Origin of the sequence: Colwellia sp. BRX10-9 (assembly GCF_014077405.1) — a bacterium.
Classification (GTDB): Bacteria; Pseudomonadota; Gammaproteobacteria; order Enterobacterales; family Alteromonadaceae; genus Colwellia_A.
Genome location: NZ_JACGVV010000015.1, coordinates 1 through 57,671, shown reverse-complemented (window position 1 = coordinate 57,671; position 57,671 = coordinate 1). Strand labels below are relative to the sequence as shown.

The window sequence follows — 57,671 nt, the reverse complement described above, 5'->3', positions numbered from 1 at the left end:
TTCACAAATCAACCAAGTAAATATTAATAAATAATGTGTAATAAATTTATTATATTATGCCATACTTGTCTTTTAAATATAATAAAAGGGAAAACACTATGTTAATTAAAACTATTGCTCTAGCAGCACTTATCATGACGGCAACAGGCTGTGCTAACACTGACGCTTTAGAAGCAAGTGTAAGTAGCCTAAACCAAAAGGTTGATACACTAACTAATAAAGTTAATGCCTTAACGGATGAAGTTGCCGATGTAAAAAGTCAGCAAACAATGAATACAGAAACAATAGAAGGTGTTAAAACATCTGTTGCTAATGCTAATGAACGCATGGATAACATTGCTTCTAGCTACAAAAAATAACGGTTAGACCATAGGTCTATTAAATAAAACACGAGATTGATTATATCAGCCTCGTGTTTTTTTATGCCTGCTATTTTCGTATCAACAAACTATGACTATTGGCGTGCAATGATGGACAAACGCCTTGAAGGACAGCCTGTCTAAGAAATACCATTATCGACTCTTACATCGACATCAAGGAGTATCAAGACCATGTGACTATATGAATGCCTAGAAATGGCCATACCGTTGTGAACATCGTCGTTCCTTGCCATCTCGGTTACTGCTCCTGCGTTACTCTACTTATTGCATCCATGCAGTCACAGCATCACGACATAACGTAGACGTACAGAGATACACTAATGCCTAGAAAAACAGGATGTATGAGAAAGACCATCCTGAACATAAAAAGCCAGTTACTTTTCAGTAACCGGCTTTCATTTTCTGTTGATTAATACCAACATATACTAGTACTTAGCTAGCTACTTTTTCTTTCACCCAAAAACTGGAGATAAAGGAAATTAAACCAATTAAGAAAAACACGCCGGCAATTTCACGTAGCCAATAAAATATTGAAAGTTTATCTTGAGTTACCATAAAACTTAACGCTTCACCACTTTCTGGTATACGCTGTAACCACACTTGTAATACACCAGCACCTGTTAAGAATAATGTGATGAAAACCATAGCAACAGTCATCAACCAAAATCCCCACATTTCACGTACTTGGGCACGATTACAATTAGCTTCACCGATACCACGTAACTTAGGCATAGCATATGAAATAATTGTCATTACGATCATCGCATAAGCACCATAAAAAGCCATGTGACCATGAGCAGCAGTAATTTGTGAACCATGGGTATAGTAGTTTACTGGTGCTAATGTATGTAAGAAGCCCCAAACACCTGCACCTAAGAATGCCATTACTGACGTGCCTAATGCCCAGAGTGTTGCAGCCTTATTAGGGTGCTCACGGCGACGGCGATTAACCATGTTAAAGGCATACAATACCATCGCAAAGAATGGTAAAGGTTCTATTGCTGAGAATACAGAGCCCACCCACTGCCAATATTCTGGAGTAGTTAACCAGTAGAAATGATGACCTGTACCTAAAATACCTGAGATTAACGCCATTGCAATAATGACATACAACCATTTTTCAATAACTTCTCGGTCAACACCTGTTATTTTGATCAACACATAAGCTAAAATTGCGCCCATGATTAATTCCCATACACCTTCTACCCATAAATGAACAACAAACCACCAAAAGTACTTATCAAGTGCTAAGTTAGTTGGATTATAGAATGCGAATAAGAAGAATACGGCTAAACCAATTAAACCTGTCATCAACACCATGTTAATAGCTGTTTTACGGCCTTTTAAAATAGTCATACCTAAGTTAAACAAAAAGCCTAAACAAACAATAACAATACCAATTTTTGTGATAGTAGGCTGTTCAAGGAACTCACGTCCCATCGTTGGCCATAATTCATTTAACGTATAGTGAGCTAAAGTTGAATAAGGGACTAATAGGTATCCTAAGATAGTTGCAACACCTGCGGCGGCAAATATCCAGAACAAGATAATAGCTAATTTAGGACTATAAAGTTCAGTTTCAGATTCTTCTGGAACCATATAATAAGCAGCGCCCATAAACCCAAATAATAGCCAGACTATTAGTAGATTGGTATGCACCATACGTGCTACGTTAAAAGGAATTGCGCCAGCAAGAAAGTCACCAACAACATATTGTAACCCCATAACTAAGCCAAATAGAATTTGGCCAACAAAGAGTATTAATGCAAAAATGAAATAAGGTTTTGCGACCGCTTGAGATTGATATTTTAAAGTGTTCATCGCATTATCCTTCAATATTCGGTGGCCAGTCATTAGTATCTAACTCTGACGTCCACTTCAAAAATTCTGCTAAGTCATCAATTTCTTTATCGCTAAGATGAAAGTTTGGCATTTGACGACGGCCAGGGATATTTAACGGCTGAGCTTTCATCCAACCATTTAAAAAGGCTTTAAAGCCCGCTTCACCGCCACGGCGTTTATAAACATTACCGAGTTCAGGTGCAAAATAAGCCCCCTCACCTATTAATGAATGGCAACCGATACAGTTATTCTCTTCCCAAAGTTCTTTACCGTGAGCAACAGCTTCGGTAATATTTTCACGGTGATCCCTTTCAGGCATCACTTTGGTGGTGTGGTAGGTCAAAGCTAGAAATATTAAGAAGAAGAATACGCTTCCTCCATAATAAATATTCCGAGCCATGCCTTTAGTAAAACGCTCTGACATGGTGTTTTCCTTAGTAAAAACGATAATAAAGCTTGAGGATAATAAACCGCTCTTAAATAAGGAGACTTGATTTCTATCAAGTTTTAAAGAATGTGTAATAATTTGTGACTAAAAAAAAGGTAAGTATGCGTTATATCAAAAAAGTGGAAGTTTTTTCGCCATTGCCCTAGAAACATTTAGCATTCCCAGCAAAACAAAAGCGGCATGCATAGTAACAAAGTAAATGATCATCACCATTAAAGACACTTCAAAAGCATCAGTTGTTAGTAAGACAACAAGCGGAATTACGATAATAAAAAAGCCGGCTAAAATAGACAATTGAATGGAGCGGTATAGATGAATACATTGCCAGCCTTTCTGGTGCTTTTTTTTAATAAATAACCATATTAAAATTAAAAAAGACAGGCCAGGTATAAGTAATAAATTCATCAAAAATAACGATTGATAAATAATAGCATCTCGGCCATCTTTGGCTGAATGGTGTTGGTTCGATGACTGCTCAACTGAATTTTTCATATAAACCTCTCTTAACTAAAAGTAACACTATTGTTTAGGTCAATGATTAATCTGAATAGACCGCCCAACGCCTTAAACATCACTACAAAAGATAAATTACACAAATAACAGCAGGAATTATAAATACATAGCCAAGTAATAATATCCGCCACATTTTAGGCGCTGTGCGAAGTTCCATGAAAACATCGGTAATTTGCTGCCCTTTAAGGAAAACAATTAATAATACAAAAGCAATTAAGTACTCTGGGGATTTTATAACCTGTCCGATATAAACTGAACTAAAGGTCAATATAATTAAAAGTAGCCAACTTATAATTGTTTGTTTCAAAGTGATCATAGTGTCATTACCGCCTCTTTAAATAACATAGATAAGTGGAAACAAAATAATCCATAACATATCAACCATATGCCAATAACTTGCACCCGATTCAAAGCCAGAGACGTCCTCTTGATAAGCACCTTTCTTAGCATTTACGCCAATAATAAGCAGAATAACCATACCTAAAAGTACATGCATAAAATGGAAGAAGGTAATAAGAAAATACAAAGTAAAAAAAGTATTTGTCTCTATATCAATGCCTATATTGAAGAGAAACTGATATTCCCAAATTTTTACTGCTAAATAAATACAGGCAATAACTTGTGAAATGACGAGTAAGTTAATTGATTGTTTAACTTGATGAAGATGAATAGCTCGAACAGATAAAGCAACAAATAAGCTGCTGGTGATTAAGGCAATCGTATTAATTAAACCCGCAATCGGGTGAAGCTTAGCTTTACTCGCAATGAACATATCACTATGTAATTGCTCAGTAATAGCAAAGCCAATAAAAAATATAGCAAAGACAGTAAGTTCAGCAAGAATAAAAAACCACATGGCTAAATCACCCGGCAGTCTTTTATTAACCATATTGTCAGCTACTTTAACCTCGCGAAGTTCTGAAGTTTTTGAAGTAATAACGCTGTTACTCATCAAAGTAAATTCTAGCAACATCCATTAAAGCATTAACCGTATCAATATCATCTGATAATGGTTCGGCTAAACAACAACGACAAACTTCGATAGGATTCATACCACTTGAAATCATTTTCGCTGCATAGATTAACAAACGTGTTGAAGCAACTTCATCGAGATCGTTTTTTTCTAAACGACGTAAAGCTTGGGCAAGTTCAACTAATTTAAAAGCTAAATGGGGATCAACCCCTGCTTCTTTAATTAAAATTTCTTGTTCTAATTCCGCAGTAGGGTATTCAAAGCGCAGTGCCACAAAACGCTGACGTGTACTTGGCTTCATACCTTTCAATAGATTTTGGTATCCGGGATTATAAGAAACAACCAGCATAAAACCGGGGGCGGCTTCTATTAACTCACCGGTGCGTTCAAGGGGTAATACGCGACGGTCATCAGCTAATGGATGCAATACAACGGTTGTGTCTTTGCGTGCTTCAACGACTTCATCTAAGTAACAAATGCCGCCTTCACGAACAGCCTTTGTTAACGGACCATCTTGCCAATAGGTGCCGTTGGGACCAATTAAATGGCGACCTACTAAATCAGCAGCGGTTAAGTCATCGTGACAAGAAACAGTATAAAGGGGTTTATTGAGTTTTTCTGCCATATGGGCAATGAAACGCGTTTTACCACAACCTGTTGGCCCTTTAATTAATACGGGTAATTGATGGTGATAGGCATATTCAAATAAGGAGACTTCATTCTTTTGTTCTTGATAATATAAAGAATCGTCAGTTTTGGTCGAAGGTTTAAGATTAACGGTGTTCATAAAAACTCAAAGGCGTAATTTAACTTAACGTTAAAATACGCCCTAAATGAGTTAGCTGCAAATTTGAATGGACCTTAGTTGATTCCGATCAATTGAGCATGAAAATAGCGATTAATTAGCCAAAAATTGCGCGCATTAAACCGATAGCTTGTTCAACACTTTTACCATTTTTAACCTGAATAATAATTGAGTCACGTTTACCCTGCAAGTACGCTGGAAGATCTTCTGAGGTAAGCGCTTTGTCCACTAATATTTCAGCTGACTCTTTACTACGTTTTTTAGGCGTCGCCTTTGACTTCGACTTCGCTTTATTAAGCATTTTTTCACGTAACTTAATGTAGTTTGAATTTGGTGCTAAGTCAGCATCAGCAAATAAAAACAAATCAATTAATACCGCACGATTTTTCCAAAGAATAAGTTCACGATTCTCTTTGTTGCCAGTAGCTTCATCTTGAGCGCTTTCTTCGCCCTCACTTACATCACTGTTTGCTTCAGCTATCTCTGGTTGTGCTTGATGCCACCATGCAAAAGTACGCATAGTACCAATCATGTCATGCCAGTAAGATGAAAAATCTGTGTTTTTTAGTTTAGCAATCGATAAGCCTTGGCAAAGAATATCAATTTTATTGTTATTTAATGCAATAAATTGATCCGGTCTGCGCATCGCTAATAGACGTGTAGCTACCGCTAAAGGCGCTTTTTCGCCTTGGGCTTTTGTTTGCGTATATTCTTTAAAGATTTGTTGGAAGTCGTTAACAAAACTTTGGTAGTTTGCATGACTTACTTCTCCAGTTAAAGGAATGTGCGCTAATGCTGCATCAAACTTTTCTGGCGACTGCTCAAGCAAGGTATGAAAAACTTTTGCACCTTTAGTGCCCGCAAACCATTCAACATCAAAATTATAAATGCTGTAGTCATGCTGAGTTGTGTGCTTACCAGAAAAAGCTAAACGGTCTTCAACAATTAAGTCTGCTAAAGGTTGTTGGCGAATTTCCTCAAGATAATTCAATAAACGTAAACGTTCATCTAAAGCATGAATCGTGCTTTGTTGTTCAATAAAACTGGCAAATATAGGCCAAGGAGCAATTCTAGCCATTTTAAACTGACTAAGCGTAAAGCCAGCTTCAAGAATATCTTGTAGCTTCTTAAGCGGTAAAAGTTGCTCATCTTCTAAAAGATCCTTATTAAGTTCTTCACGACATAGTCGGGCCAACTCGCCACACCAGCCCAGAAAATCATCTGGACGATGTGTCACTTTAACCGCCATTAAATTTAGGCTCAATGGCGTGACATATTTAAGGGCATTTTGATAAACCTGATTTTCAGCATCAGACAAGGGCATATTAACAGGTGAAGATAACAACTTTCTCATGAAACTATATAAACTCCGTATAAGGAATTATCACTAATAATACGGTTAAGCATAGATTAGAAATAATATAAAAAAAGCGTGAAAAATCCACGTTTTTATTAGGTATTGCAATTAAGTGTATCGATTATAGCAAATGAGGAGTGTTTTGTTGATTTAATCTGCGAAAAAAAACGCTAGCCAACTTTAATCTTTATGCATCTACACCACCCAACTTATAATTAGCATCGATAAAGCATAGCGTGTAGTTAAACGGAACGTTAAAATTGACGTGTAATGATTAGTTTTCAACAACACTTTATTATAAGTTATTATTCTGTTAATTTAAGTACAGAGCTCTTCGTAGTTAAGTTATCCCGTGGCAAGACATCGCTGATAGCGTTCACCAGGAAAAATGTAATCAGGCTCTTCTAGGGCTAACTGTTTAAACCATACGTTATTCAATAACAGTAACTACACCTTGCATTTTCGGATGAGGTCCACACTCATAAGGAAACTCTCCCACAAGTGAAAAACGTCGCTGATAGCGTTCACCAGGAAAAATGTAATCAGGCTCTTCTTGGGTTAACTGTTTAAACCATACGTTATGATACTGACGTTTTTCAATATTCTTCCAAATCACGGTATCACCGACATTAATGGTAATATGGGCGGGAATAAAGTTTTTCTTATATATTTCTACAACCACTTCTTTTGCATAAACTGAAAATTGAATAAATAGTATTAACATAATCACCAATAACTTTTTCATTAGCATATCCTCACTTTTAAATTTATAAAAAATCATTTAACAGTGCAGATATTACATTTTATATTTATGCCTAACCCTGTTCTATCTCAAGTTTATTACCTTTATTTATTCATTAATTTTATTCACAAAATCATACTAATAACGAGTAATAAAGAAGCGCTGAGGTTAAATATATTATAACTTTCTTATGATGATGGCGCAGTAATGAGCACAACATATATTATTAATATTGCCGCAGGAAAATTTTATTTATTCTGACAATAGCGCTATTTTAACAGAATCGATGAAATTAATAATATTGTCGTAAGCGGCTTAATCATAGATTTTAAAGATAGCAATAAAGAAAAAGTAAAAAAATAATTAAAACCTTATTCCAGTAACCACTACAGGAAAGGGTCAGAGGCTGTTATTATATCAGACAATTAAATATCCTTAATATAAGTAAACTACATGCCGATAAAACCTTTAGCACGCGTCACTATAGATCCTAGTTCTCCAGCAACTTCATGTGTTATTTGGCTACATGGGCTTGGAGATTCGGGTGATGGATTCGCTCCCATTGTTCCGGTATTAAATTTACCCAAGGCTCACGGTATTCGTTTTATTTTTCCGCATGCTCCTGAGCAAGCGGTAACAATTAACCAAGGCTATGTGATGCGTTCTTGGTACGATATAAAAAGTATGGACTTGCATAATCGAGCTGATATGTCTGGCGTACTTGAGTCTGAACAAGCCATTCACGCGCTTATTCAACAGCAGATAGATTCTGGTATTGCTGCCAATAAAATAGTACTAGCAGGTTTTAGCCAAGGTGGCGTTATTAGCTTATTTACCGGTCTTAGGTACCCAAAAGCCTTAGCGGGCATTATGGCTTTGTCATGTTACCTACCAACCGCAGATAAATTGCCCGACAACTGTCACATCGCCAATAAGCAAACTCCTATTTTGCAAAACCATGGTGAGCAAGATGACGTAGTACCAATGAGCTCGGGAAAAATGGCCAATCAACTATTGATTGATGCTGGATATAATACAAAATGGCAATCTTATCGTATGCCTCACAGCGTATTACCGGAACAACTTAGCGATATTTCAGCTTGGTTGGTGAATACCCTGTTAAAGTAATTAAGCTATAAATTAACTCAATAAAAATAAAGTCGGCATATTGTCGGCTTTATTCATTTAGGTCAGATAAGAAATAACACGTTAGTTATGAACGACCAACCTCCGACATTAACCCCTTGACTTTCATATCTAAAACTCTCTTTACCATTCACAGTGGCTATCCAGATTGGCCAAAACTCAAAGTGATTTTTTAATGGGTGAATAATTTATGCGCGTTATTTCAGCCAAATTTTTAACAAAGCATAATTTAAATAACATCGATGATTTAAAGTGACTACTGCTATTACATTTAGCAACACGTCTTTAAGCTTGGCAAGATTGGTTTTTACAACCTAATGCTTAAACGCCAACAAAACAAGGCATGCTGTTTGAACTAGTATCTATCATTGCTAAAGCCGCAACTGCAGAGTTAGGCATAGCTTTGCTCTCTAAGTTTCTTATTCGAAATCAGCTTGATAAAGTAGAGTTTTTACCTGCACTCGACTTACCTTTAACCAACAACTTTGGATATTATTGGGTTACTCCCTTTGAACAAATAACTTACCCCCATAATCGCTTTCATAAAATGGTTCTTTATACCGGCTAAAAGCTAAAAAGTCAGTGTTCTGTCATTCAAAGCTATAATAAAATCGCTCATTGCCATAGCGCCCTGATGCCCTAATGCCGTGTAACAAGAATGTCAATGAACAGCCATCCTGAATATAAAAAAGCTCCAAAGTTGCACTTTGGAGCTCAGTAAATAACCCATTGATAATAATGTTTATAGCGGTGTTAAAGTTTAACGGCGTTAATTTCTGCGTTATCGTTATCAAGTGCTAACTTATAGCCAAATGATACATGATGGTAACGAGCGCTTGAATAATCATCATGTATCGCGAAGCCAAAGTTATATACTGCACCTGCGGCAATACTGACATCACCCACTTTGTCAGATTTAAGCTTACGTTTAATGACCACAGACCAAGTACCATTTTTCAATGACGCTTCAACTTCCGCGCCTTGACCTCCATGCATATTACGTTCAGCTAATATTTGACCATCTTCAACTTCTTTGCTGCCAGATTTATAGCGAACAATATCCATGTATTTATTTTCAGCTTGCGCAGCATCAATATCACTCTGACCTTTCAATTTATCCCAACCACCCAATGCTTTATCACCACGGCCTTTTATTTCTAATTCAGTACGCGACTCTTTCAAGTACTTAGTAACACCTGAATTTAAATTTAAGCGTGTAGCGATATCTGAGCCGATGAGCTCCTCTTTTATCGGCGCATAAGGCATAGAGTTAGCGTCAGCATGGCAGGTTGCCCAACACCCAGCACGGTCAGCATATTCAACATCGTCCGTTGCTAACATAAAGGCTAACTTCATTGGGTTATCAGGATCCATTTTACCCCCTTCAACAAACGGAACTGGCGCATGATCACCGTCAGCCCAACTAAACCTCAAATATAAGCTTTCATCATCATGGCTAGCATCAATTGTTACGGGGAAACTTCCTCGCTTACCCGGTATTATGTTTGGCTCAAGTTCCTTCTCACTTTTACCTGAAACAATATTTTCACCAATATCAGCAATTTCTTTACCATGACATTCAATACAACGGTCACCTTTACTAAAAGCACGTTTACCACCATGAGACCGGCCTAATATCCATTCTAACGATGCAGTTCCCGGATAAAAAACGCTAATATCTGTGGATTTTGCTTTTGACCAATCAACATTAATCGTGCTGCTAGAACTCGTCGCTAAAGCATTATCAGTTATTGCTTTATTAGCGGTTGAATTAGTACCTGCATTGGTTAATGCTGCTTGAACTGCTTGTTCAATTTTTTCATCTATCTTCGCTTTCTCAGCAAGGTCTGCTTCCTTGATATCTGCAGCATCTTTGGATTCTTTTGCTTCTACTCGCGCTAAACCATCAAGGTACATTTGCGGTACTTCGCGAATAAATTCAGGGTTTGGTGCTTCAAGAGCTTCAAGTGCTTCATCTGACAATTGATCTCTCACACCATGGTGAGCAATACCTTTATGACAATCAATACAGGTTTGCCCTGTTTCAAATGCATTTAAATGCTGCTTGCGGGCCCGAGGTTTTTGATATTCTGGATTCATAGACTCAAAATTATGACAATTCCGACATTCTCGTGAATCAGTATTTTTCATCGCTTTCCAAACACTCTGAGCAAGTTCAAAACGATGTTCATTAAATTTTTCTTTGGTATCTAATTTACCCGTTAACCAAGAGAATACTTCTTTAGAGGCTTGTATTTTACGCACCACTTTGTGGATCCAAGGTCTAGGTACGTGACAATCAGGACAACCCGCTCTTACGCCAGTTCTATTTGAAAAATGTATGGTGGGTTTATATTCCTGATAAACATTGTCTTCCATTTCGTGACAGCCGATACAAAACTCTGTGGTGTTTGTTGCTTCCATCGCGGTGTTAAAGCCACCCCAAAAAACAATACCGACAACAAAAAAGAGCACAGCTCCGGCTACTGTTGTACCCAGCAGGAGTCGACGAGACCAAAAGCTAGGTTTAGTTATTGTGTTATTTACCATAATTAACTCGTAGGAATAAAGCGAAAAATTAAACAAAGAGTGCGAGTACAACGGCTGTTGCACTCGCATTATTAGTCAAATGACTAATTAAGTTTTGTGGTTCATACGATTATGAACGTTAAACTTACCAGTAGGCGTTGTTAAACCCTTGATACGATGTAACTCTTTAAGCGTTTTTGCATCGTAAATTACAATCTCACCCGTAGGGTTTCTAGCATCTTTACGATTCCAAACAGATACCCAAACTTCAGTACCGTCATCATTAAACTCCATATGCAGTGCCGCTTTACCTGGCTCTGTTGTTACACGGATAGTTTTAACGATTTGGTGAGTATCTTTATCAAATACTTGTACTGATTGTTGAACTTCTGGCTCAGGATGTTTCAACTGATCAGCCCAAACATATTGTGAAGTTTCATGGGTACGGATAAATGCACCAGCACCATCTGTTTCAACTTCATAGCAAAGTTTCCAAGCTTTATCAGGATGACCCATAGGATCATTGCCCCATACTGATACTAGGCCAACACCTAAGTGAGTTGTGCCACCAACAGGACCACATTCTTTATCAATCCAGTTAGCGCCAGGACCAGGATGCGGTAATGCATCAACTTCAATCATCGCTTCTAACTTACGTTCAATAGTATCAATCACAACCATTTTATTTGAAGCATTAGCCGCAATTTGGAAGTAACGACCAGAGGGATCAAAGAAACCATCATGCAAAAATTCTGCTGAAGCAATACTAGTAATGGTTAAGTTATCTAAGTCGGTATAATCAACTTGTAGCATTTGACCAGTTTCTTTAACTGCCACGATAAATGAAGACGTTAAAGGCGAAGTGTAAATAGCAGCTACACGTGCTTCATTGATGAATTCACCTTTAGTATTGTAACCACGAGTAGATACAACTTTAAGTGGGTTTAATGTTACTGCATCCATAATAACGAAATGCGCAGGCCAGTAACCTCCAGCAATTACGTATTTTCCATCGCCAGAAACTGCGATATCACGAGCGTCATAAGCCATTTTAGTTTCAGCAACTAACATTTTGTCAGGCGTTTGCCATAAATCAATTTTATTTACTTTACCGTCACGACCAATGGTGTACCAAAAACGTCCAATATCTTTTGCATGGTCAACTTTATGATGTTCTGTACCTTTAATGACATGTACTGCGTAACCCGTATCGAGGTGAGCAATAATTTTCTTAGTATCACCATCAATAATGGCGGCAGTACCTGCGTCACGTTCGATAACAACAAAGAAGTTTTTCCAATTTAAACCATGCATTGGTTTAGTTGGATAATCTTTCGGTGCTACATATTCTTTGGTGTAAGAGCGCATTTGCGCTAAAGACATTTCTGGAGGAATAGGTGGTTCCATCTGAATGAAGGTCGCTAAATTAGCTATTTCTTCTTTACTGAATAAATCGTCAAAGTTATTCATACCACCTTCAGTACCTAAAGAAATAATCTTCTCTAAACGTTGCTGGCCTTTTTTTAAAGTATTTTCAGGCTCTAAATTTTTGCCTGTTGCGCCTTTACGCAAAGTACCATGACAACCAGCACAGCGTTGAAAGTATTGTAATTTCGCTTTATCAAAGTCAGCCTCAGACAAAGTCGGCTCTGTTGCTGATACAGACAGACTAATACCAGTAACGGCCATTCCTATTGCTAAACCAAGTGCTGACAAGCCATATTTAATTATTTTCATCGTCATTCTCCAGATATTTTTACGAGCTTAATGTTTTGGATAATTCTTATTTTTTCAGTGTTCTACTCTAATTTTATTTTTATTAGAATTTCGGTTATTTCGCTTTAATAAAAGTCGAAACTGAAACACCAATAAACAAATTCGTCGTTGTTAACGTTCTGGTCTACGCGCTTTATTATTGAAAGCAACTTAAAATCAATTACAAGAAAAAGTGTTAGTCCAGTAAACAAATGTAACTATTCATTACTTCAGGAATAAATAACCTGATTCAGATCAAGTTTTAAAAGTTTTAGTCATCAATGAATTTGCAACTTGATCAAGGTCAATAAATCAGGCGTTTTTAGAAGACTTAAGCTATTTTCGTATTAGAATCACCACAGAAACCAACTACTTAACCACATTAATTTTAGGGGTATTATTTATGAATAACCGCACTAAGTCTTTACTATATGCCGCCACTATTGGTTTGATTATTGTTGCTATTTTTTTAGGCTTTTTATCAAGCATGGCCAATCCAGTTTCTTGGGTATTAATTGTTGTGCTAGCACTGGTACCTTTGATTTATAAGAAAACAAATCAAAGCAATCAGCTGGAGTGGCAAGAAGAATATAGCGTCGGCATTGAAAGTTTAGATAATGATCATAAAAAACTGATTAACTTACTTAATCAGTTCACTACTGCCTATGACTATGCGATGAGTGAAGATTTTGAACGTCAAGCATTGAGTAATTTAATTGCTTACACAAAATATCATTTTGAACGAGAAGAAAATTTACTTGTTGAGCATAATTTTATTGATGTTGAAGCCCATAAAAAACAACATAAGGTGATGATAGCTCAAGTTGAATCATTCGTTAGCTTGTATGATGAAAAAGGTCATGACGCACTATCTGAAGTCAGTAGTTTCTTAAAAGAATGGTTAATTAATCATATCAATGGCACCGACAAAGAATATACCCAGTGCTTAACAGCACATGGCGTAAAGTAAGAAGTATCCAAAAATATTACTCAAAAGAAATCTCTATTATTGTAGAAATTATTGCTAGTGATCGGCCGCTTTATTACGTTTGTTTGTTTATCACCTAAAGAATAGTGTTTCAGAGTAAAAGCAATAAAGGTTCAATTTAAGCCTTGTTGATTTTACACCAGGGTAAGGATTATTCTCACTCAATGTATTGACGAATAAAACTCAACACACATAACCTGAGTATTGCCTTATTTTAACACTGCTGCCTGACTCTCCTACTGCATCGATATAAACAGAAGTGTCGATAACATCGATGCAGAGAATGATAATGCAGGCACGCCACTGCACTATTTCGTACCTTGATGTAGCTATTCAGTTTTTTATCAGAATCAAAACTGATCGTTGACGAACAAAGATACACTCATCCCTTGAAAGATAGGCTGTCTAAAAATAGCCATCATGAACATAAAAGCCTATTCATAATAGGCTTTTTATTCATCTTAAGTTCTTGTGTTAATATTTTTCTAACTTAAGCTACCAAGCATACTTGATTTGTACTGAGCCATTAATGCCCGCCGCAGCTAAGGTATCTAATAGTGGATCATTCGCTTCAAATCCGTTTACGTCAGACCAATGAGCGTATTTTTTGTCCGTTATATTATATATTGCTGCAGCTAAAGTTATTTTATCGCTAAAACTGTAATTAACCACCAAGTCAAACGTTGTATAGCCAGACGTTGTAGCTAACTTATTGTCGGGATCATCAATATCTGATTTTCCATCAACTAAGCTGGCATTAAATGCAATAGATGCATTTTCATCAGCACTTAACCATTGCACACCAAGTAGAGCATGATTGGGTTGTATTTCATTTAATGGTTGCTCTGTATCTTTATTTTCACCATCGCTCCAAAATAAATTACCATAGGCAGTTATACTATTATTGCTATTAAAAACATTATCAAATTTACCTTTGTAGCTAAGTTCAACGCCATAGATTTCTGCATTATCAATATTTTGAGATTGAAATATTAATCGTTGCACTGCTGGATCAAACCCTAAGTTAACTTTTGTTTGAATAAAGTCTTTATAATCATTTAAAAAGCCAACCAAGTTAAATGTATGTTGTTCAATATCAACGCTATAACCTATTTCATAGCCATGAGTTTTTTCAGATTTTAAATCGGCGTTTGGAATGGCTCGCATTTTAAACATTGGAATGTCTAAACCAATATTAGCGTCTTCAAAAGGGGGAGCTCGAAAACCTTTAACGTATTGAAGATAGACTTTGCTGTTATTATTTATTTGATAAACAACACTCAATTTAGGTGAAAAACTATCTTCACTGATATAAACAATTTCAGTAGCAGGATTATCTTCTAAATACATAACATCAGGTTTAGGTGTTAATTTATAACGATCATAACGAATCGCCGGAATAATGGTGAAATTAGTACCCTCTATGGCAATTTCATCATTAATATAAATACCTAACTCTTTAACCTCTGAAATAGGAAAGTCTCTTACAGGAAATACCTCAGATAAAATGTTATTTGTTGACACACCTGTGGCTATATTAGTTTGTACACCGTTTCGCATTTCTTTAGTTTTACTCTTATTTAACTCTAAGCCATAACCAATATGCTGAGTGGTACCACGAGTATCAATATTAGTATAAAAATTAAACCTTAATCCTTGCACTTCTTGTTCATAAAAAAAGTCTCTGTCATAAAGGTACTCTTTACCCCTAGATACCCTGCTTTCATCAGTGAGTTGTTGTGTTTCAGTATTTTGATCATAAAGTCGAATATAACCACCTTCTAACCAATCATTTTCTAAAACAAAATCATAAGTTACTAAAAAATTTTCGCGAACAGTTTCATCATCACCTAGTAATAAATGAGTTGACTCAAAACGCCCTAACCCCAAAATTGCACGCATATCACTTTGGCTATCACGTGAAAAGTAATCATAACTAAAACTGATTTCTTGGTTGTCTGATATTTCATAATAGTACTTAGCAAGAAAAGACTGAGTTTCGTTATCTTGAATATCTTTAGCTAAATCTGTTGATGTGTTGTGATCAAACTCATGGCCTTTGCGCAAAGACCCTGAAAATAGCGCACTAGACTTACCATAAGCAAAAGCTGTATTTAAAGAAATAGCCTTACTGTCATCAATTGAGTAATAACCTGTTTTTAACCCCAAATAGACATCTTTGTCTGTTTGGCTGAGTAAATCAGATGGTTTTTTAGTCACATAAGAAATCACCCCACCTATCGCATCACTGCCATATATACTTGACGCAGGTCCTCGTAGAATTTCAACTTGTTTTATCAAATCAGGGTCGATCATGTTTCTGCCTGAGTTTGAATAGCTACCGACATTAAATTGTTCTGCAACCGGTACTCCATCTATTTCTGTTGCAATACGATTACCGGAAATGCCACGAATCGCAATATTTGAATCACCGAACCGACTGCCAGAATTAATAACATTGATACCCGCTTGATAACGAACAAGATCAGCGATATCGTGCACTAATTGTTTATCGATTGTCTCGCTATTAATGACTGAAACAGCACCGACAACGTCTTGAATTTTTCGTGGTGTTTTCCCAATAATAACGAGAACTTCAGTTTTTTCATCAATGCCTTGATGAATAACATCGTTGTTGTTTGCTATAGCAAAATGTGACGGTAATAAAATAGCTGTTAACGCTATATTAATTAATGACTTTTTATACATGTTAACTTCCTGTATGACCATAAAGTAGTAAAAGTGCTTTAATAATTCATCAGCAAAATTTTTGTATTTTATCCCAATGCAAATAAAATAATTCAACTGCCAAGTACATTATTTTGAAAATTCCAGCACTTCATATGAGTAATGTGGCGATTATAAATTAACGAAAAAGAAAAATGATGATCTTAAACAATACATACATACACAATGGTTGGCTGGAAAGGCTATTTGTTAAAAATTAGATCTACATCATGTTTTGAGATAAAGAAGGATGTTTATAGCTTATTTATTTAACATAAAATGCAATTCATCTCTTTGTTCTTTGAATGATGGTCATTACAGGAAAACGCTATCAAACGACAATATACTGGAGTTTTTTATTGATATAGCGATAAAAGGGATGTTATGACTTAGCATGTGACTGGGCGAAAGATTACCGCAAAACTGGCCGAGTGTTTTGCATAAAACGTCACAAATATTAAAAATCGTGCCGATGTAAAACTAGTATTAACGCACTTAATTTTGAGTAGGCACTTAGCTGAAGATTAAACATTAGGGTAACGCAAAAGACATTACTGAGCATAGACAGACTCAGTAATATCAACCTACTTGAACTTCCCTTTTCTTCGGCGCCATCTTTTCAATTGGCGTATATAAGCGTCTTAATAAGACTTAATGAGTATGTAGTCACTCAATTGCATAAGCATAAATATCTTAACTAAGAGATAAATAGAGTTATCCTTGAATACCTGCTTTTATTAATACCGCACTATTGGGGAAACCGTCGGCGATTAAATTATGTTGTAATTGATATAAACGAATAGCTTTACGACTTTTTGGTCCCCAAATACCATCAGGTTTTCCAACGTCAAAACCTAACGTATTAAGCTTTTCCTGAAGCGCTTGTAGTTCAGCAGGCTTGTATAATACATCCTTATCTTGAGCACTGACCTTTAAGCCGCTAGCCCCTTGAATACGGTTAGCTAACAAGCCAACAGAAAGCGCATAATTCTCAGACAAATTCCACTTCATAATAACATTAAAATTAGGGTAGACTAAAAATGCAGGTCCACCAGCGCCAGCAGGTAAGACTAACTCAGCATCAATTTTATAATCAGATAAAGCAGTACCATTAGCACGTGTTACGCCTAAAGCTTTAAAGGTTGCTAAGGGATAGAACTGATCAAACTCGACTTGTTGAAAAGCAAAGTTTTTTGGCAGCTGTACTTGACGACCCCAACGCTCTTTTTCTAACCAGCCAATGCTATTTAAGTAATTAGCCGCACTCGTTAACGCATCGGCTTCACTTTGCCAAACATCTATTTTACCGTCATCATCGCCGTCTAATGCATACTTTCTCAATGCTGAGGGCATAAACTGCATATGCCCCATGGCTCCGGCCCAAGAACCAGCGAGTTGCTTGGTGGTGACCGTTTTATTATCGATCAAATGAAACAGATCAAATAATTCAGCGGTAAAGTATTCACTACGTCGCTCATCACAGGCCAATGTGGCTAAAGAGTTTAACACCGACATTTTCCCTTTGTTTCTACCAAAGTTAGTTTCTAAGCCCCAAAAAGACACTAAGTACTGTGCAGGAATGCCGTATTTTTTAGACAATTTGTCAAACAGCTCTTTATGCTCAGCTAATTTCTTTCTACCGGTTTGGATGTGATAATTAGTTAAGCGTAATTTTAAATAATCAGCAAAGCTTTGACTAAATTCAGGTTGGCGTTGATCGAGCTCAATCACGCGTTTTATCGGCGCAAGCGCTGGAATAATATCATTAACAATATAGCCTGAATAACCAGCAGATTCGGCCTTGACCTGCAAACTATTGATACATAGAGTAAAATTATTATTACCCGAAGCATTCACTACTAAGGGCAATGTTGTTAATGAAACAAAAACTAACTGGGAGAAACGTTTAATAACGGATGACATAACAGAAAAACCTTATAAAAAATTGAATAAAACATCGAAAAATATAACCAAGTTCACTTTAGCAAATACTAACTGTCGCACCCAAGGAAAAATTAACGTAAAATGCAGATCATATGTAACAAATTCTCTTAACAATATCATTTAGGAACGTCATGAAAAAAACATTCAACATCACTCACCCAAAAATTAAAGTTGCTCGCTTATTTGAAGGTGTAAAACATGATGTGAAAAAATACATAAAAAGAGAAAGAAACAAAAAGCTGCCTGCTGGCGTTGATTTTTGGGATTTTGACTCTAAATATGGTATCACCGAAGCAGACGCAGAAGTTGTACACTTATCTGCACTTAATAAACATATCGACGAAGCTGAAAAGCTTGGCTTAACTTCATTCTATGTAGAGATCGTCGTAAAAGAAGGTTTCCGTTCAGTAAAACCGCTTGGTGAAGACGAAGACTTCGACGAACTTGACGAAGAATAACTTCAAAGCCGATTTAATTAAATAATGAAAATACCTAAAAGACTACAACCCCTGGTTGACGATGGACTGGTTGACGAAGTAATCAGTCAATTAATGAGTGGCAAAGAAGCAACTGTATATATGGTACGTTGTGGCGATGATATTCGCTGTGCGAAAGTATATAAAGAAGCCAATAAACGCAGTTTCAAAAAAGCCGCTCAATACCAAGAAGGTCGAAAAAGCCGTAATAGCCGTCGCGCACGCGCGATGGAAAAAGGCTCAAAGTATGGCAGAAAACAACAAGAAGATGCTTGGCAGAATGCCGAAGTTGAAGCCCTTTATACGTTAGCTGCTGCTGGTGTACGAGTGCCTCAGCCATTTGGTTGTTTTGAAAGTGTGCTGTTAATGGAACTGATCACCGACGGTGAAGGCGACGTTGCACCGCGCTTAAATGACATAATATTGCCACGTGAACACGCCATTGAAGACCACCTTATCATGATGAATTATGTAAAGATCATGCTTTGCGAGGGTATCATTCATGGTGATTTATCAGAATTTAATGTCCTAGTTGACGAATACGGTCCTGTTATTATTGACTTACCACAGGCTGTAGATGCCTCAGCCAACAATAATGCCAAAAGCATGTTACTGCGCGATGTTGAAAATATTACTGATTATTATGCTCAATTTGCCCCAGAATTAGCAAAAAGTAAATATGCTCAAGAAATGTGGGTCTTATATGAGAAAGCAGAATTATCACCAGAAACCGAGTTAACGGGCCTATTTAAAGAAGACACAAAATCGGCTGATGTTGATACAATATTAGAAGAAATAAAAGCAGCATTTGCTGAAGAACAGGAACGATTAGAGCGAATTAGTGATGCTGATGAGTTAGATTAATCTATTCTTATCAGTTAGTAACAGTCGTTGTAAAAATACCAAGTACTTCATCATCCGTTAGAAATCGACTTTGACCTACAGGTAGATTTTCATCCAAGAATAAGTTTCCGATGGCTTGTCGATGCAAGCCTATAACGGGATTACGAAACCGACCAAACATCCGCTTAATTTGATGATAACGCCCTTCAATTAACTTAACTTCAGCAATATATTGATTAGTTTGTTGGCCTACAGTATTACTGATAATTGTTAATTTTGCTGGCTTAGTGGTGATATTTTCAAATTCAAAATACATCCCTTGTGCAAAAGCTGACTGATAGTCATCTGTTAACGGGTTTTGTAAAGTGACTTGATAGCACTTTTCTACTTTATGCTCTGGGGACATAAGTCGTTCAGACCAACGACTGTCGTTGGTCAGTAACAGTAACCCGGAAGTATTTAAATCGAGTCGACCAACAATATGTAAGTTGTCTTTTTCTTCGTTACCACTGTCGCTAAATAAGTTTTGCTCGACAAGTAGGTCTATGACCGTTTTGTGTTGTTTATCTATCGTTGCACTGACTACACCAATAGGTTTATTAAGCATTATATAGAGCGCACGATTATCTTGTAAAATGTGACCATCTAGAGTGATTTTTGAGAACTTATCAATTCGTTGGCCAATATCATCTGCAATAATAGTATCTACCGCTATACGCTTTTTCGCTAACATTAAGCGCACAGCTCTGCGACTAACGCTGCAATTTTCACTAATGAAACGGTCGAGACGAGCAGTACTTAATGACATAAATAGGCATTCATTTTATCTGGGGATTAGAATTATTGATATTTTAGCCGCTTTTGATTCAAAAAATAGCGCAAACCTGTAGATAAGTTAACGAACCAGTTTAAGTATTGTTGTCTGCTTAACCGCTTCAGCTTCAACTTTAATCGGTTTAATATCAACACGTTCAGCAATGAGTTTGTTATTTTTAAAGCGATCGAAATGAGCTTGCTTAACTTGCATTTGATGACAAAATTGATGAAAAGCTGCGTAATCTTTTCGATTAAATTTTTCATTCTCTCTTGTTAACAAACCATCTATGTAGGCGTTATCTCCATTTACTGTTAAATTGGCGATCGCCGTGTAGGGTTTACCATATTCATCAACACGTATTGCTCGTACGGTTTTTATTTCAAAAATCCAATCATCAACTTGTACAAATCGAGGCATTGATTCTATAGGGATACCGTCAGTGGGTTTATTGCTCATAATAGTTTTCGACTGCGTATTAACTAATAAAAATTCCAACTGTTTATTATCTACAGTTGGAAATTAGGGACTATAATTCTAGAGAGATATGGCTTATTTTTCAACCATTAATTGTTAATTTTTACAGCCGCAAGGTAGGTTTTTAGCTCGCTAGCACTGATTTCAGCGTCGGCATTTTTATCGATGTCTTTAAAATGCTTAACTAATTTTTCATCTTTGCTCGCAATAACTTCTGCTTCATTAAGCAAACCATTTTTATCTTCATCGAACTGAGTCAGTATGGCCGGTGTACTTTTTGCTACATTGTCTACCGACAACATTTTAGTTGCCACAGGTTTAATTGCTGCTTGATCAGCAATAGGAATATCTAGGCTTGCAACTTTATCTCCTGCGTTGACAAAATACGAAGCTAAGGCACAAGTACCAACAAGTAGAGTCACTTTTGTTAAGCTAATAGAATTCATTTTAATTCCTTTATTTATAGAGTTCATCGGGTTATTTTAATGATTGTAATAATATCATTAACGACACTGCAGGAATCGAACCAAAAGTATAAAGCACTGATTTAATTCAATTAATGATAAAATCAAAATAACTAAGCCGCCTAAAGTGTCGCCATTAAGCAACAGATAAAACAGCCCGAAAAAAAGAAAAAAAACAAAATCGTTAATAATTCAGAAAATAACCGATGTAAAACAGTGACTAACTTATAAAAGTCATAACAAAAAACATTCTAGTATCATCTAAAGTACTGTCTCAAATAAGCGACACGCTTGTTTTTTATCTTAATAAAACTAAAATACACTCCTGATTAATACTTGTGATATCTATGAAAAAATTTAGCTTGTCCGAACTTTTTGCAATAAATTTGTATTCGATTAGAAAACTAAGCATTTTAGGTTTTACTTTTGTTGCATTTCCGCTAGTCATAGCGTTAATTTATAGCGCAAATCAAGTCACTGAGCTTTCCCAACAAAGTACATCGGCTATCTTTAATGTTGCTGAACTCGTTAAAACAAACCGTGAAATTAACTTTACCTTAGCTAAAATGGAACGCAGTGCTGGGCAATTTATCATTCTAAAAGATCAAGATTTATTGAGTGCTTATTTAAAAGACGAACAAGTTATCTTAAAAGCAATGGCAAGTAATAACCTCTTTAAAAGCAACCCAAGCTTACGCTTGCTCAGCACAGAGTTTTCTCAAGCGATTGAGTACCTGCATAGCTACTTAACGCGGCACCCTCTAGAAGAATCGTCATTAACATTGTTACAAGAACAATTTACCCAACTAGTTTCGATACGAAAAACAATAGCCGAAGAAAGTAATAACTTACTTGTTTTACAAGTAGAACAGGTTAAAGATTCAGCCAACGGTGTTAGACACGATATGCTGAAAAGCTTACTTATCATTCCCTTTACTTTGCTTATCGCCGCAATTTTTATCTATTTAATCACTAAACCGCTCAAGCAATTACTCAGTAAAATACATCATTTAGCATTAGGAGACTTTGAAAAAAAGGTCACTTTACATGGCTCACCTGAGATGACAGAAATTGCTGACGCCTTGGAAGTGATGCGCAAGCGCTTGCATGCTCTGGAGTTACAAAAATCGAGTTTTATTCGTCATATTTCCCATGAACTAAAAACGCCACTTGCCGCCATTAGAGAGGGAACAGAATTACTGTACGATAACAGTGTTGGTGAGTTAAACCCCGAGCAGCAAGAAATATCTAACATTATCCGTAGCAGTGTTACCCGCTTGCAACGTTTAATTGAAGACTTACTTGACTTTAATATTGTGCTCGACTCGACCAGTTTACAAGATACTGAAATTGTTGATTTATCATTGTTAGTTACTCAGGTATTACAGCAAAGAACTTTAGATATTAAACAGAAAAACTTAACCATTGACTATAAAAACCACGCAATACAACTCAAGGTCAATGCCAAACAATTAAGTGTTATTTTAGATAACCTCTTATCCAATGCGATAAAATACTCGCACGACAATAATGTTATTAACATTAACTGTTCACTTGATAATAGTCTGTTGTCGATAACCGTTATTGACCAAGGTCGCGGAATAGCCAGTAGCCAAAAAGAAAAAATATTTGATGCTTTTTATCAAGGAACACCGGCAAAGAATGCCAAAATAAAAGGTAGTGGTTTAGGTTTAACCATAGTAAAGGAGTTACTGATGCGCTTAAATGGCACCATTAATATAACCAGTAACACAGGTAAAAATAGTGGCACTGCCATGACAATAACCTTGCCTAATGCTTTTCTAACAAAAAAAATGAGTGGAGTATCAGTGTAATGTTATATTTATTTTATAGAATACTCACTGTTAGTTTTTTACTGTTATTACTGCCCGTGTTAACGGGTTGTCAGTTACTAAACAGCGACAATAAAAGCCATCACATTAACAGTGGCCCCCTTGATTATACAGAATATTATTTGTCTTTAGTCGAGTTAAACCAAGCACAAATTGCCGATAAAATACACCAACATCAATTAGTTTCGTTAGCCGAGAGCATGTTAATCAAACAAGATAAAAATAACAGTGCTGAAACTATTGAATGGCAATTAAAATCAGCACTATTTTTTGCTCTACCTCATTCACCGGTTCACAATCCGTTTACCGCAAAAAGTAAATTAAATCAGCTGTCGCTTATTACCCTGAGTAAAAACAATCTAAGCCAAAGCGACTTTGCCTTTTTTAGTATGTTAAAAACACAACTCAACCAGCAGATATTACAACTGAATGAACTATCGCAAGAAAAAAAGGCGCGACAGCTCATTAAGCAAGCCTATCAAGATCAACAACAACAATTAGAAGTGTTAAAGCAGCAAATAAATCAGCTGAGAAAAATAGAACATAATATTAATGAGCATGGGCAGTAAAAATGATGGTTTCAACAAACAGCAAAAAATTCGATCAGCAAAAAAGTGAAAAAATACTACTTGTTGATGACGATCCCAGTTTATTAAGATTACTTGGTATCCGCTTATCTGCTGCGGGTTATCAAATAGAGTCAGCAAACAGTGCTAAAATGGCTTTAGGTATTTTAGAAACATTTCATCCGCAATTAGTGATCAGCGATTTACGTATGGAAGGTATGGACGGTATGGCATTATTTGAAAAAATCCGTCAGCAACAGCCTAATTTGCCCGTCATCATTATGACCGCACACGGCACGATACCCGATGCTATTAGTGCGACTAAGCAAGGCGTATTTAGTTTTTTAACCAAACCTTTTGAAAGCCAAGAATTACTCTCTACTGTGCAAGAAGCCATTCGCTTACAACCACAAAGTAGCGCTCATAATACCGACAAAAAAGCCGATATTTGGCGCAAGAAAATAATTAGCCGAAGTGCCGTTATGTCTTCGTTGTTACAGCAAACTTATCAAGTTGCCCAAAGTGACTTTAGTTTATTGATCCATAGTCCCAGTGGTACAGGTAAAGAACTCCTGGCAAAAGCCGTGCATTTAGCAAGTAAGCGTCATGATAAAAAATTTACGGCGATTAATTGTGCGGCAATACCTGAACAATTACTCGAGTCGGAGTTATTTGGACACTGTAAAGGTGCTTTTACTGGCGCAGATAAAAATCATCAAGGGCTTTTCCAATCAACCCATGGCGGTACGTTATTTCTTGATGAAGTCGGCGACATGCCGATGAGCTTTCAAGTTAAATTATTACGCGCCTTACAAGAAAAAGAAGTGCGCCCAGTCGGCAGTGCCCAGTCAGTAAAAGTCGATGTCCGTATTATTGCCGCTACCCATAAAAATTTACAACAAGCCATCATAGATAAAAGCTTTCGTGAAGATCTTTACTACCGCTTAAATGTTGTGGAACTCACTTTACCAGCCCTGTCTGAACGACGTGAAGATATTCCTTTGCTTGCCCAGCACTTTTTAACAGTCGCGATTAAAAGTACCAGTCATAAAATAAACGGCTTTAGCCAAGCCGCGATGGAGATTTTAATTAGGGCTGAATGGCCCGGTAATATTAGACAATTACAAAATGTTGTTGAGCAATGCGTCGCTTTATCTACCGAGCCATTAATTAGTGAGAGTTTAATTAATAATGCTTTACGTAATGAAAGTGCACAGCTGCCTTCTTTTCAAGAAGCGAGAGAGCAATTCGAGCGTGACTACTTAGCAAAATTACTAAAAACCACCGAAGGTAATGTTTCACAAGCCGCAAAAATAGCGCAGCGAAACCGAACAGAATTCTATAAATTATTGAAAAAACATCACTTAAATGCCGAATCATTTAGAGTAGATAACAACATGATTTCACAAGCATAGCCGAGCATAACTAAACGATGAAAAGCTTACACTTAACCAACTTTTTTCCTTATCAGCTGACGCAACTACAAGTAAAAGTGAGTGATAACATTGCTGACATTTACACAGGAAGATTTGAGCTTTCTCGTCAAGAATGGCGAGTGCTAGCCAGCTTAGGTAACGGAGAGTTATTATCCGCAAAGCAGATAGGTGAACAAACTAACTTAGAAAAAATGCCGGCGAGCCGGGCAATAACAAGGATGCAAGCTCAGGGATTATTGGTTAAAAACACAGATAAATCCGATAAACGCTCTTCGCTATTAAAACTAACCACGCAAGGTTTGGCGATATATCAACAGTTAATACCTATGGTGCTAGCTCGTGAGCAAGAACTATTATCGGTATTAAGTGCTGAAGAAAAAAATCAGCTAGCTAATATTATTGAAAAATTAACTTTAAAATCAGTGGATATAGCGAATCAATAACAATGACAATTGTCGCTGATAATGACTAGCCAAACTCACCATTAAACAGCCTAGGTGAAATTGGCAGACAATAAATACCTACCGTAGAGCTTAGGTTTTATCGGCTGTTATTGAACGACTCATTATTAATTAAAAAGAAGAAATTGCCGTCACTAAAGTGTCAGTAACTTCAAAAAATGCCTCACCAGATCATCGTTAATACCATCAGATAAAATAGTCTGGCAACAAAATTTTTCTGATAATACGACATGTTTTACCTCTGAACTCAAAGGGCTGGGTCAAAATATAGAGTAAATGACGTTGCGTTAAACCCGTCGAACGATTAAAGCTAACTAGCCATGAACTATAGATTTAATACTCTAACTGTTGACAAGCTATATTAATAGTCTCAAAATAACGACCATAATTGATTAGGTGCTCAATATTTATACTTTAACAAGGTATGAATTAGAGATAATCGGGAAGTTAGTACATGCTATGCATAATTCTAACGCTGCCCCCGCAACGGTAATACTTTACGCTATGTAAAGTTAAGCCCGGAGACCGGCCTAAATGATATCGAATGACTTGCAGTGCGGTGGGCGCTACGGAATTTAATGACATTAGCAATAGCTAGTTGTCATGATCCTTCCGTACCTCCCTCAAAATTTTTTGAGGTTATTATTTTTTCTTATTTACGAAATATCTTTGTTCCTTTACTCATAGCGATGCCTGTATTTGCGCAAGTAGAAGACGTGTCAACTGACGATATAGAAGTCATTGAAGTTGTTAATGATCAGTCATTTAATACACCTAATTATCAAGTATTACATCGCGAAAGCTTTATATACTCATCGCAAACGCTTGCCGATATTTTACAGTCGATAAATGGCATTCAAATTCGCCAAATAAGTGGAATTGGTAATCCTGTCTCTGTTTCAATTAGAGGGTCGAGTAGTAAGCAGGTCCAACTTTATATTGATGGTCAACTGATTAACGATAGCCAATTTGGTGGTTTTGATTTAAACCAGATACCCACAGAACAAATTGAAAGTATTGAAATCAGTAAAAATCAAGCGATTGGTACCGGCGCTACCCCTATAGGTGGTGTTATTCGCATTAACACTTACAACCCCACTGAAGACTCCAGTAAATTAACCTTGGCCACCGGCTCATTTGGCTATCAAGAAGTTAATGCGCTTTATAATAAAGCATTTAAAACTCACAGTCTGTCTTTTGGTGGTCATTATATTAACAGTGACAACGATTACGATTTTATCGTTCCAGCGGGCTTTAGTAGTAGTGATACGTCTGACAGACAAGCATTAAGAAATAATGAATTTACAAAGAAGTCTTTTTTTATAAACGACATATTCCAATTTAATCAACATCAGATCAGGGTCAATGTACAATATAACGATCAAGAAAAAGCCCTGCCTAATTACCAAAACAACTCCCCTGAAAACAATTCGACGTTAAACTCTGACAACTTACGCTATAGCTATCAACATCAATGGTTAAGCAAATCCCCTTGGCTAAATTCAATTGAATTTGAAGCCTACGCTGAAAATAAAGATGAGCGTTATATTTCAAGTCCCGACTCGATAAAACTTGATATCAATGATTATGAAACAACAAAAAAACATATCGGCTTTAAACCTTACCTTACATGGAACGAGTTTAATCTAGTGCCATTTGTCAGTTTTAATAAACAAAATTTCAGCTCTGTTAGCGAACACAACGGAAAACCAACACAATGTAATGGTATAGCGTCATGTGATATTTCAGCAAAACAAGAACAACTCAACATAGGCTCTCGCATTGAATGGCAACCCGAGTCACTCCCCATAGAAGTGTATGCATTGTTGAGTAACCTACAAGAGAAAAATTCAAACATAGCGATTAATCAATCCAGTGCAGCTAAGTTTGTAGCCAATGATAATTATCAAACAACTGAAGTCGGGTTAAGCTTTAAGCAAGGTAATTTAAAAGTTACCAGTAACTTAAGTAATGGTGTGAGAACACCGACATTATACGAATTATTTGGTGATAGAGGCTCCTTTAAGGGTAATGATAATTTATTGCCAGAAGAAGCAAAAACACTCTCAATGGGTGGGCAGTACCTTTACAAAAGTCTGTCTATATCTTCATCTATTTACCAACAAAAATTAGAAAATTCAATTGTCGCCATTTTTAACTCAAGTAATGTCGGTAGCTATAGAAATGTCAGTAATGCAGACTTGTTAGGCATTGAAATTCAAACAAATTATCAATTATTAACACAATTATCTTTCGCACTACAAGCCAATATTATAGACAGTGAAACCACATCAAAATTTGTCGCATTTAATAAGAAGAAACTACCTGGTATATATCATCAACAGTACAGCGTAGCGTTGAAATACAAGGTAAATTCCGCATGGAATATGTCATTTAAAGTAAGTAAAGATAAAGACTTGTACTTCAATCTCATTAACAGAATTGAAAATAATAACGGTCATGTAGGTAATGGTAATCCAGCCAACCGCACCGTATCAGATTTTTCAGTCAACTGGAAAAAAGGCAAACATAGAATATCTTTTGCCGCCAATAATTTATTTAACGATAAATACCAAGATCTTGCGAATAGAACATCGCAGGGTCGCAGCTTAAAAATAAAATACACAATTAAGGGATTTTAAATGTTAACTAGCTTTAAAAAACACATATTACCATTAAGTTTAGTACTGAGCACTGTTGCTCTTGCAGGCTGTGGCGGAAGTTCAAAAAGTAATGTCGCACCAATAGTTACCGGCGCAAGTAGCCCAACGATAGAAGAAAACAGAACATCAGTTGGCACCTATAATGCTACTGATGCCGATGGCGACGCTATCGTACTTTCACTTACGGGTAATTCAAGTGGTTTATTTAGCATCACACAAAGTGGTGAATTAAGCTTTATAGAGGCTCCTGATTTTGACAGCGGTGAAGTCGGTCCTTTCGCTGTCACAATTGTTGCAACGGATGACAGTAAAAAGAACTTAACCGGTGAATTGGCTATTCAAGTGAGTGTCGGTGATGTGAAAGACACACCATCATTCGCGGTTGTTCAAACAGTTGCACCTGATTTTTCAGGCTCTGAAGTTGTGACCTTAGACCCAATTACAGAGCAAGTCACCAAAGGCTATTATATTAAAGATGCCTCTGACTATACTGTTCGTAGCTACAATAAAGACGTTTTTCACATTGGCCGTTATAACATTGATTCTATTTCAAAATATAATGCTGATGCCCTTGATACAGAAGTTTGGTCATATACAACCCAAGATACCGGCGATTCAAATACTCGTAATCCCTATGACTTAGTGTCGGTCAATGAAAGCAAAGCTTATCTTTTACGTTACGGTTCAGACAAAGTTTGGATTGTTAATCCTCAGGCAACACAATTTGAAGATTTCAAATTAGGTCAATTAGATCTATCTAGCTACATCGCTGATAACAATAGTAATGGCACACCAAACCCTGCCTCTGCGACAATTGCTGACGGTAAACTGTTTATTGCTATGCAACGTTTATCAGACTCTTTTTCACCAAACACAGCTTATGTAGCCGTTTTTGATACAGCGACAGACCAAGAGATTGAAACAAATGCTGATGAAAATGATAATCTTAAAGGTATTCCGCTTCAAGGCTTAAACCCACTGGGTCATAGTATAGTGAGTCAAGGCGATACGGTATATGTTACAACACGTAACTCATATAGCAGTACTGACTTAACCTCTAGTCGCATCGAAGCGATAGCGACAAGTGATTATAACTTGAGCAGTGTTTTGTCTGCTGCAGATATTGAAAATAATACCGGTGCTTTTATTGGTTCAAGTGTCGTTGTATCCGAAACAAAAGGCTATTTTGTTGCCAGTGAAACATTTTTTACGCCAAGTTATTATGAGCTTTCAACGGTATATACCTTTAACCCGACAACGGGTGTTATTGCTAATGAAAAGGTAGCGGCTACGGGCACCGAACAAATTAGCTATATTGCTTTAGATGCTGCCAACTTTCTTTGGCTTAGCGTAAGCAATCCAGAGAAGCCAGGCGTTGATGTTATAAATACTGAAACTAACCTTAAAGCATTTCCAAGACTTGCAACAGAATTAAACCCATCTGCAATTGCCTTTATTGAATAAGATTCTCTTAAAGGTAAGACATTAAGAAATAATTTGATTTAGGGCACATATTTATGTGCCCTTTTTTATTTTTTCTCAGTGCTATATTAAGTTTAGTTAACGCACAATATTAAAGGGTTTAATTGCATTCATCTGTCTGAGTTCGAGAACGGCCTTATTGGACGTCATATCAAGTGTCACTTGCTGTTAGCCGGCCAATAACTTGTTGAATCTTATATCATAGCAATTACGTCTGCAGAACTAATGTAGTAGCTAAACTCAGCAGGTATTTTTTGTTATATCACTTTGCTATTTAAGATGAATAACCTGCGGTGATATGACTCGTAGCTCGATGTAATATGAGAAGTCTAATTCATCAAGACTTTATCGTGTAATGACAACATATTAGACTTAAATTAAGCTCAATAAAAAGCATTACTTCCCGTGGTAATTACCATTGCTGGGGCTGCGCAAAATTATCATCGGCTTAACCTTTAATTTACTGAGCTGATAGATAAATCATCAATCAGCTCAGTAAATTGAACCGCTATCTTTGCTGATCAATTTTTTCACACATATCTGCAACACCACTTAACATTCTGGTACTGAATCTATGTAATAAATCTGCATCAACGTGAATAAACTTATTGTTTTTCACCGCGGGTATTTCTGGCCATTTTTGCCAGTCAATAATGGGTTGTGGTTTATCGGAGTTTTCATCCGGTAAAATCATTAAGTGCGGCTGGGCAACAATAACGTTTTCCGTGCTTATCTTTGGATAAGGCGTCGGGTTATCCTTAAAAACGTTCACTCCCTGGCACACTTCAATTAACTGATTTATCCAAGTTGTGCCATTAATGGTCATCATTGGCTCTGACCACAGTTGATAAAAAACAGGGATGGCTTGCTTAGTTTTATTATCGAGCCGTAATTTTTTTAAACGTTGTTCATAAGCTAACGCGACATTTTCTGCTTGCTGTTGATGTCCGGTTAAACCGCCAAAATAACGTAATTCAGTGGCAACATCCGCAATATCTACTGGATTACTAAAAACAATTTTTAGTCCTAAGCGTTTCATTTTATCAATGTCACTTTGCGAGTTGCCTGACTTCCAAACAATAACTAAATCAGGATTCAATGCCAATAATTTTTCTATTTGCATGCCGTGATAGCTGCCAACACGCGGAATATCTAGCGCCGCTTTAGGGTAATCGGAATAGGCAACCGCACCGACTATTTTATCGCCAGCACCAATATCAAATAACATTTCAACAATATGTGGCGCTAAGGCAACGATGCGCTTTGCCGATTGCTCAGCAAAACTTTTACTGGGTATGACTATCAGCAATAAGCTTATTACGGCGAAGGATATAAATCTTTTTGTCATTTTATTAAGCCTTTTACTTTTTAAGAGGCGCTTTTCAAGCACTAGGGTGTGGTCGTTTTGCTGTTGTTAATAATATCTTCAATCGCTGATATTTTTAGGTATTGCTGGCAAACATTAGCCAAACGTTCAAGCTGTTGCTCTCGGTGTTCATCAAGATTAATCGTCCGCTGGATGTCATTGTTACTGTCTAACCAGTCAACTAATAATTGTGTCGCAGCCCCTTCATCAAAAATACCATGTAGGTAAGTACCCGCTATTTGATTATCATTTGAAACACAACCATCGCTGGTCTGATTGTCACTTTTATTGAACAACAGAGGCACAGGCGTTTTATTATCAATAGCCGTCATGGTAGAAACACCACAATGAATTTCATAACCTTTGACCTGACAACTTTTACTGCCCAAGGTCATAGTGGCAGAGACTTGTGCTAATTTTTTTTCTGCGGTTAATTCAGTAGTAAGTTCGAGTAAACCTAAACCCGTTATCGCCTCAATCGTTGACTCAATACCTTCAGGATCGCTGATAGTTTGCCCAAGCATTTGATAGCCACCGCAAATACCAAACACTTTACCACCGTAGCGCAAATGACGTTCTATATCACTTTGCCAATCTTGTTCTTTAAGAAATTGCAGATCAAAAATAACATTTTTACTGCCGGGTAAAATCACTAAGTCACAATTGTTTATCCGCTCGCCCATTTTGACATAACGTAAATTTATTTCAGGGTTTAAACGTAACGTATCAAAGTCGGTATGGTTACTTATGTGCGGTAATAACGGTACAACAATATTTATTTTGGCTTGTTCAACCTTGTTTTCAATCGCAACGGCATCTTCGGCGTCAAGTGCTAAGTCGTGTAAATAAGGTAATACCCCTAATACTGGCTTACCCGTTTTCTCTTCTAACCAATCAAGTCCAGACGTTAATAAGTTAATGTCTCCACGAAAGCGATTAATTATAAAACCTTTCACGCGGTTTTGCTCTGAAGATGATAATAGCTCGAGTGTCCCCACTAAGTGAGCAAAAACACCCCCCCGATCGATATCAGCAACGAGGATCACAGGACAATCTACCGCTTCGGCATAGCCCATATTAGCAATATCATTAGCGCGTAAATTTATCTCTGCGGGGCTACCTGCCCCTTCAACCATTAGCAGCTGAAACTCTTTCGCTAAACGGTGATGTGATTCGAGGACAGCGTCCATCGCTACTTTTTTATAGTCGTGGTAGCTGGTCGCCTCCATATTTGATATGGCTCGACCATGAACAATCACTTGTGCCCCCGTATCGCTATTGGGTTTAAGTAATATCGGATTAAAATCAACACGTGGTGCAATCTTTGCGGCCACTGCTTGTAGTGCTTGCGCCCGACCAATTTCACCACCATCACTAGTAACAGCACTATTTAAAGCCATATTTTGTGGCTTAAACGGTGCTACTTTATAACCTAAATTTACAAATACTCTGCATAAACCAGCCACCAAGGTACTCTTTCCAGCGTCAGAGGTGGTGCCCTGCACCATTAATGTTTTCATTAATTTTGTTGTTCCGATATTTTACTTATCAACGCGTCACTTTTTAATGTCAGTGGTAATCCAGCGATAACAAAATCGACTTGCTTGGCTAATGTAGCCAGTTCTTGATGCAGCCAACCTGCTTGGTCGACAAATTGTCGCGACAGCTCGCCCATAGGCACAATGCCATGCCCGACCTCATTACTAACAAAAATAAGCTTTTTTGATTGATAGGCGTTGGTATCGCTAATAAATAGCGTTATAAATTCGATAAACAGTGACTTTTGCTGGCGATAAAACTCGCTATCTTGATGGCATAAACAATTACTTAACCAAAGTGTTAAGCAATCAACCAGCACACAATCATTGCTTTGTAATGCTTGTTGAAGTGCCTCAGCTAAATACAACGGCGATTCAAGCAGTTGCCAATGTTGAGGACGTTCGCCTTGATGCTGTAAAATACGTGCGCTCATTTCCTCATCATGGGCTTGCGCCGTAGCGAGATAACATATCGTTAGCCCTGCTGATTCAGCCTGTTTGGCAATATTTTCGGCGAAGCTCGACTTTCCTGAGCGTGCTCCGCCTAAAATTAGATGAAGTGTATTAGCATCACTAATTTTCATAGGCCTGCCTCCGTCAAAAATGTTGTCGCTGGAGATGCTAAGACCAGTAAAATAGTATAAACCGCCACTTCTAAAATTTGTTGCGCAGCTCCTAAACAATCACCAGTAAAACCACCTAATTGACGATTAAACCAAAATATTAATAAAAGACGCATTAGCCATAAGCCCCCTATTAGTACTAAACAATGCACGGCTGGTAATAAGCTAAACATCACCACCGCTGCGGTAATTAATAAGATTAACAAGCCTTTTAGAGATAAATGTTGCGCTAAAGGTTTAACTTTTGATTGTGCATCTTCGCTGACATAAGCCATGCTAAAGATTAAACTGGTACTGACGGCTCGGCTTAAGGTATGCGCTATAATCAATGCCACAAAAAGTGCTAATAAAGGATTGCTGCTATGGCTACTTAATAACACTAAACTCTGATATTTGATCATTAAAATAAAAAATAAGCTGGCTGCGCCATAAGTCCCTAAACGGCTATCTTTCATAATGTTTAGCTTTTGTTCAACGGTCCAACCACCACCAAAGCCATCCCAAACATCAGCCCAACCATCTTCGTGAAAAGCGCCGGTAAGCAATAAGCTCGCCGCCATAGAAATAAGTACCGCTAAAGAAATGGGTAAAAAGCTCGCCAACAACACTAAAATAGAGGCGGTGATCACACCAATAAACAAACCAATTAAGGCAAAATATCGGCTCGCTTGATGAAGCATTTCAGGTTTTACCACCTCAGGTAAACGCACCGGTATACGAGTAAAAAAACTTAAAGCGAGTAACAACAAATAGTATTGTTGTTGGCATTGTTGCCAGCGTGATTGCTTAGTCATTTAATCTTCAGCTTTGTTAGTGTTAGCACCCGTAACATCGGTCACTTGCGCCTGAGTAAAGCTTGCCATATCATTATAAAAAGCCACAGCCGCCTGAATTAATGGCAGTGCTAATGCAGCGCCTGTGCCTTCCCCTAAGCGTAAACCTAAATTTAATAGCGGCTTAACCTGCAAATGGCTAAGCATTTTTTGATGACCTTGCTCACCCGAGCAATGGGCAAAAATCATATACTCTTTAACATTTTTATTAATACTGATAGCGAGCATAGCGGCGGCAGTACAAATAAAACCGTCAACAACAACAAGCATTTCTTGTTCGGCCGCCGCTAACATAGCTGCGGTAATTTGTACGATTTCAAAACCACCTAAAGACGCTAAAATTTCTTTAGGGCTGCTGAGATTCCCTTGATGAAGCACTAATGCTTGCTCAATGACCTGTTGTTTGATTTTTACTATTTCATCACTAACGCCAGTACCTCGTCCAACACATTCACTGGCTGAAATACCCATAACAGCCGCCATAATAGCTGCGGCAGAAGTGGTGTTACCAATTCCCATTTCACCAAAAGCGATTAAGTTACAGCCTTTTTCATGAACTGATTTGACCAAAGCAGTCGCTTTTTCAAAACCGAGTTCAACTTGCGCTAGACTCATCGCTGGTGCGATATTTAATGGTGCGGTGATATTGCCTAAACGTTGATTGATAACGCCTGAACAATTATCAATTGGCGATAAAATACCCGCATCTACCACACTTAACTGCCAACCAAGCTGCTTACAAAAGACATTAATCGCCGCGCCACCGCTGGCAAAATTAGCCACCATTTGTGAGGTCACTTCACTAGGTGCAATAGAAACACCTTGCGCTGCGACACCGTGATCACCGGCAAATATAAATAAACTAGGATGTTTAATACTCAATGATTGTTGGTCAGTATTTACTATTGATAACTGCACAGCGGCAATAATTTTAGCGGTATCTTCTAGTTGGCCTAATGCGCCGAGTGGTTTAGTTTTTCCATCGATAGTCGACTGGATCTGTTGATTAAACACATCAGTTACTTTTTTAATAGCAAAGTTCATCAATAGCTCCTTTAAGCTTTATTTTTGCGAAAGTACAACAAGGATAAAAAGAATAAGCTCCCCAAAGCAGAAGTGATAACACCTACGGGTAGCTCTTGGTTTTCTAGTACAACTCTCGATAATACATCCACCCAAATCATAAAAATACCACCGACTAAAGCCGTTAACATAATGCCAAAAACAGTACCTTGAGAAACAAAAAATCGTACAATATGGGGTATCATCAAGCCAACAAAGCCTATACCGCCGCACAAAGAGACTAACGTTGCGGTGATCAGTGAACTCAGTACCAACATCACTAAGCGAAAGCGGTTAACATTAATACCTAAGGTTGTAGCACTTTCATCGCCTAACAACATTGCATTCAGTTGGCGTCGATACGCTAACATCATAATGACACAGCTAATAATAACGACCGCGGGAAACCATAAAATAGACCATTGCGCACGCGAAAAACTGCCCATAGTCCAAAATAATATCGCCGTAACCGCTTGTGGATCGGTATGATAAAGTAACAAGCTAGTAAATGAGCTGAACAAAAACGATAACGCTACGCCAGCCAATAGCATAGATTCAACTTGTTGACTTTGCCGACGACCAGAGATCATTAGCAACATTAGCATCGCCACTAAACTGCCCGCAAAAGCCGCGACAGGTGTTACAACAGAAATAGTGCTGCCCAGTAAAACAATAGATATAACGACTCCTAAAGAAGCCCCTGAAGAAATACCAAAAAGATAAGGGTCGGCTAATGGATTTCGCGTTACCGTTTGTAAAATCAGCCCAGAAACCGCTAAGCCACAACCCGCTAAAAAAGCTAAAATAGCTCGCGGCATACGTAATTCCCAAATAATACGCTCATAAAAAATCACCTCGCTCGCGTATTTATCTGTGGATAAACTAGCCAGTAGACTCGAAGTAACATCGCTAAAACTAATATCTGCAGCACCTAAAGATAACGACGCAATAAAGCTGATAACACCAAAAGCTAAGGTCAGAAAAATAATCCACGAATGATTGACCTTAAACATGAGGTAACGCTCTACTTTCTGCCGTTTTTTCTTGAGTATCGTAGCCATAGAAATAAGAAATATGAGGAACCTTATGTTGTGGATGAAGAGAGACTTGCGCGCAGACACCAAATACATTTGATAACATTTCAGAGGTGATCACCGCTTGTGGTGACCCTTGCTTAACCAGTTTACCTTTATCTAACACCAGCAGTTGATCGCACATCGCACTGGCAAGGTTTAAATCATGAAAAGACGCAATAACCGTGATGCCTAGCGATTTAGCTAATTCAATAACCTGAATTTGATAGCGAACATCAAGATGACTGGTTGGCTCGTCCATAATAAGTAAGCTGGGCGTTTGCACGATAGCACGAGCTATAAGTGCGCGTTGTTTTTCTCCACCGGATAAATGTTCAAAATTTTGTAAGTTTTTATCCACTAAGCCAACCTGCTTAATAGCACGGTCTATCTTGAGTCGGTCGCTGGCTTGTTCACGGGTAAATAGACCTTTGTGTGGCAGTAAACCCAGCGCAACAACGTCATGAACAGTTAAGTTAAAATGGGTGGGTGTTTCTTGTAAAACTACAGCGATATCTTGCGCATATTGATAGGCGTCATACTTTTGCCAAATATCTTTTTGATTAAATTGCACCAAACCAGAATCAGGTTTTACGTAACGATATAAGCAGCGAAGTAAGCTAGACTTTCCTGCACCATTAGGCCCTAAAATACCAGTAAAACTGCCTTTTTTAATGGTGAAAGAAATATCATCTAAAATAAGTTGGCTGTCGGCATGCCAAGAAAGATGCTGCACTGAAAGCAATGCGGTATTAGCGGTATTTATTGATGAGGATTGATCCTGGCTACTATTCAAAAATTGCTACTCACATACTATTGACACTTAAGGAGCATCAAACAGAGCACAATCAATCTCTTAGTATATGAAAAACTCAAGAGTCGACAATACAATGTTCGAGTAAACCCGCTCGACTTTGTTGGTTTTGCCTGTCATTTTGATAGGCAAATGACTCTAAATTAATGGGTATCCTGACTTAAGCTTTATGGTTATTAAATACCACTAAAAGGCTTTTACAGTTGCGGGTACAGTTGCGGTTTTTCACCACATTCCCACATTAAAAATGAGTTATATAATTTTGTTTGGAGATTATCGTCTGCTCACTAAAAATAGCAAGGTTTAATTGCCAATAACACCGAATTCATTGACTTATCGAGGTAACTTATCACCACACTATTTTTGGCCAATCAACGCCACTATCATCAGTATAAATATTAACTTTAACTAGCCCCGCATAAGGAATATCAATATGGCTCATGTGAACTGTGCCCGGCATAGGCAAATTAAGTACACGCGCAATTAAGTGTTTGATAACACCGCCATGCGCAACCACCAAGGTATTTCCTTCGGGTGCGTCTGCGAGCCATTCTTGCCACCAAGTATCGACACGCTTGACAAAATCAGCCATAGCTTCACCATTAGGCACAGTATGCTGCCAAGGGTTTTGCCAAAAATCACCCAGTGAAGGCTGCACAGCACTGGCTTTTATCTGCCACAAGGCTTGATAGGTTTGTCCATCCCAATCACCAAAATTCATTTCTTTAAGGTTATCGATTAATTGGAGATTAATGCTGTATTTTAATGAGTATGCTTTGGCAAAAACCTGACAACGTTGCAAAGGTGAACTGATACAAAAGGATATCTCTGGTAATTTTTGGCTAACGTCCCACAGCTGTTGCAAGCCATTTTCAGAAAGTGCGACATCTGTTTTACCAGCTAGAATACCCGGTGTAGCAATTTCACCATGGCGTAATAAATATAAAGTCCGCTGTAGCAAAGCATTACCTCTTAATATATATAGTGTAAAAAAGCATAGCGTAACCTTAAATTCAACATTGCGTAAGTACTATGACAAATAGCTGTGCACTTATAAACAACAGCACAGGAGTCAATGTTGTTCACTTTAGCGAAAGTGAGCACTTAACTATCTTGCCATTTAGCCTCTCGTTAACCGAAGAAGCGCACGTTTTAACCTCTTCCTTTCCTTTCATGATGAGGCCTAGATTTAAAGCTGAAATACCTGCTAATTCGTTTGGATCTTGTGATACTGGTGGAAACCAAGGTGGTCCAGGTGGTCCTCCCCCTTAATACTTTAATGTAATAGCAAGAAGTGCCTAAATTCATCTATAAAAAAGCCGCTCAGTTTACCTGAACGGCTTGGCTAATTTAAATATGTTTAACTTTACTATTTAATTAGAAACTATAACGAGCAGTCAGTGTAATTCTACGTGGAGCTTGGTAGTTTACCGGTGTCGTATAGTTAGGGTTAGGCAGTCTCGATGAAGCCGAGCCTACGTCACCTGTTTCATTGTATTCAGTGACTTCTTGAAAGTTAAAGGCATTTCTAACATTGACTTTCACGGTTAAGCCATCAACATATTCCGGCTTATATGTTAAACCTAGGTCAACATTTTTAACCCATGGAGTACGGCCTTGATCGCCACGATTACCTAAGACACCACCACAGTAAAACGATGAAGCACCGTAATTAGCTAAACCGCCAGCATCAACACCTAACTCATCTCTAAGTTCGTCAAGCGGAATAAAACCAACACAGTTTCTTGGACGACCAGATTGTAAACTGAAATTAGCAGATACTGAAATCTCATCATTAACTTGGTATGCACCAAAAGCTTTAAAGGTGTGACGACGATCATTGGGTAAAGCACCATAGGCACCATGCTGAAATAATGCATTATCAATGTCTTGTGTTAAACCTGCATCCTCTTGCTCTAGAGTCGAGTTAACATAACCTTCTGAGTTACCTTCACTTTTAGCTAAAGTATAAGAGCCCTGCAAGAACCAACCGTCAGCAAAAGGCTTCTCGAAAGTGAATTCTAAAGCTTTATAAGTACGTTTGTATTTTTCTAGGCCAAAGTATTCTTCAGGAACACTTTCTACGTCGTAATTACCGTCATTGTTAAGATCCAGCGCAATAGAAAAATCATTACCTGGGTTCATCATCATACAGCCAGCCATTGATTTATAATCGAAATCATTATAACCATTGTCTGTTGCATAATCGATAAATGGCTGATGAGAACAGTAATCATCCATGCCATCTTTAACTTCACGGTAAATAGCCTTGGCACCTAAAATCCAGTCATCAACCTGCTGTTGATAGCCAAGAATAAATTCATCTTGATGCATAGGTTTTAAGTTTGTTGCCGCTACGGTTCTTGAATCAGGCGCTTTATCATCACCGTTAGAGTTTCTTGTACCAATAGCGTCGCCCACTTTATCAGGAGCAGCAGTGATTGGATTTTCATCAGCACTGTCTACATAAAAGTACTCTTCATAGCTCCATTCAGTGCCTGCAGCACGAATATTTGTATTAGCCGCGATTGGCATAAAGTAACGTCCGGCAGTACCGAAAAGTTTTTTGTTACCATCGCCATCCATATCCCAAGAGAAGCCCAAACGCGGCGCCAATTCACTGTCAGATTTAACAAATGAATCGCCATCACCGTTGCGGTTTTCAAAGCCTTCAGAACGTAAACCTAAGTACACCATCCACTCATCAGTAACTTGCCAAGTGTCTTCTATATAAAATGCTGTGTTTTCAACTTCATAAGAAGCAGAACCCGTATTACTTTCTCTATGGCGAATATATTCTTCACCTGCTGTTACAAATGCACCATTGACGCTTTGTCCGCCTGCTCCGTCAACATCTTGAGCTACATGCCAGCGCCAGTATTCGCCACCTGTAAAGGTAGTGCCTCGTTTAGTCGAGGTAAATTTCTCTTGGTCATAACCGACACGAAGTGTATGTTCACCTAGAATCCATTCTGCGCCTAAACGTAAAGAGTCGCGTTCATCAGTATCAGAAGCGATCCCAGCTTCAGGCACAGTACTTTGGCCTTGAGCAATACCCCAACAACCAATGCTTTGTGAACTTGAAGGTGTTTCACGGCGATCGAATACTAACTCACATTCAGCGCCAGGGCCGATATCAGGGTTACGCGTTTCTAGTTCATTGGTCATGTTGCCCCAAAGAACACTTACTGAGAAATCATCAGTTAAAAATCCGGTATAGTTAACGATAGTAACATCGCCACCTTTGGTGATCTCATAAGGGTCAGCAGCTTCACCATGAGTCCCAGTGTAATACATACCTTCAGGGTTACTGTATGAGGTAAATTCTTGTGTTTCTTCATTATCGATGTAAGTCATCTCTAATAAATGGTCGTCTGAGATATTCCAATCAAGCTTTAACAAGTACATTGGTGAGTCGTCTTTCATTGTCTCACTTGTTTGTTTGCCAAAGGTATTGCTTTCATCATCTTGGCCTTCAAATAAGCCAAAAAAGAATAGTTTATCTTCAACAATAGCGCCTGATGCATAGGCATTATAGGATAAAGAGTCAAATTCATTAGCTGAGCGGAATGAAGAATAACGGTTAGAGTATTCTAAATCAGGATCGCGAGAAGTAACATCTTTGCCATCTTCTCTAAAACTTGCTGGCGTAGATTCAATTGAGCCACCAAATTTCCATTCATTTGAACCACGTTTAGTTACTAAACTAACAACGCCACCTAATGAACGACCGTATTCTGCGCCATAACCACCGGTGCGAACTTGTTGCTGTGAAACAGCATCATAAGGAAGGTCAGCAAAAGAGGTAAAGTTACGAATATTAGTAACATCGAAACCATTAATAAAATAACCATTTTCAGCAATTGACGAACCACCAAAAGAGGCCGTATTACCATTTCCTAAACCAGAATCACCTGCTGTTGCTCCAGGAGCTAACAAAGCAACTGATGTCAAATCTCTTGCTACCGGTAATAAGTCTATTTGCTCAGCAGTAAAGACTGAAGTCGATTCTACCGATGTGGTATCGATACTAACTAAAGAATTACCCACAATAGAGATAATTTCAGAAACTTCTGTAAAATCAACATTACTGCCCTTACCAATAGCGACTAAGATGTTTCGAGTATCTACACCATTGTCGACAGTATATTTGCCTGTCGGCAACTTAGAAAAGTTAAAACGGCCATCTTCACCAACAACAACAACGCGTTTAAAACCTGTCGCTGGGTTCTGAATTGTTACACTTTTACCCTGAATGGCTTTACCGTAAATAGAGCCACTAACATTATCGGCAAAAGTCATCGGAGACGCAGCTAAACATGCCCCAACTGCGATAGCAGCTAACGAGCGATTAAAGCTTCGCTTTATATTTGAATTTTTCATTATTATGTTTATCTCCAGTATTTAATAATTATTATTTGAACAAACCAAAAATGTTACAAAAAAGTAACACTTTATTGCATTCTTACCCAAACAAAGTGACTTTACAAGCATAGTACGAAAAAAGCTGTAGAAAGTACTCAGCAGAATACTCTGATACTGTTGGCATTAGGATAACTTTGATTACCGCTATACAATTTTATTAGCATCTAGATTAAAAAGTTAAAATTCACCTTTATTAACAACAAGCTAATAAATATTTAGACGTAGTTGTTTAATAAAAATAATAAATTTTTATTAAACAACTGAAAAAATACCACATAAAAATCAACTTCAACGATTGTAAAAGCAATGAAATTATGGATATTAGAGTTAAAACCCCACTAAACTTCACACTTAAAAATAACATCCTCGTACTTTTAACAAAAAAATAACAATTAGGTAAAATCCGATAAAAAGACAAAATATAAAACTAGTGTAAAGTGTGAAATCAAATCACATGCTTTCAATAAGTCAATTATCTCTTAAACAGAGTTGAGTGTAATTTAGAAAGTAGACATTGATAAACAGAAATAGGGCATTGATTGACGAACGTCATTCAATGCCCTATTCTTTAAATATCAAAGATTTAAATTATTAATATATTCAATTAATAATTTTGGAAAAAAACAACATAAAATATTAAGTGATTTCCTAATAAAGCTTACAAACTGGTTTCAAATCTCTCCCCATTTCGCTTCACGTTTATCAAAAAAAGCACAAACACCTTCCTCACATTCCTCTGAAAGCATCGCTGCAACCATGCTTGCGCCAGCATGAGCAAAAGCAGTTTCAATTGGCATTTCTAGTTGCTGATAAAAGGCTTCTTTACCCGCTTTTATACCGATGGCAGATTTACTGGCAATTTTTTGTGCCAGCTTTTCTGTTTCTTCCAATAGAAAATCAGTAGGTACTGCACGATTAATTAAACCAAAACGTACCGCGTCTGCTGCTGAAAAAAGATCGCCTGTTAACGCTAATTCCATAGCATGTTTGCGGTGAATATTTCTTCCAATGCCTACCAAAGGTGTACTACAAAAAGTACCGATATTAACGCCAGGGGTACAAAACTTAGCATTTTCACTGGCAATCGCTAAGTCACACATTGACACTAACTGACATCCAGCTGCTGTTGCAGTGGCTTGCACACAAGCAATAATTGCTTTGGGTGATTTTACTAATGACATCATCATGTCTGCACAACTATTTAAAACGTCGTTAACACGCTGTTCGCGCGTTAACGGGTCATCTAACGTTCTACCACTCATTTCTTTTAAGTCATGACCTGCCGAAAATACTTTACCAGAGCCGGTGATCACAATAACTTTTACTTCACGGTCATTGTTCGCTAAGGTTATTGACGATTTCAGTGCCGAGATCATGGCTGAAGAAAGTGGATTTCTTGCTTCAGGTCTATTTAATGTTAGCCATAGCACTCGACCTGACATCCGAGATAAAACATAGGGCTGTGCTGAGTTACTCATCACTTTACCACCATAGTTGCGGGCATTTTTACAGCGATCACCGTCCCTTTTGCACAAGTAACCCCCTTAGCTGAGACAGTAACTTCTACGATTATTTTTCGTTCTTTTACTTCAACAAATGTGCCTATTAGTTCAAGTTCAACCGCCTGAGGCGTTGGCGCTAGATAATTAATATTCAGCGCAGCAGTAACAAAACGTAGCGCAGGAGAGCTGCCCATTTCTCGATCTTCACACTGATACGCCATGGCAGAGGCACTTCCTGTGCCGTGACAATCAATTAATGACGCAATTAGACCACCATAAACAAAACCAGGGATCGCTGTGTGGTAAGGCTCAGGGGTAAAATGAGCAATTGTTTTCTCACCAGACCAATAACTTTTTAACTGATGCCCCTCGGGGTTATTGGTGCCACAACCATAACAATGACTTAAATCGTCTGGGTAACACGCTTGAAATGCTTTGCTGTTCATATTTATTCCTTAAATTAAGAGAGCGTTCTCAAATCATCAATAACTTTGCCATCATCTTTTAATTGCTTTAGTGGTAATAATTCCACATTACCTGATAATTTGGTAATAGACTTTAGGCTTAACGAAATAGCTAATACCAGCGCGGCTTCTTGCTCAATCGAATAGTTTTCATGGTTAATTTCACATTGTAAAAGCATACTGTCATTAAAGTTTTCACTGGTGATCAACAAACGAACCTTAGCAATTTCAGTATGGGCTTGGCGTACTCGTTCAATTTGAATAGGATGTACAAACATCCCTTTTATTTTAGCGGTTTGATCAGCACGACCTAACCAGCCTTTAATACGTTTATTGGTGCGACCACAGGCACTTACTCCTACTTTTATGGCTGATAAATCACCGGTTGCAAAACGAATTAGTGGGTAATCTTTATTAAAATTAGTGATGACCACTTCACCTACTTCACCATCAGGCAAGGGCTCTGTTGTGCCCGGCCTGACAATCTCAACAATAATATCTTCAGCAATAATTAACCCATCAGACTGCGCACTTTCATAAGCAATTAAACCCACATCTGCTGAGGCATAGGCTTGCAAAGTTTCAACCCCTCGTGCTTGTAATTCACCTCGCAAGCCCTCGGGTAAAGCCTCACCCGTTACTAAAGCTTTAGAGATACTAGAGATGTCTCTATTTTGTTGTTGAGCTTTATCTAATAATATTTTCAAGAATGAGGGTGTGCCGCAATAGCCTGAGGGCTTTAAATTTTCAATTATCTCAAGTTGCTGTTCCGTTTGTCCTGGCCCCGCGGGTATAACAGCACAACCACAAGCTTTCGCGCCCGAGTCCATAATAAAACCGCCCGGCGTAAGATGATAAGACAAGCAATTTTGTATACGGTCTCCTGCGCGAAAACCAGCCGCATAAAAGGCACGACCCATTCGCCACCAATCATTACCATCACCTTCTGGGTCGTTTATCGGCCCTGGTGATTGAAAAATTCGCCCAATATTAGCTGACTTAGCATCTAGACCCGCAAAAATAGGTTGTGCTTGTTGCAAAGCAATTAAGTCTGATTTATGCATTATCGGCAATGAAGCAAGTAAAGCTCTAGAGCTTATTTTTTCAAGGGTAATATCAGCCAGCTTATCTTGGTAATACGGGCATTGGCTTTGAGCAAACAGAAGTTGCGCGGGTAATTGCCCAAATAATGTGTTTTCTCGCTGCAGTTCACTTTGGTGTTCTTTGTCATCATAGAAGCTATTCATATCGTTGTTCATTCCTTAATATTATTTGCGGGTCTTATTATTGAAAAAATCACAACCAACGTTTACGACGCTTATAAGACTTAAGATTCTTAAAGCTTTTGCGGTTTTCATTACCACCGCCTAAGTAGAATTCTTTTACATCTTCATTATTTAGCAATTGATCTTGCGTGCCATCAAGCACTATTTTTCCTGACTCCATAATGTAGCCATAGTCTGCTGCTTTGATCGCGTAATTGGCATTTTGCTCAACCAGCAGCATAGTAATACCTTGGTCACGATTGATTTTTCCAATAATATCGAACACTTCTTTCACTAAAAGTGGTGACAAGCCCATGGAAGGTTCATCAAGACAGATCATTTTAGGGCGCGCCATTAATGCTCGACCTATCGCTAACATTTGTTGCTCTCCTCCTGACAAATAACCTGCTAATCCGGTACGTTCTTTTAAGCGAGGAAAATAGTTATAGACCATTTCGATATCTTGATTAATTTTTTTGTCATTGCGGGTATATGCGCCTAATTTTAGGTTTTCAAGTGACGTCATATCTTCAATAATACGTCGGCCTTCCATTACCTGAAATAGACCACTGCGCACTACGTCTTCAGCATTTTTACTGTCAATACGCTCCCCCATAAAGGTAATGTCGCCGCGAGTAACTTCACCTTTTTCACTTTTCAACAAACCTGAAATCGCTTTTAAAGTGGTCGATTTACCAGCACCATTTGGCCCCAATAAAGTGACGACATCCCCCTCAGGAACATCTAACGAAACTCCGCGTAAAACTTGAATGACGTCATCGTAAACAACTTCAATATTATTCACTGACAATAGCGGTTTAGCTGTTGCTATTTTAACTGCAGGTTGTGACATAAATACTCCGTAAAACTTCATAAAGACAGACGCTTAATTATTTCCTGCCTTTATGAGGCTAAAATAAATAAAAACTAATGAAAATTAGTAACCTAACCAATCATCACGACGATCTAAAGTAACCGACGTCACTTTTTCAATTTTTATATCACCGTCGTTATAATTACCTTTATAGATGTTTACTTGGTTAACGCCTCGGTGGTCTTCATTAGTCCAGTTAGCGGCTAAACAAACGCCCTCTAAACCTTTTGGAACCCAGTCAGTATTTGCGTACATACCCTTTTTAATATTTTCGCCGGTAATGCCGCCATTGTCTTTCGCCCACTCCATCGCTTCTTTCATAAAGTAAGCAGAGCAAACACCGCGCATATAGTGATGTGAACGTGATTCATTTCCTGATTCATCAGACATTTTTGAAATTTCGCGTACTAATTTCATACCTGGGACGTCGTCTGTCCAAAAAGGTGTCATGGTGGGGAAGATATAATCTTTAATACCTGGTCCTGCCGCTTGGAAAACTTGTTTATCGCCTCCCCAGATATTCGACATAAATTGAATATCTGTGCCTATGGTATTACATGATTTAATCAAGGATTGAACTGACCCCCCTAAGTTACCTATGTAACCATAATTAGATTCTGAGCTTTTTAAACTCAGACACTGTGCTTTAAAGTCACCGGGCTTCATTGAAACAACAACCGGTGGTTGCACATCAAAACCGAGCTCTATCGCATATTCTGCACAAGCGGCTTTGGGTGCATTAGGGTAAGGGTGATTAGCACCAATATGGGTAAATTTAGGTTTGCCTGAGCTACCTTTTGTTTTCCAATCTTGTGCTGCCCATTGCACTAATCCCCGACAAGCGTCTGAGTATGAGGCGCCATAGAAAAAATTATAAGGTGCTGGTTTTTTAGTCTCTGGGTTTTTGCCTGTTGGGTCAGTTAAATGCCCAGAGTAGGAAGCTGAAAAAACAGGGACTTTGTCTTTAGCAACAAAAGAAATTAACGCTTCGGTGTCAGCAGTACCCCAACCTTGCATCGCGACCATTTGTTTACGTGACTTCCACTTTTTATAATTAGAAATGGCTTGTGGCACTTTATAAGCATAATCAACAGTTTCAAATTCAAGCTTGGTCCCTTTTATGCCGCCATGCTCATTAATATAGGCTAATGAATCACGTACGCCGTCAGCATATACTTTACCTACAAAAGCGGTTGGTCCAGACATATCAGCCAAATGCCCCACAAATACTGAATCTTCTGACATTGCTTGTCCACTTGATCCTAATACCGCACACGTAATAATTGAACGCACTAATAGTTTTTTCTGCATGGTAATAATCCTTTTGTAATGTGATTGGCTAATACAATTACTGTAGTTGCCATTATTATTTTTTAGTTTATTGAGCCAGCAAGTAAATCTCACTGGCTTTTTATTCTCCCTGATACTTAAGCTTTAATAAGCAAAAGGGTAAAATTTCCAGTAATTTTTAATTTGAGCCCAGCGATGCGCTAAACCTTCAGGCTCGAAGATTAAGAACAAGATAATCACTAAACCAATGGCCATTTCTTTAATGAAAGCTAAACCATCAATCACCATAGGAATATTTCCCCAAGTGGTTTCTTTCATCATGCCAACCCCACCAGCAAGAAATTCAGGTAATAACACCATAAAAATCACCCCCATCATGGTGCCTTTCACTGAACCTAAGCCGCCGATAATAATCATCGCTAAAAATTGAATGGAAAGAAAAATAGTGAAGCCTTCAGCCGACACATAACCTAAATAGTGCGCATATAACGCACCACCAATACCCGCATAAAAAGACGATATACCAAATGACAACAAACGATATTTATTTAATTTAACGCCCATTATTTCAGCTGATAAATAATGGTCGCGTACCGCAACAAAAGCTCGACCATCTCGACTTCTTATTAAATTACAGCCCCAAATAAACATAAAGACAAAAGCAAATAAAGCGATGTAGTAAAAGCTTTGGTCTGTATCAAAAGCGTAACCAAATAAATTAACAGGCTCTGCCATTGAACCTGAAGACCCTCCAGAAAACCAATCAGCTCGAGCAAAGAAATCTTGAAGAATAAACTGAGCAGACAGCGTTGCTATCGCAAGATATAAACCTTTAATTCTTGCTGCAGGCATACCAAACATCATGCCCACAGCCATCGTTAAAAACCCAGCTAAAGGTATACAGAGAAACACGGGGATCTCCATTGACATATTTAGCCAGGCTGATGCAAATGCACCAAAACCAAAGAACGCACCATGGCCTAAAGATATTTGCCCGGTATAACCAACCAAAATATTTAGTCCGAGTGCTGCAATGCCTAAGTACGACATTTGAATCAGTAAACTTAGAATATAACCATCAAAAAATAGCGGTACTGTAATTAAAAACGCGACAGCGATAATTGCCATAATTCTAATGTTTTTTGTTTCGAAAATAGTATTATCTTGTTTATAACTAGTGCGAAAATCTCCGCACGGGCGCATCGTTAAACTCGACATAATTTACTCCTTAAACTGGTTTGCTAAATGAGTGTTCTATTTAACTGCTAGCAACAACTCATTAATGAATAATCCTATCAATGGCTATATGCGTTCAATATCTTTTGTGCCGAATAAACCGTAAGGTTTAAACCACAAGATAATTAACAACACATAAAAAGGAGCGATGTCGTACATGTTGCCAATATGGAAGTATTGACTGTCAAAGAACTCAGCAACATTTTCTAAAACACCAATAAACAATCCACCAACGATGGCACCAACAATAGAGTCAAGCCCACCAAGAATTACCGCTGGAAAAACCTTAATACCCATAATAGATAACGAATCTGAAACACCGTTGACTAAGCCAATAACAATACCGGCAGTTGCTGACACCGTAGCAGCAATTCCCCAGCTCATCGCAAAGACGCTTTTTACCGATATACCCAAACTTTGAGCTACTTGTTGATCAAAGGCAGTCGCTCGCATCGCTAAACCATGTTTTGAATATTTGAAGAAAAAGAAGAAAGCCAACATCACAAATAAAGCAATACCGGTACTCAGCAAATAAGCCACTTCAACATTTAAACCAAATATTTCGATACTTTGCTTTTCAAAGACCTGTGGGTAACTTTGTGGGTTTAAGCCAAAAATCCACTTCATTAACGCTTGAAAGAACATGGACAAACCTATCGTGATCATAATGACTGAGATAATGGGCTCGCCGATCATCGGTCTAAGCACAATCATTTGCAGCAACACACCAAAACCTGCCATAAAAAATAACGTTAAGAAGAACCCAACGATAAAGGGCAGTTCCATGTAAATTAAGAATGCCCAACACACCCAAGCACCAATCAGTAAAAATTCACCTTGAGCAAAGTTAACTATTTGTGTTGATTTATAAACCAGCACAAAACACATCGCGACAACGCCATATAACAAACCGACAATCAGGCCATTAGTAATTAACTGAAATAGAAGTTCAAAATTCATGATGCTTTCCTCTGTTCATGTGCAGATGGGGCGCAGACATTGTTTTTATTAGATAATGTTGCGACCTTTAATTGAGTTTGGATACGCGTTTTACCGCCATCTTGGAAGGTGATCACCGTATCAACATCAACATATTCTTGGTCATCATAGATAGAGCTAATGATGTCGCCATACTTGTCAGCAATGACTGAACGCCTAACTTTTCGAGTACGTGTTAACTCGCCATCGTCTGCATCAAGTTCTTTGTAAAGTAATAAGAATTTATTGATTTTTTGTGCATCGGGTAGTGTCTCATTAACCTTTGAAACTTCTTCAGTTAGCTTTTGATAAACTTCCGGTAACGCAGACAAACTGGTGTAGTTGGTAAAGGATAAACCTTGTTGCTCAGCCCACTTAGAAACGATACTAAAACGTATACAAATCATCGCCGACAGGTAAGGTTTGTCTTTACCCAAAATAACCGCTTCGCCAATAAAAGATGAGAATTTCAATTTGTTTTCAATATATTGCGGAGAGTATTGGTCGCCATTACTGGTTTTGGCTAAATCTTTAATACGGTCAATAATAACCAGGTGGCCTGATGGTTTAAAATAGCCAGCATCACCCGTGTGCATCCAACCATCTTTTACGTCATCGTCGTATGCTTTTTGATTATCAATGTACCCCGTAAACATACCAATTGTTTTGCCAAGGACTTCGCCAATACCTTGAGTATCTTCATTAATTATTTTTACATCGGCGCAATCAAAAGCAACACCGACGCTGTCATAATCAATGTCATTTTCTTGATGTACCGTATAAGCACCACACAATTCAGTTTGTCCATAAAGTTGACGAAGCGGCACCCCAATCGTTTGGAAAAATCTAAAGGTATCAGGTCCCATAGCAGCGCCACCTGTTGCGGCAGATTTTAAGAAGGTAAAACCTAAACGATCACGGAGTGCTTTCATTAATAGTACGTCAGCCAACCAAGACTTTTCTCCTTTTGCTTGCGCGCTTTCGGCTAACTTCATCGCGTAATTAAAGATTTTTTGTTTTAGCGGTGTAGAGTCCATCATTCTTGAAGTCACGTCCGCTAAAATACCTTCCCAAACTCTAGGCGCCAGTAAAACAAAGCTTGGGCCTATTTCGCGAAGGTCTGCCATTAATGTTTCTTGCTGCTCAACAAAATTAACAATTTGGCGAGCAATTAATGCCTGACCTACCGCATAAACCTGCTCCATGATCCAAGGTAAAGGCAGTACTGAAACATAGTTATCACCAGGCTGACGAGGGTCAGCACGTAAATACGATGAACAATGTTTGACAAAATTACCACCCGCCAACAAAGCAATTTTAGGCTTAGACGTAGTACCAGAAGTTGTGCAATAAATCGCGGTGTTTTCAGCTTTCGTGGCGTTAACGAGTGCTTCATATTTATCTGGTGATGCTTGGTCTATTGTCTGACCTTGTTTGTAGATGTCTTCAATACTGACTAACCGAGGATCATTATATTTACGCATACCTCGCGGATCACAATAAACAATGCATTTCACATCAGGTATGCCATCACCAAGCTCTAAAAGCTTATCGCATTGCTCTTCATCTTCAGCGATAACAACGGTCGCATTACTTTTATTGAGCAGATAAATTACTTCTTCATGAAGCGAGTCTTGGAAAATACCAATGGAATAACAACTCATTGCGTGTGCAGCGATTTCACCCCAAACCCATTCAGGGCGGTTGTCACCCAGCAAAGCAATCGCGTCACCGGCTTTAATACCACGTTCACCCAAAGCGATCGCTAACCACTTCACACGATTTTGGTAATCAACCCAACTAAATTCATTCCAGATCCCAAACTCTTTTTCTCGCATGGCGATATCATTGGGCCAATTTTTTGCATTTTCTCGAAGTATCTTTGGGAAAGTATCGAGTGCACCCATATCAAAATCATTGGTTATACTCATTATCCAACTCCTTGCAAGTCTTCGAGTTCATCATCTTCAACGCCTAAATAAGCACGTTTTACATGTTCGTTCGCCATCACTTCTTCGGGTAAACCGCACATCAATTTTTTACCAAAGTCGAGTACCATCACTTCATGTGAAATATCCATAACCACACCCATGTCGTGCTCTATCATCACAACTGTAATGCCAAACTCTTCGTTAAGATCTAAGATATAGCGCGCCATATCTTCTTTCTCTTCTAAGTTCATGCCCGCCATAGGCTCATCAAGTAAAATGAGTTGCGGGTTCAGCGCCATCGCTCGAGCAAGTTCTACCCGTTTTCTAAGGCCATAAGATAAAGTGCCCGCGACTGATTTTCTGATATGTGATATTTCTAAAAAATCAATAATCTCTTCAACATAACGTCGATGTTCTAGTTCTTCTTTTTGTGCTTTAGATGCCCAATAAAGAGGGCCCGTGATCCAGTTATTTTTCAACAAATGATGGCGACCCACCATAATATTGTCTAACACAGACATATGCCCAAATAAGGCTAAATTTTGAAAAGTACGTCCCATACCTAAATCAGCACGGTCATTAGGACGTAAGTGAGTAACTTCTTGATTATTTAAAGCAATAGAACCACTGTTTGGACGGTAGCGCCCTGAGATACAATTTAGCATTGAGGTTTTACCCGCCCCATTTGGGCCGATAATAGAAAAGATAGCGCCTCGTGAAACTTCGAAGCTGACATCAGTAAGTGCTTTAACACCACCGAAAGCTAACGATATTTGATCAATTTTGAGTATTGGTTCAGACATACTCACACTCCTGATAGATAATTTTTGTCTTTAGCCGTTTTTTCAAAAATAATGAAAGAGTAACCACTAAAATAAAAGGTGATCTGGTATTTAGCACTGAGCAAAATAAAGATCCTATTTTCAATAGACTTGCGTAAAACTAGCTAACCGCTTCATAACGAGTTAGCTATAACGTTATTACTTTTTACAAGGTGTATTTGAATGATAACTGCAGGTAGTCTGAGTCTTTATTGATTTCGTCCATAGAGAAGTTTCCAACTTCAACACCTACCGCTAATTCCTTAGTGAAATTGGTGAATAAGTTAACACTCCATTGGCTACGTTCAGCACCAGACACATCAGCTTCAGCATACCCATACATTGCTGTTGAACGTAAACTTTCATCCCAAAAATGACGGTAAGCCACAAGATAAGAAGTCGTATCTTCTATCTTGTCATTATTTAGATCTGGCGCAAACGCTAAACCGACATAACGCCCAAGTTCACCTTTGTGAACTTGAAAGCGTAAATCATCTTTACCAACCGTTTTAATACGACCGGCAATTGATACGCCAAAAGCACTTTCTGAGTTACCTAAAGAGGTTGTTAAGCTACGTGCCAAACCTGAAAAAGAGACGTTACCCCAATCACCTTTTAGGTTATATCGGGCAACAACATCAGGTTTATCATCTTGTGAAGCATCGCCCCCCCACGACTCAGGGTTTTCTATAGAAACTTGAAAGTTACCTTGGGTATAACGTATTTGGGTTTGACGAACGAAAACTATACCAATGGTGGCACCAGCAAAATCAGCGGTTTCGGCCAAAGCACTCGTATTCATGAACGTTGACCATGTTTGACCCGCTAATACGTTTTTATAACTGATAAAAGCATGACGAAGACGATTATGAGAAGAGTTTGACCAACGTTGATCACCCCCGCCCCCTAAAAAGTCCATTTCAAGAAAGCCCGTGACATCACCATGTGAATATTTAAGATTAAAGCGAGATTCATTAGCATTCATTTTAAATTGAGATTGACTATCGGTAAGCGGCGCTCCAGCTCCAACCCAAAAGTCTCGATACGCAACATCACCATCAACATAGCGAGCATCAACTTTAATATAGCCACCCAGAGTAACTTTATCAGTATCTGTTAGTTTAAATTCATAAGCTGCATTTGCTGAACCTGCAGCCAATGAACCCAATAAGGTGGCGAGTAATAGTTTTTTATTCTTCTGAATTTTCATTGACCAATTCCCCAAGTAATTTTTATAAGTGTTATGTGTCTGAAACAAATATCACTAAAAAAACAGCGAGTCACAATTGGCAATAAGTATTAACTCTAAAGTTGTAATACTTTAGTATTAAGTCTTTGGTATTAGTATCTTAGCTTTAATTGATTTACTGTGGAATTAGTTAAATAAAAGTCGGAATCAATTGATTTACCGTGAATAATTTGTAAATCTGCAAGCTCATCAAAATAAGATGACTTCTGAAGAATTAATGAGATTGATGTATGTTTCCAAATTGGCAATTAGTGATCACAAGTGTTGGTTATATTGGCTTACTTTTTATTATTGCCTTTTTAGGGGATCGTTATCGGCATAAAATAGCAACGAAATATCACACGATTGTTTATGCGCTATCGCTTGGGGTTTATTGTACATCTTGGGGTTTTTTGGGGACTGCAGGACAAACCGCTAATTATTCGTTTTCTTATCTTTCTGTTTATCTCGCCCCGATTTTATTATTCTTATTTGCTTGGCCCTTTATTCAACGGATGATTAAAGTCAGCTTACAATTAAATATCACGTCAATTGCTGATTTACTCGCTTCTCGATTTGGAAAATCACAACGTTTAGCCGTACTTGTCACGTTTGTTACCTTAATTGGCACCATACCTTATATCGCCTTACAGCTAAAAGCGATTGTGCATTCCTATACCATATTGCAAGAAGATCAATATTTATCTTTATGGCAACTTGGCTTAATTGTTAGCTTAATTTTAGCGGGCTTCACTATTATTTTTGGTATTAGAGCAATTGATGTTACTGAGCGTCACCCTGGGGTGATGATGGCAATAGCTTTCGAGTCTATTATTAAGCTGGTTGCTTTTTTATCAATTGGCCTTTTTGTTTCGTTTTACCTCTATGACTCACCGATTACCATTTGGACACTAGCCACAGAAAACGTTGAGCCAGCCCATCACTTTACGCTTTCAAAGTTTGTTTCTATGCTAGGTCTACTCGTTATTGGTCTGTCTGCTTTTTTATGTTTTCCAAGACAATTTCAAGTAATGGTCGTTGAACTTAAAGAGCAAGCTCATACTAAACTCAGCCGCTGGCTATTTCCTAGTTACGTAGCTATTTTTGCACTCTTTGCTATTCCAATTGGCTTATCCGGAAGATTGCTCTACGGAGACTCTCTTGATGCAGAAGCTTACGTATTATTTTTACCTGCTTATCAAGGTCAATTATGGTTGACATTATTTTCATTCCTTGGCGCGGTTTCAGCAGCCAGTTCTATGGTTATTATTTCGACCATAGCCTTAAGCACTATGCTCAGTAATGAAGTTGTTTTCCCTTTATTATTCAAACACTCGAACATTCAGCAAACTGACTTTAAAAAGTTCAAAGATAAATTACTAATGATACGTAAAGCATTGGTCTTATTTATTATCTTACTTTGCTACGGTATGTTTGTTGCTGCACCTCCTGGTACTTTAGCCTCCTTAGGCGAAGTATCTTTTGGTGCAATTGCACAAATAGGCCCACCACTTTTTGCCACGTTTTATTGGCGAAAAGTGAGTTTGCAGGCAGTATTATTCGCAATAACATCAGGGTTTATGATTTGGTTTTTCCTCAACCTATTACCCCAATTAGGCTTTTATGCTCATCCCTTTGCTGATGCGTCAATATCGAGTACCACCTTAGCCACGTTATTAGGGTTAACCATTAATGTAATTGTACTGATACTGGTCTCTAAAATTAGCCGAGCGACTATCCAAGAGCAATCTCAGATTGAACACTTTATTGAACGACCAAACATCAATGAGAGGCTTCATTTTAGCCATGGAAAAATAAACCAAAAAGAGTTGGCTTTGTTGTTAACAAGGTTTGTCGGTAGTGAAAAGTCTGCGCAGTGTTTTACTGAATTTAATAAAAAATATGATCCACTTAAAACAAATAAACAAATATATAACGAAGCACTAATTTTTCATATTGAAAATACCCTAGCTAAAGTTATGGGCTCAGCTTCAGCGCGCCTAGTGATCTCTTTTGCCATTACCGGTAAAGATATGGCTTTGGATGAAGTGGCAAAAATTGTTGAGGGTGCGTCAAGCCACCGTATTGAATTTAGTCGTAGCGTGTTATCGAGTGCGATAGAAAATACCAACGAAGGTATCTCCGTTATTGATAGCAAATTGAATATGGTCGCTTGGAATAAACCTTATCTAGCACTATTTAATTACCCTGAAGAGCTTATTTATATCGGTAGCCCTATCAAAGATCTAATTTACTTTAATCTTAAAAGTCGCCCTGAATACGCCCATTCGTTAAATCAGCAAGTTGAAAAGCGCTTACAGTTTTTTAGAGAAGGCAGTAAACACAGCGTTGAAAGAATACAACCCAATGGCAACATCATTCGTATTGAAGGAAACCCAATACCTGATGGTGGCTTTGTGATGATATTTACTGACATCACTGTTTATAAAAAAGCAGAGCAGTTACTTAAAGAGGAAAATCTTGATTTAGAAAGTTTAGTCTTAGAGCGAACCAAGAAATTAGAAGATGCTTATAAAAAATTGGAACAAGGAAATAAAGAACTTGCCATTGCAAGACAAAAAGCTGAACAAGCACATTTAAAAAAAAGCCAGTATCTTAAGGCTTGCAGCCATGATTTGATGCAACCTTTATCTGCGGCACGACTTTTTTCATCAACCTTAGCAATGAGTTCTCATTTAAGTAAAGAAGAAAAAGAAAGCGTGAACTATATCGATAACTCACTAAAAACAGCCAATAATCTCTTAAAGGATCTTAACGAAATAACCCGAATAGAAAGTGGCAATATTGTTCCTAATATAAACCACCTTTCACTTAATGATGTCTTTACGAGTATTGCTAGTGAGTTTTCACCCTTGGCTAAAAAACAAAGTATTGAGTTTCATTGGGTGCAAACGTCCTTGTGGATTAATAGTGATTCAAAATTATTACGAAGAGTTTTACAAAATTTATTATCTAATGCTTTTCGTTACGCGAGCCCTGGAAAAGTACTATTGGGCTGTAGACGAAAGGGAAAAAACATCATTATTCAAGTTATTGATAATGGGCCAGGTATTCCCTATAAGCAGCAGAAAACTGTTTTTGAACAATTTACTCAACTCGAAAGTAACCAGCATGTTGGTGTAAAAGGTTTAGGTTTAGGCCTTAATATTGCTCAAAGTTTAACTCAACTTTTATCGTCTCGCGTGCAGTTAAATTCTCAGCCCGAGCATGGCTGTAATTTCAGTTTATCATTTCCCATTGCTTCAGCAATAAAACAGCGTAATGCCAAAAAATCGCCTATTAAGCAAGTGTCATTAGAAGATGTCAATGTGTTATGTATTGATAATGATCCAGATGTGCTTAAGGGAATGAATAAATTATTGAGTGCTTGGAGATGCAATGTTTTTTGTGCAAAGAACACCAGAGAAGCTACTGTTATTTTTAAAAGATATCAAAGCAGTATTGACATTGTTTTGGTCGATTACCAATTAGATAATAATGAAGACGGTATTAGTTTGTTTAAGCAATTACAAAAAATAAAAAACTATCCGCTGCCCGCCATTTTAATTACAGCTACCACCGATAGTGATGTTTTAGAAAAAAGCCAAGCAGCAGGAATGAGTTACTTAAGAAAATTAATAAAACCTATTGCCTTAAGAGCCTTAATGAGTTCGCTTCTAACCAAGGCATTACAACAAAATTATTCTAATGATGCTGAAAATGACTGATGATTATTCTGATTGAGCATAATGACTGCTTGAGTCCGGCTTTTCACACCCAATTTCAAAAAAATTGAACTGGCATGCGATTTTACTGTAGCTTCTGAAAGTGAAAGCTGTGCAGCAATTTGTTTATTGAGTAAACCATCAGAAAACATTTTCAAGATACGGTTTTGTTGGTTGGTTAAACTGGCGATTTTCTTACCTATTTCTGAAATAGGTAAATTATTTTTATTTTCTTCAAGGTTTGGCGTCCAAAGACCTCCTGCCAAGATTATTTCCAGTGCTGCAAGCATTTGTGGTACATCAGTTGATTTAGGGATAAAACCAACCGCGCCGTGATCAATAGCTTTAGTAATAATATCTTTTTCTTCATAACCAGAGACTACTACCACAGCCATTTGAGGATAACGTTCACGCATAGTAATTAACGTATTAAAGCCTTGGGCTCCAGGTATATTAAGATCGAGTAATAATAAGCCAACGTCTTGATGTTCTGCTAAGGATCGCTCTAAATCATGAACATCTTCTGCTTCAAGTACATCAATATCGCTAAAATGAGCTGAAATCATCAACGTTAATGCTTGACGAAAAAGGGGATGGTCGTCAGCTATTATTATTTTTTCTGACTGGAACATAAAAATACCTCAAACAAAGTTGCTTACATTCTAACCCAATAAAAATTGTAACTCCAAAGGATACTGCGCAATAATATTTCTATTTATGCTTTTATTTTAAAATAGCCCTATTGCCGCTAAATATTGATACCTTGGTATAATAAAACCTGATTGAACACCTCCCAGCCATTCGCTAATTATTGACTAAGAATATAATTTAGCTTAGCATCCGCCAGTCTCTGTTTGTAAATTGAAGAATGCAGTAAAAATGAAAAACATTTGGCTTGGCTTTTTAATAGTACTATCGATTGCCTTGCAATCGTTTGTT

At 37.8% G+C, this 57,671-nt stretch carries 50 protein-coding genes, 1 pseudogene and 2 riboswitches (1 of these 53 running past the window's edge); of the genes and pseudogenes, 15 read left to right on the top strand and 36 right to left on the bottom strand.

Annotation, left to right across the window (positions count from 1 at the left end; translation table 11 throughout):
- A protein-coding gene (locus H4J69_RS10590; protein ID WP_182216465.1) for a potassium channel family protein crosses the window boundary here: on the top strand, nucleotides 1-20 show its end. Its footprint begins 451 nt before the window's first position; the window shows 20 of its 471 coding nt (coding positions 452-471); its start codon lies beyond the left edge, outside the window; it ends in the stop codon at nucleotides 18-20.
- Nucleotides 21-98: 78 nt separating this feature from the next.
- Entirely contained in the window at nucleotides 99-359 is a 261-nt protein-coding gene (locus H4J69_RS10585) for an LPP leucine zipper domain-containing protein (RefSeq protein ID WP_182216463.1), read from the top strand.
- Nucleotides 360-812: 453 nt separating this feature from the next.
- Here the strand turns inward: H4J69_RS10585 and H4J69_RS10580 are convergent, their stop codons facing one another.
- The 8 genes from H4J69_RS10580 to H4J69_RS10545 all read right to left on the bottom strand — a co-directional run bounded on the left by H4J69_RS10580 (nucleotide 813) and on the right by H4J69_RS10545 (nucleotide 7,063).
- On the bottom strand, nucleotides 813-2,201 hold the full coding sequence (locus H4J69_RS10580; protein ID WP_182216461.1) for a cbb3-type cytochrome c oxidase subunit I: 1,389 nt from the start codon (nucleotides 2,199-2,201) through the stop codon (nucleotides 813-815).
- Nucleotides 2,202-2,205: 4 nt separating this feature from the next.
- Nucleotides 2,206-2,646 (bottom strand): cytochrome c, encoded by a 441-nt coding sequence (locus H4J69_RS10575; protein ID WP_146796219.1) that lies wholly within the window; start codon nucleotides 2,644-2,646, stop codon nucleotides 2,206-2,208.
- A 135-nt stretch (nucleotides 2,647-2,781) separates the two neighbouring features.
- A complete protein-coding gene (locus H4J69_RS10570; protein WP_182216459.1) occupies nucleotides 2,782-3,162 on the bottom strand; it encodes a hypothetical protein in 381 nt (126 codons plus the stop codon).
- A gap of 82 nt (nucleotides 3,163-3,244) precedes the next feature.
- Complete coding sequence (locus H4J69_RS20460; protein WP_182216457.1) at nucleotides 3,245-3,499, bottom strand: cytochrome C oxidase subunit IV family protein; 255 nt, start codon at nucleotides 3,497-3,499, stop codon at nucleotides 3,245-3,247.
- A gap of 18 nt (nucleotides 3,500-3,517) precedes the next feature.
- On the bottom strand, nucleotides 3,518-4,135 hold the full coding sequence (locus H4J69_RS10560) for a cytochrome c oxidase subunit 3 family protein (RefSeq protein ID WP_259366341.1): 618 nt from the start codon (nucleotides 4,133-4,135) through the stop codon (nucleotides 3,518-3,520).
- Complete coding sequence (locus H4J69_RS10555) at nucleotides 4,128-4,943, bottom strand: CbbQ/NirQ/NorQ/GpvN family protein (RefSeq protein WP_182244214.1); 816 nt, start codon at nucleotides 4,941-4,943, stop codon at nucleotides 4,128-4,130. Before H4J69_RS10555 ends, H4J69_RS10560 begins: the two co-directional genes overlap by 8 nt.
- Nucleotides 4,944-5,058: 115 nt before the next feature.
- Nucleotides 5,059-6,315, bottom strand: coding sequence for a hypothetical protein (locus H4J69_RS10550; protein WP_182244213.1), 1,257 nt, complete (start codon nucleotides 6,313-6,315; stop codon nucleotides 5,059-5,061).
- A gap of 433 nt (nucleotides 6,316-6,748) precedes the next feature.
- Nucleotides 6,749-7,063, bottom strand: coding sequence for a plastocyanin/azurin family copper-binding protein (locus H4J69_RS10545; RefSeq protein WP_259367744.1), 315 nt, complete (start codon nucleotides 7,061-7,063; stop codon nucleotides 6,749-6,751).
- Between the two features lie 450 nt (nucleotides 7,064-7,513).
- Between H4J69_RS10545 and H4J69_RS10540 the strand changes: the two genes are divergently transcribed.
- On the top strand, nucleotides 7,514-8,188 hold the full coding sequence (locus H4J69_RS10540; RefSeq protein ID WP_182244212.1) for an alpha/beta hydrolase: 675 nt from the start codon (nucleotides 7,514-7,516) through the stop codon (nucleotides 8,186-8,188).
- A gap of 361 nt (nucleotides 8,189-8,549) precedes the next feature.
- Complete coding sequence (locus H4J69_RS10535) at nucleotides 8,550-8,774, top strand: hypothetical protein (RefSeq protein ID WP_182230263.1); 225 nt, start codon at nucleotides 8,550-8,552, stop codon at nucleotides 8,772-8,774.
- A gap of 185 nt (nucleotides 8,775-8,959) precedes the next feature.
- Here the strand turns inward: H4J69_RS10535 and H4J69_RS20170 are convergent, their stop codons facing one another.
- The 3 genes and pseudogenes from H4J69_RS20170 to H4J69_RS10525 all read right to left on the bottom strand — a co-directional run bounded on the left by H4J69_RS20170 (nucleotide 8,960) and on the right by H4J69_RS10525 (nucleotide 12,472).
- Nucleotides 8,960-10,201, bottom strand: a complete 1,242-nt coding sequence (locus H4J69_RS20170; RefSeq protein ID WP_404842395.1) for an ethylbenzene dehydrogenase-related protein — start codon at nucleotides 10,199-10,201, stop codon at nucleotides 8,960-8,962.
- A gap of 3 nt (nucleotides 10,202-10,204) precedes the next feature.
- Nucleotides 10,205-10,756, bottom strand: a pseudogene (locus tag H4J69_RS20165) (NapC/NirT family cytochrome c); the annotation flags it as partial.
- 87 nt (nucleotides 10,757-10,843) lie between these two features.
- Nucleotides 10,844-12,472: a cytochrome D1 domain-containing protein gene (locus H4J69_RS10525; RefSeq protein WP_182216678.1), complete on the bottom strand. Its 1,629-nt coding sequence runs from the start codon at nucleotides 12,470-12,472 to the stop codon at nucleotides 10,844-10,846.
- A gap of 421 nt (nucleotides 12,473-12,893) precedes the next feature.
- Between H4J69_RS10525 and H4J69_RS10520 the strand changes: the two genes are divergently transcribed.
- Entirely contained in the window at nucleotides 12,894-13,460 is a 567-nt protein-coding gene (locus H4J69_RS10520) for a bacteriohemerythrin (RefSeq protein ID WP_182216676.1), read from the top strand.
- 513 nt (nucleotides 13,461-13,973) lie between these two features.
- On the opposite strand, the gene H4J69_RS10515 is transcribed toward H4J69_RS10520, so the two are convergent.
- Both H4J69_RS10515 and H4J69_RS10510 read right to left on the bottom strand, forming a co-directional pair.
- Nucleotides 13,974-16,187 (bottom strand): TonB-dependent hemoglobin/transferrin/lactoferrin family receptor, encoded by a 2,214-nt coding sequence (locus H4J69_RS10515; RefSeq protein WP_182216675.1) that lies wholly within the window; start codon nucleotides 16,185-16,187, stop codon nucleotides 13,974-13,976.
- A 732-nt stretch (nucleotides 16,188-16,919) separates the two neighbouring features.
- Entirely contained in the window at nucleotides 16,920-18,128 is a 1,209-nt protein-coding gene (locus tag H4J69_RS10510; RefSeq protein WP_182216673.1) for a lytic murein transglycosylase, read from the bottom strand.
- A 152-nt stretch (nucleotides 18,129-18,280) separates the two neighbouring features.
- Here H4J69_RS10510 and H4J69_RS10505 point away from each other — a divergent pair, with 152 nt between their 5' ends.
- A complete protein-coding gene (locus H4J69_RS10505; protein ID WP_070375914.1) occupies nucleotides 18,281-18,607 on the top strand; it encodes a DUF6172 family protein in 327 nt (108 codons plus the stop codon).
- Between the two features lie 24 nt (nucleotides 18,608-18,631).
- Nucleotides 18,632-19,489, top strand: a complete 858-nt coding sequence (locus H4J69_RS10500) for a PA4780 family RIO1-like protein kinase (RefSeq protein ID WP_182216671.1) — start codon at nucleotides 18,632-18,634, stop codon at nucleotides 19,487-19,489.
- Nucleotides 19,490-19,499: 10 nt separating this feature from the next.
- On the opposite strand, the gene H4J69_RS10495 is transcribed toward H4J69_RS10500, so the two are convergent.
- From H4J69_RS10495 to H4J69_RS10485, 3 genes are all read right to left on the bottom strand, one after another.
- A complete protein-coding gene (locus tag H4J69_RS10495) occupies nucleotides 19,500-20,276 on the bottom strand; it encodes a pseudouridine synthase (RefSeq protein ID WP_182216669.1) in 777 nt (258 codons plus the stop codon).
- Between the two features lie 87 nt (nucleotides 20,277-20,363).
- Entirely contained in the window at nucleotides 20,364-20,741 is a 378-nt protein-coding gene (locus H4J69_RS10490) for a hypothetical protein (RefSeq protein ID WP_259364990.1), read from the bottom strand.
- Between the two features lie 107 nt (nucleotides 20,742-20,848).
- On the bottom strand, nucleotides 20,849-21,205 hold the full coding sequence (locus H4J69_RS10485) for a hypothetical protein (RefSeq protein WP_182216667.1): 357 nt from the start codon (nucleotides 21,203-21,205) through the stop codon (nucleotides 20,849-20,851).
- Between the two features lie 365 nt (nucleotides 21,206-21,570).
- On the opposite strand from H4J69_RS10485, the gene H4J69_RS10480 reads away from it, so the two are divergent.
- The 6 genes from H4J69_RS10480 to H4J69_RS10455 all read left to right on the top strand — a co-directional run bounded on the left by H4J69_RS10480 (nucleotide 21,571) and on the right by H4J69_RS10455 (nucleotide 29,666).
- Entirely contained in the window at nucleotides 21,571-23,058 is a 1,488-nt protein-coding gene (locus H4J69_RS10480; protein ID WP_182216666.1) for a cell wall metabolism sensor histidine kinase WalK, read from the top strand.
- Nucleotides 23,058-23,645, top strand: a complete 588-nt coding sequence (locus tag H4J69_RS10475; protein ID WP_182216664.1) for a hypothetical protein — start codon at nucleotides 23,058-23,060, stop codon at nucleotides 23,643-23,645. Before H4J69_RS10480 ends, H4J69_RS10475 begins: the two co-directional genes overlap by 1 nt.
- 2 nt (nucleotides 23,646-23,647) lie before the next feature.
- Complete coding sequence (locus tag H4J69_RS10470) at nucleotides 23,648-25,057, top strand: sigma 54-interacting transcriptional regulator (protein WP_310733515.1); 1,410 nt, start codon at nucleotides 23,648-23,650, stop codon at nucleotides 25,055-25,057.
- Nucleotides 25,058-25,074: 17 nt separating this feature from the next.
- Nucleotides 25,075-25,521, top strand: coding sequence for a MarR family winged helix-turn-helix transcriptional regulator (locus tag H4J69_RS10465; RefSeq protein ID WP_070375908.1), 447 nt, complete (start codon nucleotides 25,075-25,077; stop codon nucleotides 25,519-25,521).
- A 395-nt stretch (nucleotides 25,522-25,916) separates the two neighbouring features.
- Nucleotides 25,917-26,088, top strand: a riboswitch (cobalamin riboswitch).
- A gap of 29 nt (nucleotides 26,089-26,117) precedes the next feature.
- Complete coding sequence (locus H4J69_RS10460) at nucleotides 26,118-28,181, top strand: TonB-dependent receptor (protein ID WP_259367743.1); 2,064 nt, start codon at nucleotides 26,118-26,120, stop codon at nucleotides 28,179-28,181.
- Nucleotides 28,182-29,666 carry a cadherin repeat domain-containing protein gene (locus H4J69_RS10455; protein ID WP_182244211.1) on the top strand — a complete coding sequence of 495 codons (1,485 nt, stop codon included), beginning with the start codon at nucleotides 28,182-28,184 and terminating at the stop codon, nucleotides 29,664-29,666.
- Nucleotides 29,667-30,192: 526 nt separating this feature from the next.
- Here H4J69_RS10455 and H4J69_RS10450 read toward each other — a convergent pair.
- The 8 genes from H4J69_RS10450 to H4J69_RS10415 form a co-directional block, all read right to left on the bottom strand.
- A complete protein-coding gene (locus tag H4J69_RS10450; protein WP_182244210.1) occupies nucleotides 30,193-31,032 on the bottom strand; it encodes a cobalamin-binding protein in 840 nt (279 codons plus the stop codon).
- Nucleotides 31,033-31,073: 41 nt separating this feature from the next.
- Nucleotides 31,074-32,570 (bottom strand): cobyric acid synthase, encoded by a 1,497-nt coding sequence (locus tag H4J69_RS10445; protein WP_182244209.1) that lies wholly within the window; start codon nucleotides 32,568-32,570, stop codon nucleotides 31,074-31,076.
- Entirely contained in the window at nucleotides 32,570-33,172 is a 603-nt protein-coding gene (gene cobU / locus H4J69_RS10440; protein ID WP_182244208.1) for a bifunctional adenosylcobinamide kinase/adenosylcobinamide-phosphate guanylyltransferase, read from the bottom strand. The genes H4J69_RS10445 and cobU overlap by 1 nt, the downstream gene beginning before the upstream one ends.
- On the bottom strand, nucleotides 33,169-34,005 hold the full coding sequence (locus tag H4J69_RS10435) for an adenosylcobinamide-GDP ribazoletransferase (protein ID WP_182221871.1): 837 nt from the start codon (nucleotides 34,003-34,005) through the stop codon (nucleotides 33,169-33,171). Before H4J69_RS10435 ends, cobU begins: the two co-directional genes overlap by 4 nt.
- On the bottom strand, nucleotides 34,006-35,088 hold the full coding sequence (gene cobT / locus H4J69_RS10430; protein WP_182244207.1) for a nicotinate-nucleotide--dimethylbenzimidazole phosphoribosyltransferase: 1,083 nt from the start codon (nucleotides 35,086-35,088) through the stop codon (nucleotides 34,006-34,008).
- 11 nt (nucleotides 35,089-35,099) lie between these two features.
- A complete protein-coding gene (locus tag H4J69_RS10425; RefSeq protein ID WP_182244206.1) occupies nucleotides 35,100-36,119 on the bottom strand; it encodes an iron ABC transporter permease in 1,020 nt (339 codons plus the stop codon).
- Nucleotides 36,112-36,975, bottom strand: a complete 864-nt coding sequence (locus H4J69_RS10420; protein WP_220467859.1) for an ABC transporter ATP-binding protein — start codon at nucleotides 36,973-36,975, stop codon at nucleotides 36,112-36,114. The genes H4J69_RS10425 and H4J69_RS10420 overlap by 8 nt, the downstream gene beginning before the upstream one ends.
- Before the next feature lie 145 nt (nucleotides 36,976-37,120).
- A riboswitch (cobalamin riboswitch) is annotated at nucleotides 37,121-37,270 on the bottom strand.
- 72 nt (nucleotides 37,271-37,342) lie between these two features.
- A complete protein-coding gene (locus H4J69_RS10415) occupies nucleotides 37,343-37,954 on the bottom strand; it encodes a histidine phosphatase family protein (protein WP_182244205.1) in 612 nt (203 codons plus the stop codon).
- Between the two features lie 71 nt (nucleotides 37,955-38,025).
- On the opposite strand from H4J69_RS10415, the gene H4J69_RS10410 reads away from it, so the two are divergent.
- The gene (locus H4J69_RS10410) at nucleotides 38,026-38,265 is read left to right on the top strand and encodes a hypothetical protein (RefSeq protein ID WP_182216645.1); all 240 of its coding nucleotides are present in this window, start codon (nucleotides 38,026-38,028) and stop codon (nucleotides 38,263-38,265) included.
- A 105-nt stretch (nucleotides 38,266-38,370) separates the two neighbouring features.
- Here H4J69_RS10410 and H4J69_RS10405 read toward each other — a convergent pair whose 3' ends face one another.
- From H4J69_RS10405 to H4J69_RS10355, 11 genes are all read right to left on the bottom strand, one after another.
- Nucleotides 38,371-41,376: a TonB-dependent receptor gene (locus H4J69_RS10405; protein ID WP_182216643.1), complete on the bottom strand. Its 3,006-nt coding sequence runs from the start codon at nucleotides 41,374-41,376 to the stop codon at nucleotides 38,371-38,373.
- 713 nt (nucleotides 41,377-42,089) lie between these two features.
- Nucleotides 42,090-42,896, bottom strand: a complete 807-nt coding sequence (locus tag H4J69_RS10400) for an enoyl-CoA hydratase (RefSeq protein WP_182216641.1) — start codon at nucleotides 42,894-42,896, stop codon at nucleotides 42,090-42,092.
- Nucleotides 42,896-43,366: a PaaI family thioesterase gene (locus H4J69_RS10395; protein ID WP_182216640.1), complete on the bottom strand. Its 471-nt coding sequence runs from the start codon at nucleotides 43,364-43,366 to the stop codon at nucleotides 42,896-42,898. The genes H4J69_RS10400 and H4J69_RS10395 overlap by 1 nt, the downstream gene beginning before the upstream one ends.
- Nucleotides 43,367-43,380: 14 nt before the next feature.
- The gene (locus H4J69_RS10390; protein WP_182216638.1) at nucleotides 43,381-44,631 is read right to left on the bottom strand and encodes a phenylacetate--CoA ligase family protein; all 1,251 of its coding nucleotides are present in this window, start codon (nucleotides 44,629-44,631) and stop codon (nucleotides 43,381-43,383) included.
- A gap of 49 nt (nucleotides 44,632-44,680) precedes the next feature.
- Complete coding sequence (locus H4J69_RS10385; protein ID WP_182216636.1) at nucleotides 44,681-45,502, bottom strand: ABC transporter ATP-binding protein; 822 nt, start codon at nucleotides 45,500-45,502, stop codon at nucleotides 44,681-44,683.
- Nucleotides 45,503-45,586: 84 nt separating this feature from the next.
- The gene (locus H4J69_RS10380; protein WP_182216634.1) at nucleotides 45,587-46,834 is read right to left on the bottom strand and encodes an ABC transporter substrate-binding protein; all 1,248 of its coding nucleotides are present in this window, start codon (nucleotides 46,832-46,834) and stop codon (nucleotides 45,587-45,589) included.
- 123 nt (nucleotides 46,835-46,957) lie between these two features.
- Complete coding sequence (locus H4J69_RS10375) at nucleotides 46,958-48,031, bottom strand: branched-chain amino acid ABC transporter permease (RefSeq protein ID WP_182216632.1); 1,074 nt, start codon at nucleotides 48,029-48,031, stop codon at nucleotides 46,958-46,960.
- Nucleotides 48,032-48,115: 84 nt separating this feature from the next.
- Nucleotides 48,116-49,009, bottom strand: a complete 894-nt coding sequence (locus H4J69_RS10370; RefSeq protein WP_182216630.1) for a branched-chain amino acid ABC transporter permease — start codon at nucleotides 49,007-49,009, stop codon at nucleotides 48,116-48,118.
- A complete protein-coding gene (locus tag H4J69_RS10365; protein WP_182216628.1) occupies nucleotides 49,006-50,958 on the bottom strand; it encodes a long-chain fatty acid--CoA ligase in 1,953 nt (650 codons plus the stop codon). The genes H4J69_RS10370 and H4J69_RS10365 overlap by 4 nt, the downstream gene beginning before the upstream one ends.
- A complete protein-coding gene (locus tag H4J69_RS10360; RefSeq protein ID WP_182216626.1) occupies nucleotides 50,958-51,761 on the bottom strand; it encodes an ABC transporter ATP-binding protein in 804 nt (267 codons plus the stop codon). The genes H4J69_RS10365 and H4J69_RS10360 overlap by 1 nt, the downstream gene beginning before the upstream one ends.
- A 184-nt stretch (nucleotides 51,762-51,945) precedes the next feature.
- On the bottom strand, nucleotides 51,946-52,989 hold the full coding sequence (locus tag H4J69_RS10355) for a DcaP family trimeric outer membrane transporter (RefSeq protein WP_182216625.1): 1,044 nt from the start codon (nucleotides 52,987-52,989) through the stop codon (nucleotides 51,946-51,948).
- A gap of 269 nt (nucleotides 52,990-53,258) precedes the next feature.
- Between H4J69_RS10355 and H4J69_RS10350 the strand changes: the two genes are divergently transcribed.
- The gene (locus H4J69_RS10350; protein ID WP_182216623.1) at nucleotides 53,259-56,735 is read left to right on the top strand and encodes a PAS-domain containing protein; all 3,477 of its coding nucleotides are present in this window, start codon (nucleotides 53,259-53,261) and stop codon (nucleotides 56,733-56,735) included.
- On the opposite strand, the gene H4J69_RS10345 is transcribed toward H4J69_RS10350, so the two are convergent.
- Entirely contained in the window at nucleotides 56,708-57,364 is a 657-nt protein-coding gene (locus H4J69_RS10345) for a response regulator transcription factor (protein WP_182216621.1), read from the bottom strand. The genes H4J69_RS10350 and H4J69_RS10345 overlap by 28 nt on opposite strands.
- Nucleotides 57,365-57,671 lie beyond the last annotated feature (307 nt).

Bases quoted from the DNA above. Each gene is read 5' to 3' on its own strand.
- H4J69_RS10470 (WP_310733515.1), top strand. From the start codon at position 23,648: ATGATGGTTTCAACAAACAGCAAAAAATTCGATCAGCAAAAAAGTGAA.
- H4J69_RS10345 (WP_182216621.1), bottom strand. From the start codon at position 57,364: ATGTTCCAGTCAGAAAAAATAATAATAGCTGACGACCATCCCCTTTTT.
- H4J69_RS10495 (WP_182216669.1), bottom strand. From the start codon at position 20,276: ATGTCATTAAGTACTGCTCGTCTCGACCGTTTCATTAGTGAAAATTGC.
- H4J69_RS10405 (WP_182216643.1), bottom strand. From the start codon at position 41,376: ATGAAAAATTCAAATATAAAGCGAAGCTTTAATCGCTCGTTAGCTGCT.
- H4J69_RS10410 (WP_182216645.1), top strand. From the start codon at position 38,026: ATGACAAATAGCTGTGCACTTATAAACAACAGCACAGGAGTCAATGTT.
- H4J69_RS10360 (WP_182216626.1), bottom strand. From the start codon at position 51,761: ATGTCTGAACCAATACTCAAAATTGATCAAATATCGTTAGCTTTCGGT.
- H4J69_RS10385 (WP_182216636.1), bottom strand. From the start codon at position 45,502: ATGTCACAACCTGCAGTTAAAATAGCAACAGCTAAACCGCTATTGTCA.
- H4J69_RS10535 (WP_182230263.1), top strand. From the start codon at position 8,550: ATGCTGTTTGAACTAGTATCTATCATTGCTAAAGCCGCAACTGCAGAG.
- H4J69_RS10370 (WP_182216630.1), bottom strand. From the start codon at position 49,009: ATGAATTTTGAACTTCTATTTCAGTTAATTACTAATGGCCTGATTGTC.
- H4J69_RS10355 (WP_182216625.1), bottom strand. From the start codon at position 52,989: ATGAAAATTCAGAAGAATAAAAAACTATTACTCGCCACCTTATTGGGT.
- H4J69_RS10510 (WP_182216673.1), bottom strand. From the start codon at position 18,128: ATGTCATCCGTTATTAAACGTTTCTCCCAGTTAGTTTTTGTTTCATTA.
- H4J69_RS10585 (WP_182216463.1), top strand. From the start codon at position 99: ATGTTAATTAAAACTATTGCTCTAGCAGCACTTATCATGACGGCAACA.
- H4J69_RS10545 (WP_259367744.1), bottom strand. From the start codon at position 7,063: ATGAAAAAGTTATTGGTGATTATGTTAATACTATTTATTCAATTTTCA.
- H4J69_RS10425 (WP_182244206.1), bottom strand. From the start codon at position 36,119: ATGTTTAAGGTCAATCATTCGTGGATTATTTTTCTGACCTTAGCTTTT.
- H4J69_RS10550 (WP_182244213.1), bottom strand. From the start codon at position 6,315: ATGAGAAAGTTGTTATCTTCACCTGTTAATATGCCCTTGTCTGATGCT.
- H4J69_RS10475 (WP_182216664.1), top strand. From the start codon at position 23,058: ATGTTATATTTATTTTATAGAATACTCACTGTTAGTTTTTTACTGTTA.
- H4J69_RS10465 (WP_070375908.1), top strand. From the start codon at position 25,075: ATGAAAAGCTTACACTTAACCAACTTTTTTCCTTATCAGCTGACGCAA.
- H4J69_RS10390 (WP_182216638.1), bottom strand. From the start codon at position 44,631: ATGAATAGCTTCTATGATGACAAAGAACACCAAAGTGAACTGCAGCGA.
- H4J69_RS10350 (WP_182216623.1), top strand. From the start codon at position 53,259: ATGTTTCCAAATTGGCAATTAGTGATCACAAGTGTTGGTTATATTGGC.
- cobT (WP_182244207.1), bottom strand. From the start codon at position 35,088: ATGAACTTTGCTATTAAAAAAGTAACTGATGTGTTTAATCAACAGATC.
- H4J69_RS10450 (WP_182244210.1), bottom strand. From the start codon at position 31,032: ATGACAAAAAGATTTATATCCTTCGCCGTAATAAGCTTATTGCTGATA.
- H4J69_RS10460 (WP_259367743.1), top strand. From the start codon at position 26,118: ATGACATTAGCAATAGCTAGTTGTCATGATCCTTCCGTACCTCCCTCA.
- H4J69_RS10480 (WP_182216666.1), top strand. From the start codon at position 21,571: ATGAAAAAATTTAGCTTGTCCGAACTTTTTGCAATAAATTTGTATTCG.
- H4J69_RS10525 (WP_182216678.1), bottom strand. From the start codon at position 12,472: ATGAAAATAATTAAATATGGCTTGTCAGCACTTGGTTTAGCAATAGGA.
- H4J69_RS10580 (WP_182216461.1), bottom strand. From the start codon at position 2,201: ATGAACACTTTAAAATATCAATCTCAAGCGGTCGCAAAACCTTATTTC.
- H4J69_RS10520 (WP_182216676.1), top strand. From the start codon at position 12,894: ATGAATAACCGCACTAAGTCTTTACTATATGCCGCCACTATTGGTTTG.
- H4J69_RS10395 (WP_182216640.1), bottom strand. From the start codon at position 43,366: ATGAACAGCAAAGCATTTCAAGCGTGTTACCCAGACGATTTAAGTCAT.
- H4J69_RS10515 (WP_182216675.1), bottom strand. From the start codon at position 16,187: ATGTATAAAAAGTCATTAATTAATATAGCGTTAACAGCTATTTTATTA.
- H4J69_RS10560 (WP_259366341.1), bottom strand. From the start codon at position 4,135: ATGAGTAACAGCGTTATTACTTCAAAAACTTCAGAACTTCGCGAGGTT.
- H4J69_RS10490 (WP_259364990.1), bottom strand. From the start codon at position 20,741: ATGAGCAATAAACCCACTGACGGTATCCCTATAGAATCAATGCCTCGA.
- H4J69_RS10555 (WP_182244214.1), bottom strand. From the start codon at position 4,943: ATGAACACCGTTAATCTTAAACCTTCGACCAAAACTGACGATTCTTTA.
- H4J69_RS10380 (WP_182216634.1), bottom strand. From the start codon at position 46,834: ATGCAGAAAAAACTATTAGTGCGTTCAATTATTACGTGTGCGGTATTA.
- H4J69_RS10575 (WP_146796219.1), bottom strand. From the start codon at position 2,646: ATGTCAGAGCGTTTTACTAAAGGCATGGCTCGGAATATTTATTATGGA.
- H4J69_RS10400 (WP_182216641.1), bottom strand. From the start codon at position 42,896: ATGAGTAACTCAGCACAGCCCTATGTTTTATCTCGGATGTCAGGTCGA.
- H4J69_RS10435 (WP_182221871.1), bottom strand. From the start codon at position 34,005: ATGACTAAGCAATCACGCTGGCAACAATGCCAACAACAATACTATTTG.
- H4J69_RS20460 (WP_182216457.1), bottom strand. From the start codon at position 3,499: ATGATCACTTTGAAACAAACAATTATAAGTTGGCTACTTTTAATTATA.
- H4J69_RS10505 (WP_070375914.1), top strand. From the start codon at position 18,281: ATGAAAAAAACATTCAACATCACTCACCCAAAAATTAAAGTTGCTCGC.
- H4J69_RS10445 (WP_182244209.1), bottom strand. From the start codon at position 32,570: ATGAAAACATTAATGGTGCAGGGCACCACCTCTGACGCTGGAAAGAGT.
- H4J69_RS10375 (WP_182216632.1), bottom strand. From the start codon at position 48,031: ATGTCGAGTTTAACGATGCGCCCGTGCGGAGATTTTCGCACTAGTTAT.
- H4J69_RS10365 (WP_182216628.1), bottom strand. From the start codon at position 50,958: ATGAGTATAACCAATGATTTTGATATGGGTGCACTCGATACTTTCCCA.
- H4J69_RS10540 (WP_182244212.1), top strand. From the start codon at position 7,514: ATGCCGATAAAACCTTTAGCACGCGTCACTATAGATCCTAGTTCTCCA.
- cobU (WP_182244208.1), bottom strand. From the start codon at position 33,172: ATGAAAATTAGTGATGCTAATACACTTCATCTAATTTTAGGCGGAGCA.
- H4J69_RS10500 (WP_182216671.1), top strand. From the start codon at position 18,632: ATGAAAATACCTAAAAGACTACAACCCCTGGTTGACGATGGACTGGTT.
- H4J69_RS10570 (WP_182216459.1), bottom strand. From the start codon at position 3,162: ATGAAAAATTCAGTTGAGCAGTCATCGAACCAACACCATTCAGCCAAA.
- H4J69_RS10455 (WP_182244211.1), top strand. From the start codon at position 28,182: ATGTTAACTAGCTTTAAAAAACACATATTACCATTAAGTTTAGTACTG.
- H4J69_RS10485 (WP_182216667.1), bottom strand. From the start codon at position 21,205: ATGAATTCTATTAGCTTAACAAAAGTGACTCTACTTGTTGGTACTTGT.